The sequence below is a fragment of the Lentzea atacamensis genome (genome assembly GCF_003269295.1).
In the GTDB taxonomy this organism is placed as follows: Bacteria; Actinomycetota; Actinomycetes; order Mycobacteriales; family Pseudonocardiaceae; genus Lentzea; species Lentzea atacamensis.
Window position 1 is genome coordinate 1039162 of sequence record NZ_QLTT01000001.1, and the last position, 55987, is coordinate 1095148.

The following is a 55987-nucleotide window of genomic DNA, read 5'->3' on the forward strand; positions in this document are numbered from 1 at the left end:
CGCCGGCCGCGGTGAGGTCTCCCGCTTGTTCGAGCAGGTGCGCCCGGACCGCTTCGAGGCGGTGGCTCTGCGCCATCCGGTCGTCCGTCTCGAGCGTGCCGAGCATGGCGAGGCCGGCCCGCGGCCCGTGCACCTCGGCGACCGCGACCGCTCGGCTGAGCGTCACGATCGGGCCCGGCGCGACCTGAGCCAGCACGTCGTACAGGGCGAGGATCTGCGGCCAGTCCGTGTCGTGCGCGGTGGTCGCTTCGTCGTGCACCGCGGCGATGGCCGCCTGCAGCTGGTACTGGCCGATCGGACCGGTGCCCAGCGTCCGTTCCACCAGTGCCACACCCTCGGCGATCATCGCGGCGTCCCAGCGATCTCGGCGTTGCCCGGCGAGCGGCACGATCGCTCCGGTCTCGTCCGTTCGTGCCGCCCGGCGTGCGTCGGTGAGCAGCATCAACGCCAGCAAACCGGCGACCTCGCACTCGCCGGGCAGCAGCCGGTGCAGGACTCGAGTCAGGCGAATCGCCTCGGTGGTCAGATCCGCGCGGCCCAGTTCTGGCCCGCTGCTGGCGGTGTAGCCCTCGTTGAACATCAGGTAGAGCACGTGCAGCACGACGCTCAGGCGCTCTGGCCGGTCCGCCTCCGACGGCAGTTCGAAGGGTGCGCCGGCCGCGCGGATCCGTTGTTTGGCGCGGCTGATGCGCTGCGCCATCGTGGCCTCGGGCACGAGGAAGGCCGCCGCGATCTCGGCGGTCGTCAGCCCGCCCACGGCACGCAACGTCAGCGCGAGCTGGGAAGGCGCCGACAGCGCGGGGTGGCAGCACAGGAAGAGCAACGCGAGGGTGTCGTCCTGGTCGGGCACCACGATCTCGCCCGCGGGTTCGAGCGCCGTGACCGTCACCTCGCGGCGGCGGCGGGCGCTCTCACTGCGCCATCCGTCCACAAGGGATCGGCTCGCCGCGGTGAGCAGCCAGGAGCGCGGCCTGTCCGGCACGCCGTCGACCGGCCACTGTCGCGCGGCATCGGCCAGCGCGTCCTGCACGGCGTCCTCGCACGCGTCGAACTGCCCGTGCCGGTGCACGAGCGTGGCCAGGACCTGCGGCGCGAGTTCGCGCAGCAGGTCCTCCAGGCGACCGTACGAGCTCACAGGTGCATGACCTGCCGGACCTCCATCGGAAACTCGGTGTACTCGACCACGCGCGCCGCGATCTGCAGCGCCCGTTCCTCGGTGGCGTCGATGATCCAGTAGCCGGCCAGCGACTCCTTGATCTCCGCGAACGGCCCGTCGGTCGGCACCGGCACGCCGCCCTGGAAGCGCACGGTCTTCGCCTGGCTCGGGTCGGTGAGCTTGCTGCTGGCCACGAGCTCGCCGGAGTCCCGCAGCTCCTGGTCGAGCTTCATCATGTGCTCCTGCATGCCCGTGATCCACTCGGGCGTCCGGTTCTCCAGCGTGGCGCCGAGGCCTCCGAACATCATGATCATGTACTTCACGTCGCTCCCTTCGCCGGCACCCGGATCGGGTGCTCGCCTGTGGTCGGAGCGGTCACCCGGTTCTCGACATCCGTGAGGCCGCGTCTGCGTGCGAGTTCACCGCAGATCGGAATAGATCACCAGCGTGTGATCGGGCTGCTCGGCGAGGTGGAACGCGGTGCAGGCGTAGTCGATCTCGCCGAGGTCCGGGTGCCGCAGCTGTTTCCGTCGCTGTGCCGGACCTGCACGTCGTACTGGGGCCACCAGGTCCGCACCTCGGGGCTGGCGTCGTGCAGGTCCTCGATGAGCCGGGTGAGCCGCGGATCGGTGGCGTGCCGGCCGGCGAACGTGCGCAGGCGAGCGAGCAGGGCTCGTGCCTCGGGCTCCCAGTCGACCAGGACGTGCCGCGCCACCGGTTCGGTGAACACCCAGCGCGCGAAGTTCGGGCGGTCCCGCGTCACCGTCAGGTTCGGGAGCAGCTCGGCCGCGTCCTGGTTGTGGCTGAGCACGTCGTAGCTGCCGTCGATGATGTACGCCGGATGCGGCTGCAACAGCGTTGACACACCGGCGGTCGCGCTCGCTCCGGTCGAGTCTCAGTGCGGAGGTGAGCGCCCCGAGCACCTGGTCGGACGCCTGAAGGTCCCGGCCCTGTTCGAGGTACGTGTACCAGGTGGCGCTCATCCCGGCCAGCAGCGCCGGCTCCTCCCGGCGCAGGCCAGGTGTCCGGCGCCGGCGGGTGTCCGGCAGGCCGATCGTCGACGATGAACGTGTGGAACCTGTGATGAACCGGTGATGCCGAGAGATCGCCTCCGCGCCCGCCCGGTGTTCCCGCTCGAGGAACACCGGGCGGGACTGCGCCGCAGGACTCAGTAGACGCGCACGCCGTAGGCGTTCAACGCCTCGACCACGGGCTGGAAGAACGTGGTTCCACCGCTGGAGCAGTTTCCGCTGCCACCCGAGGTGAGGCCGAGCGCGGTGTTGCCGGCGAACAGGGAGCCACCGCTGTCACCGCCTTCCGCGCACACGGTGGTCCTGATCAGCCCGTGCACAGTCGTTCCGTCGCTGTAGTTCACTGTCACGTTGAGGCCGGTCACCTGGCCCGTGCGGAACCCGGTCGTGCTGCCGCTGCGCCCGACCGACTGGCCGACGTACGGGTTGGCCGCGCTGGAGATGTCACGGGTGGTGCCGTTGTAGAGGTTCACCGCTCCGGGCCGCGCGATGCCGCTCGTGTAGCGGATGAGGGCGTAGTCGTTGCCGGGGAAGCTGCTGCCCTCGCGGGTGCCGATCACCTGTCCTCCGGCGGCCGACCAGGTGGCCGCGGCGTTGGCGCAGTGGCCGGCGGTCAGGAACCACGCGGTGCTGCTGCCCGGGCGGTTCACGTTGAAACCGAGCGAACACCGGTACGGACCACCGTAGATGGCGTCGCCACCGGTGATCGTCGTCGTGAACGCGCCGGGCACGTGCTCCAGCCGTGCCGTGTCACCGAGCTCGGCGAGCACGCCACGCAACTTCGCGAGCTTGTCGCCGGTCACCGTGCTGTCGGCCGACACCAGGACCTGGTTCGTCTTCGGGTCGACGCCCCACGACGTACCGGGGATGAGGACCGACCGGTTCAGCTTGTCGGTCGCGGCTTTCAGCACCGCACCGCTGCGGGCGACGAACCGGGGCACGGCACCCGCGGCGCGCACGGAGCGAGCGGTCCCGGCGTCGGTCACCGCGACCACGAGCCTGCCCGTGGCGGAGTCCTGGTAGGCCCCGGCGGTGCGCTCACCCAGTTGCTCCGCCACCGCGGTGGCGAGATCGGTGGTTGCGGCCACCGCCACGTCGGCGGACGCGGACGGGGTGAGAGCAACGCCCAGTACCAGGGTGGCGGCCAGGGCGGTCAGACGGGATTTCATCGCGATCCTCCTTGGTGCAGGGGAACACGCCGTTTTTGGGGCGTGCCAAGGAAAAGACCTGAACGAGGCCACCTGTGAGAGCGCGACCACACTTCGGAGTGTACGACTGGTCGCCCTGCGCGGACTACGGCGAACGATCCAACCGTGGCCGGACGGCTCGATTTGTCCACCTGTGTCAGAAAGACCGGACATTCCCGAGACAACCGAGGCGAGGAACAGAACTGTCACCTGTCCGAACGGGACTGGTTCAGCTCTCGGGTGATGCCCAGTGCCGTTGTGCACACTGCCGCTGGAGACCAGGGAACCGGTCGCCGCGCTGAGTCCTCGGACATGGTTGCTCAGCATGTCGAAGCCGTTGAGCATCACCGCGGTCCAGCACAGAACCCATCTCGTGTTCCTGGTCGTCGACGGCAGCAACCATCGTGGTGGAGAGGCCGGCTGTCGTTTCCGCCCGGCGGAAACAGCGGGCTACCTGCCGGCCGGCCGATCGTGAACACTCGGGGTGTGATGTCCATTCGGAGTGACGAGCCGCTCGCGGTGGCGGTGACGGCGGCGATCCGCACCGGCGACGTCGTCGCACTGCGGCGGCACCTGGCGGGGACCGATGGTCTGGCGACCGCGCGGATCGTCGACGACCGCGGTTGCTCCCGGACCCTGCTGCACGTGCTGACGGACTGGCCGGCCCGGTGCCCGGACGGCGCGCGAACCGTGGCGGTGCTGGTCGCCGCCGGTGCCGACGTCAACGCCCGGTTCCAGGGACCACACCGCGAGACACCGTTGCATTGGGCGGCCAGCGCCGATGACGTCGAGGTGGTCGACGCCCTGCTCGACGCGGGCGCGGACATCGACAGCGACGGTGCGGTGATCGGCGGCGGCACCCCGCTGGCGGACGCACGTGCCTTCGCACAGTGGAGCGCCGCGCATCGCCTTGTCGAGCGCGGCGCCAGGGTCACGCTGGTCGATGCCGCGACGCTGGGCCTGCGGGATCACGTCGAACGCCTGCTCCCCGCCGCGACCGGCGAAGACCGCGACGCGGCGTTCTGGGGCGCGTGCCACGGCGGTCAGCGAGAGTGCGCCGAGTACCTGCTGGGCTTCGGCGCCGAGGTGAACTGGCTTCCGTCATGGGAGCCGCGCACGCCACTCGATGCGGCCGTGCGCAACGGTTTCGATGATCTTGCGGCGTGGTTGCGGGGCCGGGGAGGCAAGCGCGCGACGGAGTTGTGAGCCGCTCCCGCCCGTCAGTCTCGGGGCGCGTGCATGGTCACCGCGACACCGCGCAACGGCACCGACCGCCAGCACACCGATGACGGCGGCGGCGTACCACCATCCACGTCAGCGCCACTGCGACAGCGGCGACCCCGAGACCGGCGAGCACGTGCTCCACCCCGATCGCGGCGAGTGCACCTGTCACGCCGGCGACGCCGAGCACCGGCACGAGGCAGCACGCCAGGCACGCGACGCCGGCGAGCCACGCAACGCGGCGGGTCTGGTCAGCAGCAGGTGCCGGCATCGGCGTTGTTCCCCTCGGCCAGGCCCGCGAACGGCAGCGGGCACGACGGGGTGTGCGAGCAGGTGACGAGGTCGTCGCAGCCCGCGGCGAGCGCGGCGCGCAGCGTGTCGCGGATGATGCCGAGGTCGGCGATCTTCGCCTCGACCTCGGCGAGCTTGGTGGTCGCGCGGGCCTGCAGCCCCGGCGAGGTGCCGCCGTGCCGGTGCGTGCCGACGTCGAGCAGGTCGGCCACCTCGTCGAGGGTGAAGCCGAGGCGCTGAGCCGCCTTGATCACCCGGATGGTCGTGACCGTCTCCGGCGGGTACAGCCGGTGCCCGCCCAGCGTCCGCTCCGGCCGGGCGAGCAGGCCGACGCGCTCGTAGTATCGCAGTGTCTCCCGGTTGACCCCGGCGGTCTCGGCGACCTCGCCGGTGCGCAGGCCGGTCACGACGCCAGCCTGGTGGCACGAGCCGCGAGCGCCTCGAGGACTTCGCTGTGCGCTTCCTCGACGGTGATGTCCAGCCGGAGCACGCCGCCGGTGGCGACCAGGGCGAAGGTGAAGAACGAGCAGCAGCCCGTCTCGCGTACCGCGAGGTCGGCCGTTCGCGCCGCCACCTCCGCGGTGGGCTCGAGATCGAGCCGCAGAACGGTCGCGTCCTGGTGGTGCACGGCGCGGACGCACGTCGTGAAGAGGTCGTCGAACTCGGCCTCGCGCAGCGGCTGCTCCGCGGTGGGCAACGTGCAGGCCTCGGGTGCCCACGGCTCCGGTTCTGCTGTCATGACTCGACGGTAAACCTGTACCCGGGTACAGGATGCAAGTCCGAATCCGGGTTGCGAGGCGAAACCGCCGCCGACTCAGTTGTTCCCGGGAGCGGCGCTGATCTGGCCGAGCACGGAGTCCAGGTCCCGTTCGACGGCCGCGTCGCCGAGCGACAGCACACCGACGGGCCGGCCCCCGTCGACCACGGGGATGCGGCGCACCGCGTTCTCGCGCATGCGGGCGATCGCGGTGTCGACCGTCTCGGTGAGATCCGCGGTGACCACCTGGTCGCTGCACACGTCACGCACGTAGCAATCGGCCAGGTCGTCGCGGTCCGCCAGCGCGCGGACGACCAGGTCGCGATCGGTCACGATGCCGCACAACCGGTCACCGTCGACGACGAGCACATCGCCGATCTCCCGGTCACGCATGGCCTTGGCGGCCTCGCGCACCGGAGTGTCCGGCGGCAGCATCACCGGATCCGCGGTCATCAGGTCTCGGACGAGCTGAGCCATGGCAGTCTCCTTCGTCTCGGTGCCACGTCGTCGGCTACCCGTTCGTCGCACCGCCGAAAACGGTGCTCACCCGGACGTTGGGTCTCGAAGTCACCGTTCGCGGTCCGCCACACGACGTTTCCGGTCGGCCTGTCCTGCAGAGGCGCGCCGGGCCCGCAGCGAGCCGGCGTGGGCCTTGACCGACGGATCGCGCCTGGTCCTGACGAGACTGGCCACCGTGACGGCCACGAGCACCACGGCGATCACCGCGAGGCTGAGCAGCGTGGGGATCTCGGGAACGCGGTCGTCGATGTCCTCGTGCGCCCACTGCAGGATCAGCTTGAGCCCGATGAAGGCGAGAATCAGCGACAGCCCGGTGGACAGGTACACGAGCCGGTCCAGCAGGCCCTGCACGAGGAAGAACAACGCGCGCAAACCCAGCAACGCGAAGGCGTTGGCGGCGAACACGACGTAGGGCTGCGCGGTGATGCCGAAGACCGCGGGGATGGAGTCGAGCGCGAACAGCAGGTCGATCGTGCCGATCGCCACCAGCACCAGGAACAGCGGCGTCACCATGCGTTTGCCGCGTGTGCGGGTGGTCAGGTCACCCTCCACGTAGTCCTCGGTCACCGGCAGGACCCGGCGTGAGGTCTTCACCACGACGTTGTCCTCGATGTCGGGATCTTCGTCGCGGTGCCGGAACAACTGCACGGCCGTGTAGATGAGCAGCAGGCCGAACAGCAGGAACACGAACGAGAACAGGGACAGCAGTGTCGCGCCGAGTGCGATGAAGATCGCGCGCATGATCAGCGCCAGCACGATGCCGAACGTGAGCACCTTGTGCTGGTGCTCGTCCGGCACCGCGAAGGTCGCCATGATGATCACGAACACGAACAGGTTGTCGACCGAGAGGCTCTTCTCGACCAGGTAGCCCACGAAGTACTCGGTGCCGGGCCCGCTGCCGTAGTGCAGCGTGAACCACACCCCGAACCCGATGGCGACCAGCACGTAGAACACCGACCACGCGGCTGCCTCGCCGAATCCGACGTGATGGGGCCGCATGGCCGCGACCACGAGGTCCACGGCGAGCAGCACCACCACGAAGGCCACGGTCAAGGCCCACACGAGCAGGCTGATGTCGAGTTCGGCGCTCATGAGCGGAGGGGTACCCACTCACGTGGCATGAGGTGCTCAGGGCCTCGCGGCCATGGCGGCGGGCGGGGTGTTGGAGGCCGTGGAGCCGGTGTGGAACTGGGGCGTGACGAGGTAGACGAACTCGAACGCCTCGTCGGCGGCCAGGGCCTCGGTGCGCACGCCCTCGCCGATGCGGACGCCGTGCTGGGTGAGCAGCACCTGGTGCACCGGGAAGACGTTCTGCCCGGTGACGGCGGGGTCCAGCACCTCGAGTCCCCAGGTGTCGCTGCCGACCACGGCCACCCGGCGGGAGGCGAGATAGCGGGCCTCACGCAGGTAGATGCCCGGCTCGGTGGTGATGTACCGCCGGTTGTGCGGGTCCTGCGGGTCGTCGAACCCGGCACGGTTGAGCAGGTGGGTCCAGCCGGTGCGGAACAGCGCCACGTCACCCGGACCCGGCTCCCGCCGCACGCCCTGCCTGCGCAGGGCGTCGCGCATGTCGTCGAGGGTGATCCGGTAGTTGTCGCGCAGAACCCACTCGCCGTTCACCGGCGAGCGGAACAGGTCGGAGCGAGATCCCTGCGCCAGCTTGAGCCCCACGATGTCGTACAGGACACCGCGGGTGACGATGGGACCGAGGTGCTCGTTGCCGAGTTTCCTGAGTCCGCGCGGGGCGGCGATGTCCGGCCCGCGGTGGCCGTTGTAGTAGGTCTCGCCGACACCGACGTGGCCGAGGTTGTCCAGCTGCGTGGCGATCTGGTACGTCCCGCCGTGCGGGAACCGCTCTTCGTGGAACGAGATGGTGTTGGGCCCGAGCGGCGTGGGCGACTGCAGGATGCCGGACTCCGGATGCGTTCGCGGGTCGTAGTTCGCGGCCGGGACGAAGTCGCCCTTCGGCTGGTAGCCAAAGACCGTGAGGCGCTGCCGGAGCACCCGCGGCGGCTCGCCCGCGAACGCCGGGAAGTTGTCCTGCATGAGCTCGCCCAGGTTGTACGTCCGCACCGGGCCGCGCCCTTCGAGCAACCGCAACGCCTGGCGGGTCCGCTCCCCGGTCACCTCGTTCCAGGTGCCGCGCTGGTCGTCCCTGCCGTAACGGCGAGCCGTCCGTTCCGCCCACCCGGCGACCTCGTCCGGGGTGAACATGCGGTCGGTGAACTCCTCGGCGGCGGCTGCGGACGAGGTGCCGATGCCCGCCGACACCGCGGCGGTCACCGCCGCCGCTTTCGCCGTCAGACCCAGAACTTCCCGTCGGCTGTGGAGGTGGGCGCGCATGAAGTCGGGACGCATGACCCACCACCCTGGTGGCACGCCGGGTCGTCCGGCAATCACCCAGCCGATCGACTTGAGTCCAGGAGAGCGGCCATCCGCTGCTCCAGGTGGGGCCGGATCTCCTCGCCGGTGAAGATCCACGGCGAACGGGACTCGATCCCGGCCACGACCATTTCTCCCACGGCGTCGACACCGGGACCGCTGCGGAGGAACGCCTCGACGGCCGGCACGAGGTCATCGCGCAACGCCACCCCGGCTCCCCCGTCCGACAACCGGGTGTTCGTCACGATGTCCGTGTCGCGACGGGGCCGGGGCACAGCACGCTGACGTCGACGCCGTGCCGGGCCACGGCCAGGCGCAGTGACTCCGACAGGCCGACCACCGCGAACTTGGCGGTCACGTACAGCACGTTCGGGTCGGGCACGAGCCCGGCACCGGACGCGGTGTTGACGACGTGGCCCGCGCCGCGCTCGATCATGCGCGGCAGGAACGTCTGGATCCCGTTGACGACACCGGTCAGGTTGACGGCGAGGGCCAGGTCCCACTTGTCGTAGCTCAGTTCCGCCGCGGTCGAGAACGGCACGATGCCCGCGTTGTTGAACAGCAGGTCGACGTGACCCAGCGCCGACTCGGCCTCGTCCGCGACCGCGGCGAACGCGGCACGGTCCCGCACATCCAGCCGTGCGGGCCGAGCTGGAGATCGCGCTGTCGCATCCGCACCTGGCGGACTGGCCCACCGTCGTGAAGGCGGCGCTGGAGGACACCGAACGGTTGCAGGAGCTGACCACGGACCTGTTGCTGCTGGCCAGGCTGGACGCCGACGCGCTGGACAAGCAGGACACCGTCGACCTCACCGCCGTCGTGCAACGGGAGGTCTCCCGGCGAGCGATGGTCACCCTGGAAGCCGACGACAACGTGCTCGTTCCCGGGCGGCGCGCCCAGCTGTCCCGGCTGCTCGGCAACCTGCTGGACAACGCCGAACGCCACGCGGGCACCGAGGTGATGGTGCGGCTGCGCGGCGGGTCCTCCGCGACGCTCGAGGTCATCGACGACGGTCCCGGAATCCCCGAAGCGGACCGGGAACGCGTCTTCGACCGCTTCACCCGGCTCGACGAGGCCCGCACCCGTGCGGCGGGCGGCGCCGGCCTCGGGCTCGCGATCGCCCGGCGCATCGCCACCAGGCACCACGGCACGCTCGAGGCCACCGACGCCGAGGGGTTTCGCGGAATCCGTTTCCTGGCAACGATTCCGACCGGCATCCCGCAACCGAGGAAAGCCACCGTCGTGGCGCAGCAACGCGTGCGACGACGTGTGGCAGTTCCTCAACGGCTCGATCATCCCGACACGCGGCCACATCCCCGAACCACGCCCGGCTCCCGAGCCGGAACTGGACTGGGATCTCATCTTCGGTCGCCGGCGTTCAGGATCCCCGTCGCCAGCGCTGGTTGGCGCTACCCGTGCACTGCCACTGGATGAGCATCGCCCCGCTGGCGGTGCTGCCACTCGCGACGTCCAGGCACTTGCCGCTCGCCCGGTTCACCAGGGACACCGTCGTGCTGTCCGCCTGTCGCACCGTCCACTGCTGGTTCGTGCCGCCGTGACACTGCCACTGGACCACGTCCGCGCCGTCGGCGACCGAGCCGCCGGACACGTCCAGGCAGGACCCGCTCGCCCGGTTGATCACCTCGACGTACCCGCCCGCCCTGGTGCGGGTCTGCCACTGCTGGGACTGCGCGTCCGACGGCGTCGCCTGCCGGACCGCGGTGCCGGACGTGTCCAGCCGCAGATCACTGTGCTGGGCGGTGAACGTGCCGAACGGGCCCACACCACCCGCGGTCTGCGTCACCGTCCGGATCGTGCCGTCGGCGTTGTGGTGCAACCGGTCCATGACGACCGAACGCTTGTACTCGCCGCCTCCAGGACGGGCGTTCTTGTGGTAGACCACGTACCACTCGCCCTGGTACTGGACGATCGAGTGGTGGTTGGTGCTGACGTTGACGTAGTCGAGGACCACACCGCGATAGGTGAACGGCCCCATCGGCGACGACGCGGTGGCGTAGTGGATCTGGCCGGGCCAGCCGGTCGAGTACGAGAAGTAGTACGTGTCACCGACCTTGTGCAGGTACGGCGCCTCACCGTACTGCGTCGCACCGTTCACGGTGAGGTCGGTGATGGGACCGGACACGGACGTCATGTCCGCGCCGAGCCGGACGACCTTCGGCTTGCGGGTCCCGAAGTACAGGTACGACTGTCCGTCGCTGTCGGTGAAGACCATCGGGTCGATGGGCTCGTCACCGACGTTGGTGTCCCGAGCCTTGTCCACCAACGGGTTTCCCCGTGCGTCGGTGAACGGCCCGGTCGGCGAGGCCGAGGTCGCGACGCCGATCTTGGTCCGGTCGACGGGCAGGTACAGGTGGTACCGGCCGTCGCGCTCCACCGCCCCTGGCGCCCAGGCGTACTGGCTCGCCCAGCTGAAGCCCTTGATGCTGAACACGTCGCCGTGATCGGACCAGTCCACGAGATTCGACGAGGAGTACGACCGCCAGCTCTTCGAGTCCCAGTACGTGCCGCTGTTGGTCTCGTCATCGGTGAGGTAGAGGTACATCCGGCCGTTGAACACGTGCGCGGACGGATCGGCGACGAACCGATCGGCGATCACCGGATTCGCGGCGCCGGCCTGCTGAACCCCGGTCACCACCGACGCGACGACCAGCGCTGTGACGGCGAGAGCTCGCGCCTTTCCACGCCTCATGCGCTCTCCCCCGCCCGAACTCCGAGCGCCTGCGAAACCGTTCCCATGAGGGTGATCACCAATCCCCTGGCCGAACGCGGACTGTTAGCGCTAACAGCTATACCCTCCCGCGAGCCGGATGCACACCCTCCTGATGTCTGTCTTTTGTTCACCGGTCGGTGGTCCAGCAGGAGGTCCACCGCACCCCGGCCGCGATCTCGGCGTCGAAGAATTCCTCGCCCTCGCACGCGATGACGCAATCCGCGAGGATGCGCAACCCCTGCGCCTGACGATGGCCGACTTGTTTCTCGTGATAGGCGAGAGCATCGAGAACCTCGACCGCTTCCAAATCTCTCTAGATGTCACCTACGAAACGACCAGACCTCACCCACCGGGCGTGACAATCCCCTGCTCGTAGGCGAACACCACCGCATGAGTCCGATCCCGCAGCCCAAGCTTCGCCAACACCCGCGAAACATGCGTCTTAACGGTGGTCTCCCCCAAAAACAGCGCAGAAGCGATCTCCGCGTTAGAAGCCCCCTTGGCCAACTCCACCAACACCTCGAACTCGCGATCGGTCAACGAGGGCGGCCGAGTCCGCTCCTGCTTCGACACAGCGCTGAACCGCGCGATCACCCGCCGAGTCACCTCAGGCGACAGGAGCGCGTCACCACGAGCCACCACCCGCACGGACTCGACCAGATCCTCCGGCGAGGCGTTCTTCAGCAGGAACCCGCTGGCCCCGGCCTGCAACGCCTCGAACAGGTAGTCCTCGCGATCGAACGTCGTCAGGATGACCACACGGGTGCCACGACCGGCGGACAGGATCTGGCGCGTGGCCTCGAGCCCGTCCATGCGCGGCATCTGGACGTCCATCAGCACGACGTCCGGCCGCAGGCGCGAGACCAGGTCCACGGCTTCGGCGCCGTCACCCGCCTCGCCCACGACCTCGATGCCCGGCTCGGTGCCGAGGATGACGCGGAAGCCGGCGCGGACCAGGTCCTGGTCATCGGCCAGCACGACTCGCAGACTCACACCTTCTCCTCAACGGCAGTGGGCAGTGATGCGCGCACGAGATAGCCAGCGTCACGCCGGGGTCCCGCCTCCAGCGAGCCGCCGTGCACCGCCAGGCGTTCGCGCATCCCGACCAGCCCGAAACCTGAGCCCACGGCGGCTGATCGGCCTCGGCCGTCGTCGGCGATCTCCAACTCCAGAGCGCTGTCGAGAAACCGCATCCGCACGTCGACGTGTTGTGCGTCCGCGTGCTTCACGACGTTCGTCAGCGCCTCCTGCACCACCCGGTACGCGGACAGCGCCACCGCGGACGACACCTCGCGGGGCGAGCCGTAGACGCTGTGCGAGACCTCCAGGCCGGCGGCGCGGGCGTTGTCGAACAGTTCGGGCAGGTCGTCGAGACCCGGTGCGGCGCGCAGGTCCGGCTCGGCGTCCGCGCGCAGCACGCCCAGCAGGCCACGCAACTCGTTGATCGCGGTCCGGGCGGTTTGCTCGACGGTCTGCAGGGCGTCGCGGGCCATCGCGGGGTCGGAGTCGAGGACTCGGCGGGCCGCACCGGCCTGGATGCCCATGACGGACACGTGGTGCGCCACCACGTCGTGCAGGTCGCGCGCGATTCGCATGCGTTCTGCGGCAATGGCTCCGCGGGTGTTCTGCTCCTGCGAACGGCGGAGCTCCTCGGCCTGGAACGACAGCTGCGCCTGGCGCCGGGCCGCTGTCCACGCCATCTCGCCCAGGATGTAGGCGAGGACGAAGAAGAATATGTTGAATTCCAGTCCGTAAAGGACGGAGGCGAGCACCGGGTCCATCGGGCCCGCGGCGTCCTTGAAGTCCGCCGGCGGACCGAGCAGGGCACGCACCAGGCTGAAGCCCAGCCACAGGAACATCGCGACGATGACGCCGAGGCGTGACCAGCGCGCGAGGAGGCGGTTCCGCTCCCACGCGCCAACGGTGTAGATCGTCAGGAACAGGATCGCGGACGGCACCAGGTTGTCGGCGACCTTCTGCGACTGCGCGACGATGAACAACGCGGACACCACGAGCATGACGGCCACCGGGTAGCGGCGGCGCACCACGAGCGGCAGCGACAGAGCCGCCATCCACGGAACCTGCACGTGCAGCCCGGGAGCCCCCTTGAACACGAAGGCGCCCATGCTGTTGACGAGCACGACGAACTCGACGGCGCACAGCATCACCAGCACGGCGGTGCCGATGTCACGACGACGCTGGGCAGGAGTGGGACCGGGCCGCCGCCACTCGTTCCACAAGGGCTCTTCCACCCGATCACGGTACCCGGCAGGCCTTTTCCATAGGTAACCGAAGCGCCGCGGGGTGTTTCCGGACACAAAGTTGGACGACTCGGGACCAGCTACTCAATACTTCGAGTTACCCGTGAGTAACCCCCCTGCGACAAGGCCCCGAATGTCTATTCGTCACTTATCGTTATCCGCCGCCCTGCTGCTCGGCACGCTCACCGCGTGCGGATCCGATTACCGGACGACCGAGCCTGTCCGCACTGGTCCCGGCGTCTCCGCGGACTCCATCTCGCTCGGCGTGCTCACGGACATGACGGGCCCGTTCAAAGGGTCGTCGGTTTTCCGAATTCGCGGGTATGAACTCTATCTGGAGCAGCTCAACAAACGCGGCGGTGTGTGCGGGCGACGCGTCGAGCTGAAGCAGAAGGACCACGCCTACGACGTGGAGAAGGCATTGGACGGCTATTTCGAGCTCGAACCGCAGGTGCTCGGATTCATCGACGTGCTGGGCCAGCCGATGACCGCGGCCATCGAGCCCGACCTGATGCAGACGCGGGCGCTCACCGTGCCCGGTTCGTGGGCCGCCGACCTGCTCGGCAATCCCCACATGATGATCGTCGGCACCACGTACGACCTCGACATCATCAACGGCCTCGACCACTACAAGCGCAAGAGCGTGCTCAACGCCGGCGACACCATCGGCCACATCCACCTGCGCGGCAGCTTCGGCGACAACGCGCTGGAGGGCAGCCGGTTCGCCGCGGGGAACTGGGGCATGAAGATCGTCGAACAGGCGGTCACCGAGACCACGGCGAACTTCACCGAGCAGATCAGCGCGCTCAAAGCCGCCAACGCCAAGGTGCTCGTCCTCAGCCTGACCCCACCGCAGACCGCCGCGGCCGTCGGCATCGCCGCCCAGCTCGGCTGGACCGCGCCGATCCTCGTCAACGCCGTCGGCTACGACCCGGCGATCATGCAGTCACCGGTCGCGCCGGTGTTCGCCAAGCAGGTGCTGATCCCGTCGCCGGTCGCTCCCTGGAACGGCAACGCCGAGGGCATGAACGAGCTCCGCGACGGCTACCAGGCGCGCTGGCCCGGCGAGCCGGGCACGCTCAACACCGTGCACGGCTACACGGTCGCGATGGCGTTCGTCTCCGTGCTGGAGAAGGCGTGCGGCAAGAAGGACCTGACGCGTGACGGCGTGCTGCGGGCGTTCCACGACACCAACGGCTTGAGCACCAAGGGCCTCACGGGCCAGCTGAAGTTCTCGTTGGTGGGACGGCCTTCCAGCACCCAGTCGTACATGACGCGACCGGACGCGGCGGTGCCCGGCACGCTCAAGGTGGTCGAGGACCTCTACGAGTCCGAGCTGGTGAAGCTCAAGGGAACCCGCGCTCGTTGATCCGGTGCCGCGACCGGCAGCCTTTGCCCCGTGTTCGGCGGTCAGACGGGTGTACCGCGGTGCCGCGAGGCGCCCTGCTGAGCGTCGAAGGCGCGGTGAAGGTCGCCGGTCGCGGCACTAGCTAGAGTCGATGAATGGGACTCAGCTTGACCGTGCTCGGATGCGCCACTCCGTACCCGGCCGTGGACAACCCCTGTTCCGGCTACCTGGTGTCGCACCAAGGCACTCGCGTGTGGATGGACGCCGGAACCGGCACGCTAGGCCCGCTCCAGCTCCACACGCGACTCGAGGACCTCGACGCGATCTGGATCTCGCACCTGCACGCCGACCACAGCGCGGACCTGCTCACCGCCTACTACGCGCTGCTGTTCGCGGACGTCGAACGCGATCCGGTCCCGCTGTTCGGCCCGCCCGGCATCGCCGACCGGCTCGCCGCGTTCCTCACCAACGGCCCGCAGCGCAGCCCGGTCGAGTCCGCGTTCGAGATCACCGAGCTGCACGACGACCACCAGGCCACGGTCGGGACGCTGCGGCTCACCACCAAAGCGGTCCACCACGGCATCCCGGCGTTCGGCGTGCGCATCGAAGCGGACGACGCCTCCCTCACGTACTCCGGCGACACCGCGCCGTGCCAGAGCCTCGTCGAACTGGCACGGGACACCGACGTGCTGCTGTGCGAGGCCGAAAGCGCGGAGAGGACGCCGGACATGGCCCATCACACGCCGGAAGACGCGGGCGACACCGCGACCGGCGCGAACGCGGGCAGGTTGATCGTGACGCACGTGGGCCGCTTCCTGACGGCGCAGGAAGCGGTCGCACGCGCCTCGTCCCGTTACCGCGGCCCCGTCGAGTACGCGGCACCGGGAACCACGTTCAGTACACCTTGATCTCGGTCAGACCCGTGCGGAAGCCGGCGGCGTGGGTCATCACCACCCGCACCCGCTGGGTGTTCACCGGCGTGAACCGCACCTGGTTGTAGTTGGCCCGAGGTTCCGCCGGCGCGCGAACCTGACCCGGCACATCGGCCCACCCGCTGCCGTTCCAGTACTGGACCTGGTACGAAGCCGGTGCCCGATAACGGTTCCCCGCCCGGTCGTCGCGGAAGTACAGCCGCACCTCGCCGACGGAGCGCTGCTGGCCGAAGTTCAGCTCGTACCAGTCGGTGCCGTTGGGCGAGCCGGAGCTGCCCCAGATCGGTTCGTTGATCGGGAAGCCGTCCACCGCGGCACCGACCGACGTGCCGGACGCGGTGTACGAGGCCGACGCACCGGCAGCCAGGTTCGGCCGCGAGGACGTCAGGTCGACACCGGCCTTGGCGAACACGTCGACCACCCGCGCACCGTTCTGGACGACGTCACGCGGCGCCCGCACCCCCGGCACGGCGGTCTGGTGCGCCACCGAGCCGCCGGAGGGCAGCGTGACCTGGCCGGTCGCCGGGTCGTAGAGCACGCGGGTCAGCCGGTCGACGGTGAAGGCGCGGGTGCCGTTCAGGTAGACCGAATAGCCCTGCGGCACACCGTTGTAGCGGGTGACGCCGTCGGCCGGGTCGTCCCACACCACGCTCAGGTCGGCGTTGCGGTGGCGCAGGTTGTTGGCCGCGAAGTGCGACCAGCCGATGTTGATCGGCGACAGCTCGATCAGCCCGTCCGTGCGCGGCCGGAGCCCAGCGACGTCCTCGATCACCGTCCAGTTGGAGCTGCCGAGGATGTTGTGGTGGATCCACGACCGGTACTGGATGGTGCCGCCGTTCCAGTCCGCCCAGAACTCGTTGGCGTCCGGCCACTGCGTGTTGCCACCGACGTACTGCGCCCAGGCGTTCCAGTACAGCAGCTTCTTGTAGTCCTCCGCGGTCATCCACTGGTTCGGGTAGTTGCGCAGGACCGACGAGTACAGCCGGAACTGCACGGTCGAGTTGATCGTGGAGAAGTTGTTCGAACCGGGGTGACCCGCCGCGGCGGCCTCGGCCTTGTCCTTCTGGTTGGCCGTGTAGAACGGGAACACCGGGTACTCCGTCGGCTGGGTGAAGAGCCGCAGCGCTTGCTTGTACTGGTCGGTGTTCGGCATCAGGCCGACCGAGAACGGGTAGTAGTTGTTGATCTCCTTCCACGGCACGTGCGCGTTGGTCGCCACGTGCTTGTGCTCCAGCAGCTGCCGCGACGGGTTCCACAACGTGTTGATCACGCCGGTGCGGATCCGGTCGGCCAGCGACTGCATCTCAGCGGCCTTCGCGGTGTTGCCGGCCAGCGCGTAGGCCTGTTGTGCGGCGACAGCTCCGCTCCACACGTACGCGGTCTCCGCGCGGTCGAGCCTGCCCGGCCGCCAGTCGAACGACACCGCGTCGGCGTCGTTGCCGGTGAGCGCGCCCCAGTCGTACTCGATCACACCGTTGTTGTTGGTGTCGTAGAAGGACAACTGACCCTTGGCGTCACCTTCAGCGTAGCGAGCCAACAACGCCGCGATGGACGGCTGCCCGCCGTGCACCTGGTAACTGCGCCACGCGGCCTCGGAGACGTACTGCGTGTAGGAGTTCGACCAGTTCTCCGGATCACCGGGGTTGTCCATGAACCGGCCACCGCGCGAAGTCTGGCCAACCGAGAGCCACGGTCCGTACGAGTAGACGGGATCACGCAGGTACTTGAGGTCGTCGATGTGCATCGGCTGGGTCAGCACGATCGCGTTGTTGTACCCCGTGACGCCCTCGATCGACACCGGGAACTGGTAGTCCTGGCCGGGGATGTCGACGTCGAGGTGGTTGAAGCGCATCAGCCACCAGCGGTAGTAGATGCTCTTCTTGATCGCGGGATCCGGCACGTCGATGTACGGGATGTTGTCTGCCCACCAACGGTTGTATGCCCGCACGTGGGTGGCGAACGCCGTCGCGGGCGAGTAGCCGCGGTAGGACTGGTACTCGGTCGACGACTCCGGGATCTCGGTGGTGAGGAAACCCATGACCACCTTGGTGGTGACGGTCTGCCCCGCGCCGACCGTGACCGAGCGGTCCAGCCCGCCGTTGCTCACGCCGAAGCCGTCGCCGGACAGCCGCGGCCGGATCGTGGTGAGGTTGTTCTTCACCGGACGGCTGCCGGTCAGCTCGTTCCCGCTCGCGGTCGTCGCGTACGGCGAGGTGGCCCGCAGCTGCAGCGTCGCGGCCGACCCGCCGGTGTTGACGATCGCCAGGTTCGTCACGGCCACGTTGTTGTGGGTGATGAACTTGGTCATCTCCACCCGGATCGCGCCGCTGGTGAAGACTCCCCTGTAGTGACTGGGTTTCTGCACCCGGCCGGAGACCTGTTCGGTGAACGAGCCCGGCGAGACGCCGATCGAGTAGGCGTTCTGCCCGCTGATGTCGTCCCAGTACGCGGACCTGCCACCGAACCCGATCACGCCGGGGTTGTGGGTGTACATGAACAACCCGCGGCCGCGGGTCATCAGGAAGTTGCCCGCCGGGTCGTTGCCGGGACGCGCCAGCAAGCGGTCCATCCAGAAGTCGGTGCCGGCGCTCTCCGCGTCGTAGATCGCGCCCATCGTGCTGCCGGTGCTGTAACCGACCGGTGGTGCGGGGATCGAGGGGCCGGTGAACGCCGGATACCCGATCGTCTGTGCGGCCGATGCGGGGACAGTCCCACTCGCGAGCAGCACCAGGACCGTCAGGAGACCAGTGAGGCGCTTCATGCCGTCACTCCAGGGTTGGGCGGCGGACCGGCCACCGTCTGGACGACTCGCTGCATGGTGCCGTCAGCGTTGAAACGCAACAGGTCCACGGCGACCGAGCGGCGGAAGTTGCCGCCGCCGGGCGCGTTTGCGTTGTGGTAGACCATGTACCACTGACCGTTGAACTGCACGACACCCGCGTGGTTGGTGGTCGACGAGACCTGCCCCAGCACGACACCCCTGTGCGTCCACGGCCCCATCGGGTTCGTGGCGGTGGCGTAGCGCTGGCAGGCGTGGCTCGACGACGTGACGCAGCCGTTCGTGTCGTTGGCCGCGTAGATCATGTAGTAGAGGCCGTTGCGCTTGAACATGAACGGCGCTTCCCAGAAGTTCGTGAGGCCCTGCGGCGTCACGACCGGGCCGTCCAGCTCGATCATGTTCGGCTTCAGCTTCGCCGCCCGCACACCCCAGTAGCTGCCCCAGTAGAGGTAGGCCTGGCCGTTGTCGTCGGTGAACACCGTGGGGTCGATGTTGAGGCCGGACGAGTTGGGGATGCTGTCGCTGATCAGCGGGCCGCCCTTGGCGTCGGTGAACGGCCCGAGCGGGCTGTCGCCGACCGCCACGCCGATGTTCATCCAGCCGGGACCGTTGCCGTTGACCGAGGTGTACCAGTAGTACTTGCCGCCGCGCGGCTCGACCTCGCTGGCCCAGGCGTCGGCACCGGCCCAGCGGAAGGTGCCGATGTTCGCCCTGGCACCGCGGTCGGTCCAGGTGGCGGCGTCGGTGGACGAGAGCACCCGCCACTCGCGCATGACGAAGTTCTGCTGGCCCGGCGCGGCCTCGTCGCGTCCGGCGTAGATGTACATCGTGTTGCCGACGACCAGCGGTGCCGGGTCGGCCGTGTAGACCGAGGTGATGATCGGGTTGGCCGCGTGTGCGGGCGTTGCCACGACAACGCCCGCTACGAGTGCGATCGCGGCGCCGAGCAGGGTGGCGCGCATCGAAGCTCCTTCTACGAACCGGTGGAGTGGAGGTTCGCGACCTCTGCGGCGGTGAGGGCGCGACCGTGGACGCGGAACGAGTCCACGGCGCCGTCGAGGTACGGGTCGCCCGTGTACTGGGAACGCCCGATCCAGTTCTGCGTGGTGCTGCCGGGGCGCAGGGTGAGCGCTGAGTTGCGCGCCACCTCGGCACCGTTGACGTACAGGACACCGAGATCGCCGTTCTGCGTCACGGCGACGTGCGTCCAGACACCCTGCGGAAGGGCCGCTGGTGCGTCGATCCGTTGCTCCCCGGCCACACCACCGGTGGTGACTGCGAACCGCGCACCGCCGGCCGAGCTGCGCGGGGTGAGGAAGGCGTACGCGCCGGTGCCGCCGCCGAAGTCGAACACCCGCGACCACGTCGCGACGGTGTCCAGCCGCACCCAGGTGGCGATGGTGAACGAGGTCGCGTCCGCGAGCAGGCCCGAAGGCAGCACTACGTGCGCCCCGGAGCCGGACAGGTCGACCGCTCCCCCGGTCCGGCCGGTCGTCCACGCCGCCCCGCCCGCGAGCGTGGCGGTCAGACCGTTGCCCGTGGCGTCGTTCGTGTTGCCGTCGAACAGGTAGTGCGCGATGAACCGCGGCGGCGGCTCGGCGATCGTCCAGTAGACGGTGTAGCGCTGCCCGTGGACCTTGTAGAACGGCACCAGCGTCACCTGGCCGGTGCTGGCGGAGGCCGTGTACTGCAACGGTGTCGGGGTCGGCCGGATCGTCGACGGTTGCAGCGTGGGCATCTGCTGGAGGTTGTTCGTGCCGTGGGTGCCCGCGAGCACGATCGGGCCGTGCCGGACGGCCTGCACCGCGCGGTTGTCCGGAGTGGACTCCAGCTGCAACGCCATCGACAGGCTGATGTCGACGACGTCACCGCTCGACCACGTGCGGTTGATCCGTGCGTAGGTGCCCGGTGTGACGGGGTCCTGGAGTGTTCCGTTGACCCGGATCTGGGCTTGTGCCGCCCAGGACGGGACGCGCACGCGCAGGTCGATCGTCCCGGACCCGGTGATCGTGATCCTCGTGCTGTCGGACTCCGGGAACATGGTCTCCTGCCGTACGGTGAACCCGCGCCAGCTCAGCACCGAGGCGATGAACAGGTTGACGTGGAGCGTCGTGCCGGAGTGGGCGTAGATCCGCCCGGTGTGGCACGTGTTGGTCTCCATCCCGGTGCCGTGGCAGCACGTGAAGTCGTTGTAGTCGTTGCTGTACGTGCGGATGCCACCAGACCGCAACGGCGTGTAGTAGCTGTGGTGGCCGTGGCCGGAGTTCGGGTTCTGCGCGCCCAGCAGGTGGTTGTAGAGCGTCCTCTCGTAGAAGTCGAAGTACCGTGTGCTGCCGGGGCTCGTGCGGAACAGCTGAGCGGTCAGCTTGAGCATGTTGTAGGAATTGCAGGACTCGCAGGTGGTGTCCGAGAGCTCGGACGCGATCCGGCCCGGTGCCTTGAAGTACTCGCCGTTGGAGTTGCCGCCGGTCGCGTAGCTGTGCGTGCCGGCCACGAACTCCCAGAAGTTGCTCGCGATGTCGCGGTACCTCGTCGTGCCCGTGGCGTGGTATTCGCGGATCGCGCCGATGGCCTTCGGGATCTGCGTGTTGGCGTGGTAGCCGTTGAGCGCGTCGCGGTTCTGCGCCAACGGGTCGAAGATCTCCGCGTGGTCGAAGTACTGGGCGCTGGTGAGGTGGGCCGTGTCGCCGCTGAGCTGGTAGAGGTTGGTCAGCACCTCGTTCATGCCGCCGAACTCGGTGCGCAGCATGCTCTGCCGCTGGGCGTAGGTCAGCCTGCCGTTGCGGAAGCCGACCCAGGCCGCCATCCGGTTGAGGACGGTGAGCGCCTGGGCGTTGCCTGCCAGCAAATGCATGTCCAGCAGACCCGCGAGGATCTTTGTGCAGCGTGTAGTAGGGCGCCCACACTTGCTGGCCGGTCTCCACCCGGTCGATGAAGCTCTCCGGGAACGCCGAGAGGTAGCCGGCGTTGAAACCCGCCGCCTGCGCGCGGCCCTGGCAGATCGCCAGCTGTGCGACCAGGTGATCGCCCTTGGCCTTGAACGCCGTGTCGCCCGTGCTCGCGTGGGCCTGCGCCAGTGCGGTCAGGACGTGACCGGTGGAGTGACCGCGCAGCTCCGTGGTGGGCGACTCCCACCCGCCACAAGGGGTGGCGGTCGAGTTCAGGCCGACGTTCAGCCGGAACGTGTGCAGCAGGCGTTCGGGGTCGATGAACTTCAGATAGGCGTGGGTGCGGGTGGTGTTGTTCAGGAACGGTCCCGGCAGGAGAGACACCGCGCCGAGACCGAACAGCTCGGCGGACACCCCGATGTCGGGTCGTGCCGCGGCGAGCGCGGGCGCGGGCAGCGCCGCCGCCGCAACGGCGAACGCGCCCGCACGCAGAACCGTGCGCCGGTTGGGGAACATCAGTACCCGTACCGGTTCTTCAGGTGCCGCCACCAGTCGCGGAGCATCCACCGGTCGAACTCGGTGATCACCGCGGAGCTGCCCGCCTTCATGATGAACCCGCCGACCCCGCTGGGTGTCCAGTCGTAGAAGTCGTCCAGGCCGAACGTGTGGCCTATCTCGTGCAGCAGGATCGTCACGTCGTTGGCGTTGAGGCTGTTCATGAAGTACTCGCTGCCCATCCGCTGGCCCCAGTCGCCACCCGCTCCGCCGCCCATTCCGGCGGTGAGCCACAACGACTGGTCGTAGTGCCGTGCGACGCCACCGGGACAACGCGGATAGATGCCGTTGCGGTTGAAGAACCTGCCGCAGCCCTCCGCGCACTGAGGCGCGTTCTCGCGGATGTCGTTGACGTAGATGTCGACGGAGTTGTCGGTCCACTTCAGCTGGTTGCGGTCACGCACCGCCCAGCCGACGACCTTGATGGGCACCGAGGCGTACGGGAAGTGGTTGTGGCCCGCCATCGCGTCCATCCACTTCTTGTACTGGCGGGCGAGCTGGGCGTGGATCGCGTCGCGCTGGGCGGCGGTCACCGGCTGGGGAGAGTCCCAGCGCACGCAGAAGTTCAGGTAGCCGCCGTTGACGAAGAGCTGGTCCCAGCCGTAGTTGCGGAAGCCGTAGAGGTTGCCGTACGTGCTCTCCACGTGCTGCCACACCTGGTTCAACGGTGTCACCAGGTTCGACGGCGGTGTCCATCCGTGGTCCGCTCTCGCCGGAGCCGCCACGCTCGCCGCCATCACCGCCGCGAAGATCGCGGTCACGAGTCCTTTCCACAACCGGGTCATTCCGACCTCCTTGTTGTCACCCTTTGAGTGCGCCGGAGGTGAATCCGCGCACGTAGCTGCGTTGCATGAACGCGAAGAGCACCAGGCAGGGCACCGCCATGAAGACGACACCCGCCTCCAACGCGGCGTAGTCGATCGAGCCGTGGCTCGCGGTGCGCATGTTGACCACGGCGAGCACCGTGGTGAACTTGTCGGTGGAGTTGAGCAGGATCAGCGGGGCGAAGAACTCGCTCCACGACGTGAGGAACGCGAACAACCCCACCGTTACCAGGCCGGGGCGGACGGCCGGGAGCATGATCCGCACGAGCGTGCCGAGGCTCGTGCAGCCGTCGACCCGCGCGGACTCCTCCAGCTCGACCGGGACGGCCTCGAAGCTGTTGCGCATCATGAAGACCGAGAACGGCAGCTGGAACACGATCAGCACGATGCTCAGGCCCACCAGCGAGTCCTCGAGCCCGAGCCAGCCGAGCAGCACGTACAGCGCGATGAGGATCGTCGCGTACGGCACCATCAGGATCGCGAGCGTCAGCAGGAAGAGCAGGTCGCGGCCGGGGAACTTGAACCGCCCGAACGCGTAACCGGCGAACGTGGCGACGATCAGGGTGCCGCCCACCGTCGTCGCGCTCACGATCACGCTGTTCAGCACGTGCACCGGCCGGATGCCGTTGGCGGACGTGAAGAGCCGCGCATAGTTTTCGGCACCGAAACCGCTATCGGTGCGCACCGACGCCCAGCCGCTCCACACGAGCGGGAACAGGAACAGGATCGCGAGTGCGGTCCCGGTGACGTAATAACCCCAGCGGTTCATGCCGACCGCCTGCGCAGCACGGTGAGCTGGACCGAGCTGACCACCGCGAGCAGCACCAGCAGCACCACCGAGATCCCGGCCGCCGATCCGAGGTCGAGCCGGACGAACGCCTCCCGGTAGATCAGCATCACCAGCGAGGTGGTGCTGTTGTCCGGCCCTCCCCTGGTGAGGATCCAGAACTGGTCGAACGCGAGCAGCGACCCGGTGACCATCATGGTGAGCACCAGCGCGATCGTCGGCCGCATCAGCGGCACGGTGATCCGCCGGAACGTCTGCCAGCGCGTGGCCCCGTCGATCCGTGCCGCCTCGTAGACGTCCACCGGGATCGCCTGCAGCCCGGTCAGCAGGATCAGCATGTTGAACCCGGCGAACCGCCACAGCACCAGCAGCACCGCCGAGCCCAGCGCGGGGCTGCCGTCCGCCAGTGGCAGCGGGCCGATCTCCTCGCTGAGCAGGCCGAGGAAGAGCAGGGACGCGCTGGCGAACCCGACCGCCATCGGCAGGAAGAACGCGGTCCGGAAGAACCCGACGCCTTTCCGGCGGTTCTGCACCAGCAGCGCGAGGCCGAACGCGATGACGAACAGCAGGACCGTGATGATCACCGTGTACCGCAGGGTGAACCAGGCTGCCGTCGTCAGCAGCGCGTTGTCGCCGATGGCGGTGTAGTTGTCAGGTGCGTTGACGCGCGGCTTGCCCAGCAACGGCCAGCGGTGCAGCGACATCCAGCCGACGAGCAGCAGCGGAGCCACGAAGAACAGCACCACCAGCACCGCGGCGGGCGTGGCGTAGAGGGCTCCGATGACCGCTCGCCTGCGCACGGGTCACTCCTGCCGCAGCGACTTGGTGATGGCCTCGTTGCCCGCCATCAGCGCCGCCGAGGCGTCGCCGAACAACGCGCCGCGCACGGTCGTCAGCCACGGGCCCTGCGGGTCGTTGAACGTCGCGTTGAAGTTGCGGGCGTACGGCGTCTTCCCCTTGGCCACCAACCCGTTGACGGTGACGAGCCGTGGGTCGGCCGACGAGTGCTTGTTCGCCGCGAGATCCGTGCGAACCGGCACGCCCTTGCGTTTCGCGACGACCTCGACCTGTGCCTCGTCCGACATCGTCCAGGCCAGGAAGTCCCACGCCTGCTCGGCTTTCGAGCTCGTGGCGCCGATGCCGATCGCGTCGCCGCCGACGAACGTGGACTCCCCGCCGGTGATGCCGGGGATCGGCGCGACGCCGACCTCGACGCCCTTGGCCTCGATGGCGTCGAGCCACACCGAGGGGCCGGGTGCGATGCCGACCTTCCCGCCCTGCAGCGCGCCGAGCCACGTCGGGCCCGCCTCGCCCTTCGACGCCGGTGAGGCCACACCCTGGTCATAGAGGTCGCGGTACACGGCGAACACGGCGGCCATCTCGGGTGAGTCGACCTTCGCACTGAGACCGTCGGCGTCCAGCACGTCGCCACCGGCTGCCCACACCGACGGCCACAGCGTGAACTCCACGCAACCACCGCAGTTGCCGCCGAAGTAGGTGCCGTGGACGTCACCGCCCAGCTGATCGATCTTGCGGGCGTGCTCGGTGAACTCGGTGAGCGTGCGCGGCGGCTTCTCCGGGTCGAGGCCCGCCTTCGCGTAGAGGTCCTTGTTGTAGAGCATCACCGACAGGTCGATCGTGTGCGGCACCGCGAAGTTGTGGCCCTCCCACGTACCCGCACGGACGTGGGAGGGGGCTACGGAGTCCTTGAACGGCAAGGACTTGAACTGTTCGGAGACGTCTGCCCACAGGCCCTGGGCGGCGTACTGCGGCGCGAACACGACGTCCGCGGCGAACAGGTCCGGCAACGCCTTCGCGCCGGCGGCCGAGGCGAGCTTCGCCGGGTACTCCTCGTTGGGGTACGCGGTGACCTCGATCTTGTTGCGGTGCGAGGCGTTGTAGGCGTCGGCGTAGGCCTTCGACACCGCCTCGGTCGCCGCGCGGGTCCACAGCGTGAGGGTCGTCCCGTCGTCGGCGGCCCCGGACCGGTCCGCACCGCACGCCGTGGCCAGCACCAGAACGACAGCCGCGAGCATCGCTTTCACGGTCTCTCCTTTGAGACGTGGTCAGGTGGTGGGCAGCCAGATCCGCATGGTCGACGGGCCCCGGCGGGCCCAGCGGTGGTAGGGCCTCAGCTGCAGCGGGACGGGACTGCCGGGTCGGGCGGAGGGTTCGCCGTACGGCCACGCGGAGTCCTGCGGGGCCTCGAACACCGCCCGCACCACCGCGCCGTCGCCCGCCTGCGCCGGGTCGTGCCCGGTGCAGACCCGAAGCGCGTCGAGGTCGTGATCCCCCAGCGACTCGGCGCACAGGACGAGCGGACCTCGTTCCACCGCAACGCAGCCACGCACGGCGTCGATGCGGGGATCGGGCCAGGTGAACCGCGGCCGCATCGGCAGCTCCAGCCGGATTTCGTCGCCGACGGCCCAGTTCCTGGTCAGCACGACGTCGCCTGGCGCGACCGGGCGGCGCTCGTGATCCACGACGAGCACCGCCCCGGTCGCCCAGCCCGGCACGCGCAGGCTGATCGACCAGGGTTCGCCGCCGCTCCTGGTCACCCGCACGGCCACGTCTCCCGTCTCCGGGTACGACGTGCGCACCCGCAGCCCGGCGGGACGGCCGTCGGCGAGGTGGGTGTCGACGTCGCACTCGGCGTACTGGTGCAGGCGCAGGCCGGTGTCGTCGGCGGTGACGAGGTAGGCCGACAGGCTCGCCAGCAGCCGGGCGATGTTCGGCAGGCAGCACGACACCTCGAACCACGGTGCCCGCAGGCCACCGCCGGCGTCGAGCCGCTCGCCACCGTTCGGTGGCTGCGCGGGCGTGCGCTGGTGCAGCGTGTTGGCGTAGAAGAAACTCCGGCCGTCGTCACCGATCGCCGTCGCGATCACGTTGTGCAGCACGCGTTCCGCGGCGTCTGCGTAGCGGTTGTCGCCGGTGGCCAGCAACAACCGTTGCGCGAGCATGACAGTGGCGACACTCGCGCACGTCTCCGAGTACGCCCGGTCCGCGGGGAGGACGAAGTCCTCTCCGAACGCCTCGTCCTGGTGACGTGACCCCATGCCGCCGGTGATGTGCGTGCGGCGCGCCCACGTGTTGCCGAACTGAGTGACCACCGCCGCGAGCAGGTCGTCGTCACCGGTCTCCACCGCGACGTCGACGGCCCCGCAGGCCAGGTACAGCGAGCGCACCGCGTGTCCGCGCAGCACGGTCGCCTTGCGCACGGGGACGTCGTCGTTGAAGTACGACCAGCCGAACTCGTGCTCGGGCAGGGTGCGGTGGCCACGCCGTTCGACCAGCAGCGCCGCCTGGTCGAGGTAGCGCTGCTCGCCTGTCACGCGTGCCAGTTCCACCAGAGCGGTCTCGATCTCCGGGTGCCCGCAGACACCCGCGCTGCCCGGCCCGAAGACCTCGCACACGTGATCGGCGGCGCGCCGGGCGATGTCCAGCAACGGCCCGGCGCCCGCGTTCCTGGTGCGAGCCACCGCGGCCTGCAGCAGGTGGCCCACGCAGTACAGCTCGTGGCCCCAGGCCAGGTCGCTGTAGCGCGGCCGCTGCCACGACCGGCCGAACGCGGTGCCGAGGTAGCCGTCCGCCGCCTGGGCCCCGCCGATCTGGGACGTGAGTGCTTCGATGCGGGCGTCGAGATCGCCGTCCGGGGACCGGCCGTGTTCCCACGACATCGCCTCGGTGATTTTGTAGACCTCGGAGTCGGAGAACTCCCGGCCTTTCCGCTCACGCGACCCGGCGCCGTTTCCGACGGCGGCGAAATTACCGGTCCAGCCGAGCTCGTCCATCCAGCCAAGCGCGTGCCAGAGCGTCGCCGAGCCGTTGACCCGTTGCCGCTCCGCCCAGAAGCCACCGGTGATGCGCACCTCGTCTGTCCCAAGTGGACGGAGCGGTCCGCGGGACGGAACCACCGGCCCGCGACTCGACTGGGTGTTGCGCATCGTTGCCACGTAACGCACTCTGGAGACCGAAAACGATTTCGACAATGCGCCATAAGTCGCAGAAATCGTCGAATGAACAGTCGAATCGCGTTCGAAAGGATTTCGATGGGCAGACGACGATCCGAGACGGTGACGCTGAGGGACGTGGCCCTGCTGGCGGGCGTGTCGATCGCCACGGCGTCCAAAGCGATCAACAACCGCGACGAGGTGGCCGCGAACACGAGGGCTCGCGTGCTGCGGGCGGCGGCCGAACTGTCCTTTCGCCCCAACGTTCTAGCCCAGGGCCTCGTGGCCGGCCGCACCCGTGCGATCGGCCTGCTCACCGACGAGCTCGACGGCCGGTTCGCCATCCCGATCCTGCTCGGCGCCGAGAACGCCCTGTCCGACCAGCAGATGTCGGTGCTGCTGTGCGACACCCGCGGCGACGCGATCCGCCGCAACCACTACATCCGGACCCTGCTGGCTCGCCAGGTGGACGGTTTCATCATCGTCGGCGACAGCAACGACCTGCACCTCTCGCTGACCGCCGACCTCCCGGTGCCCGCGGTGTACGTGTACTGCCGCTCCACGAACCCGGGGGACCTCTGCCTGGTGTCCGACGACGAGGGCGGTGCCCTGCTCGCCGTCGAGCACCTGATCGCGTTGCGCCGCAAGCACATCGCCCACATCACCGGCCCTCAGTCCTATCGCGCGGCTCGCGACCGCGCCGCCGCGGCCCGCACCGTCCTGGGCGATCACGGCCTGGCGCTGGCCGGCGGCCAGCCGCTGCACGGCGAGTGGTCGCAACACTGGGGCAGGCACGCCACGAGGTTGCTGATGGCCACCACTCCCGAGGTGGACGCCATCTTCTGCGGCAACGACCAGATCGCCAGCGGTGCCGCGCAGGCGCTCGCGAGTCTCGGCCGGCAAGTCCCCGACGACGTCGCGATCGTCGGCTACGACAACTGGGAGATCTTCGCCGCGGACTGCAGGCCACCGCTCACCACGATCGACCTCAACCTGCAGCAGCTCGGCGAGACCGCGGTGCGGCACCTGCTCGCGGCCCTCGGCGGCACACCGGCGTCCGGCGTGGTCCGCCAGCCGTGCCGCCTCGTGGTGCGCGAGTCGACGGCTTGAGGCCCGTCAGAGAAAGATCCCGGTCGCCCGCACGCTTGCTGCATATGATGTGCAAGTGCGCTCATATGGCATCAGGGTGGCGACTGCGGACGACCTCGGCGAGGCGCGAGCGGTGATGCTCGACGCCGTCTACCGCGACTTCGGCACGGGCTACGTGCCGAAGTGGCACCAGGACATCATTGATCTCGCGGGTTTCTACGCCGCCCCCGACCGCCACGTCCTGCTCGTCGCCTACGACGAGGCCGACGGCGCGATCGTCGCCACCGGCGCGCTGGACTCGCGAGGACCGAGGCAGCCGCAGTGGCTGGCCGACCGCTACCCCGACGGGGAGACCGCCCAGGTGCGGCGGGTGTACGTGCGGCCGGAACACCGCAGACGTGGACTGGCCGGCCGGTTGGTCGGCGAACTGCTGGACTTCGCCGCGCGGGACGACCGGTACCGCGCGGTGTACCTGCACGCCTACCGCCACTCCCCCGGCGCGCTGGACCTGTGGCGCACGCTCGGCAAGGAGATCTGGGCGGAAGACGACGTGGTGCACTTCGAGATCCCCCTGGACCACCCGGCCGAGCGCGGCCTCACAGCTGGTTGATGCGCACCAGGTTGCCGGCCGGGTCGCGGAACGCGCAGTCCCGCACTCCCCACGGCTGGTCCTCCGGCTCCTGCAGCACCTCGGCCGAGCCTTCCTTCTCCACCCACGCCTTGGCGCGGTCGAAGGTGCCCTGGAGGTCCTTGGAAGCGAGCGAGACCGCCGTGTAGACGCCCTTGGCCATCAGCACGGCGATCGTGCGCCGTTCCTCGTCGCTCACGCCGGGGTCGGCGGCGGGCGGGTGCAGCACGATCCCGGTCTCCGGCTGGCCGGGCGGGCCGACGGTGATCCAGCGCATGGTGCCCTGACCGACGTCCTGGCGGACCTCGAAGCCAAGCCCGTCGCGGAAGAAGCCGAGGGACTTCTCGGGGTCGTCTGCCGGCAGGAACGCGGCGGCGATGATGACTGACATGGTGGTCAACTTAATCGGACGAACCGGCCGCCGCTTCTCGATTCCTGATCGGACGCATCACTGCCTTGGCGAGACAGTTCGGGATGCCGTGGCCGTCCTCCGCCGCGACCTTCTTGTACTGGCTGGGCGACATGCCGACGAGCTCGGAGAAGCGGGTGCTGAACGTGCCGAGCGAGGTGCAGCCGACCTCGAAGCAGACCTCGGTGACGGTCATGTCGCCGCGCCGCAGCAGAGTCATGGCCCGCTCGATTCGGCGGGTCATGAGGTAGCTGTAGGGCGACTCGCCGAACGCCGCGCGGAACGCCCTCGACAGGTGACCCGCGGACAGGTGCACGCCGCGAGCCAGTGCCGCGACGTCGAGCGGCTGGCGGTACTCGCGGTCGATGCGGTCGCGGACCTTGCGGAGCAGGACGAGCTCCTGCAGGCGCGGGTCCTTGGCGGGCGCGGCGTCTTTCACGACGAACAGCCTAAGCCCCGGGACTGCCGGACCGATGCACACTCGCCGCGCGGACCGTCCAGCGAAATCTCGAAGAAGGCCAGAGGAATTCAGGTCGAATCCGTCTCGATAGGGGATTCGACGTTTGTGAGGGGGTGTCCGAAACCTTTTCGCTCGCTAACCTCCGGGCATGTTCCCTGCAGGCATCACTTCCCGTCTCACCAAATCCCTTTTCGTCGGAGGTACCGCCGTCGTTCTGGCAATGGGGATGACGAACAACGCCTCAGCCGCCGTGCTGACCCCGCTTCCCGCGAACGCCACCTCGTTCCAGCAGACTTTCCAGCCGTTCTTCGACTACGACAGCGACAGCTGTCTGCCCGTCGCGGCCATCGACAGCAGCGGGAAGCTCAACGGCGGCCTCGACGACAGCGGGCCCGTCACCGGCCAGTGCCGTAGCGGCCACCTCGGCAACGCCAACACCTATTCACGGGCCAAGTGCAACAACGGCTGGTGCGCCATCTCCTACGCCCTGTACTTCGAAAAGGACATGAGCTGCGCCGGCTGCACTCCCACGTCGCACCGCCACGACTGGGAAGGCGTCGTGGTGTGGGTGCCGCAAGGGCAGTCGACCCCCGGCTTCGTGTCCGTGTCCCGGCACGGCCAGTACGAGACCAGGTCGTGGGGCAACGTGCCGGCGAAGACCGGCGTCCGCCCGAGGGTCGTTTATCACAAGGACGGTGGCAGCACGCACGTCATGCGTTTCGCGGGAGCCGACGAACGGCCGGAGGCCTGGGGTGACGGCGGCTGGGACATGCCCGCCCTGCTCAGCTGGGAGAACCTCGACCCGACCCTGCGGGACAAGCTGAACGGGTCCTCGTGGGGCGACGCCAACTTCCCGTTGCAGGACAGCAGGTGGACGACAGAGCTGTCCAGGGCCAAGCCTTCCGGCATCCCGTTCCAGCCCTGATCTTCGCGTCGAAGAATCGTCGTGGGTGGTTTCCGTCGTCACCACAACGGAAACCACCCACGACCTCACTCAGCAGGCGCCCTGGTCGCGCCAGACGCCCCACTCACCGGTGGTGCCGGGCTCCTCGCCCTTCGTCCACCACTGGGCCCGCCACTTGCGGCCCTTGTGCGACACCTCGTTGCCACCGGTGTAGACCTGCTCGCGGTCCCACGCGGGCAGCGCGCAGGCCGGAGGGTTCGAGGTGGTCGTCGTCGTGGTGGTCGTGGACGTGGTCGTCGGCGTCGTACCACCGCCGATGCGCGGGTGATCAGCCGAGATCGCGTACGACTGGCCGCCGAACGTGAACACGAAGTTCGACGGCGTCGAGATCGGCAGCTGGTAGCTGACCGTCATCTCGATCGAGGCGCCAGGAGCCAGCGACTGCCATGACGGCAGCGTCAGCTCCGCCCTCTGGAAGTCGCCCTTCAGGCCACCGACGTTCGACCCGCTGTGGCCCTTCGTCACGACCCTGAGCCCGAAGCCGGACTGGTCGGCCATGCTGCCCGGCGCGCTGGTGCCGTAGTCGAACGCGATCTTCGTGCCACCGGGGATCGTGACGTTCGACCGGTTGGTGAACTTGATCTTCGGCGTGATCGGGTAGTTGTTGTCGCCCAGCGCGAAGCCGTGGACGTCCACGTCGACCGCGAGCGACTGCGTCTGCTGCGTCGTGGCCTTCGCGGCACCGTAAGGCGCCGCGCCGTTCAGGCCGGTGTTGATGGTGGACAGCAGCGTGTCGCCGATGAAGTACTCCTTCTTCACGGAGTCGTACCTGTAGTCGCCGGCGAGCTCCCAGATCATGATGCCGCCGAGACCCTTGTCCCGCACGTACTTCGCCTTCTCCGCGATCGACTGCTCGGTCTCGGTGGAGAGGAACACCTTCTTGTCGTTGTTCCACAGCCACGGCGACTTCAGCGTCGTGTCGTAGTACGGCGTGTAGGTGCCGGTCAGGCGGTCCGTCGGGTCGTTGACCGGGTCGAGCCCGTACTGCGACGAGTACGAACCGGTGACCTTCGCCTCGAGGTTCTTGGTGTGCCACAACGGGTTCACGCCGGACGGAACCTCGGCACCACCGGCGGTGACGTCGTGCCAGATGTTGTCGATGCCGGTCGCGCCGTTGCCGCACGGCGTGGTCGAGCCGACCGACGAACCGGTGCCGGGCGGGCACTTCGACTGGTCGGGCAGCGCCGCCCTGCCCCACAACCCGTTCGTGCCACCGGTGACGCCCTGCCAGCCGCGCGAGTAGAACGGCACGCCGATGTTGATGCGCCCGGCCTGCATGGCCCCGCGGTAGTAGTGGTAGGCCCAGTCGGTGTTGAGGTAACCCATGCCCTCGTACTGCGGTGCCGTGTACACGCCACCGGCCGCGAGCTCACCGTCCTTGCCGTCGTCGTACAGGGCGGCGTTCGGGCCGACGAAGTGGTTCCACGAGCCGTGCAGGTCGTAGCTCATGACGTTGAGGTAGTCGAGGTACTTGACGACCTGGTACGACTCCTGACCGCGCAGCAGCCAGCCGGACGCGGGCACGGCGGCGGTCAGCAGGTAGTGCCTGCCGTCGGCCGCACCGGCGCGGTCGAGCTTCTCCCGCAGCGTCTTCATGATCGCCTGGTAGCCGGCCCACAGCGTGCCGCGGTTGGCGTTGGAGATCCAGAAGTCGTCCGGGTTGCCCGCGTGGTTGTTCGACGTCGCGTACTCGTAGTCGATGTCCGCGCCGTTGAAGCCGTACTGGCGCAGGAACGCGACCACGCTGTCTGCGAACGTGTCGATCGCCGCCTGCGACTGGCCGAGCTTGTAGAAGCCGCCCGACGCGTTGCGCGTGCCGTCGGGGTTGAAGAAGCCACCGGTCTCAGCCCAGCCGCCGACGGAGATCAGCGTCTTGACGTTCGGGTGCTGCTTCTTGAACTTCGTCAGCTGGTTGAAGTGCCCCTTGTAGGACAGCGACGGGTCCATCTCGGCACCCGGCACACCCGGCCATTCCATGCCGATGGACGAGTTGTTCGCGTCCTGGGCACCGACCGAGATCTTGTTCTGCGCGTCGATGTGCGCGAACGCGTAGTTGAGGTGCGTGACCTTGGTCCAGGGGATGTCCTTCGCCAGGTAGCCGGGCTGACCGTTCTTGCCGGTCCGCCAGCTGGTGAAGTACCCGATCACGCGACGGGACTTGTCAGAGCCCATGGTCTCGCGGCCGGCGGTGTCGTAGACGGTGCAGTAAGGCACCTCGACGCCCGGCGTCTTGTACAGCCCGTCCGGCCGGCAGTCCTCGTGGGCTGCGGCTGCGGAGGGAGCGTGGGTCACGGCTATCACGGTGCCGGCTAAGAGAGCCAGCACCGGGACCAATCTGGTGAGCAGGCGCAAGGGAAGGACCTCCTGGCTAGGGCGGCGGCCACTGCCCGGAACGGTAAAATGGTCCAGACCTTTGCGTCAATACTCGATCACCAACATCGCTGTCAGGTAACGTCGGCTCGGGCGCGTCGCGACAGCCAGGTATGCGCATCGCTTCCGCCGCCGCCCTGCTGTTGCTGGCCTCCGCGTGCTCTCCCACACCGCCGCCGACAGCGACCACCCAGCCTTCCGAGCAGAAGACGCCCACCACGACGGCCACCGCCGCGAAGACCTGCACGGTGCCGGACGTCGTCGGCATGATCCACCAGACCGCGCAGGACACCATGCAGGCGGCCGGCCTGTTCTTCCTCAGCGAGGAGGACGCGTCCGGCCAGGGGCGCCTGCTCATCAACGACCGCAACTGGAAGACCACCGCGCAGAGCGTGGCGGCCGGCACGGTCGTCGACTGCAACACGCGGATCAAGCTGTCCGCCACGAAGATCGACGAGTAGTTCGCCGATCACTGACATTGGATGTCAGTGATGCAGTTTTAGCTTCCTCCCATGAGCGAGCACGATTTCGACTTCTTCCACGGGCACTGGCACGTGGCCAACCGCAAGATCGCCGACATCCCCGGACGCGGCACCGAGTGGGTCGAGTTCGACGCGACGAGCGAGTGCAGGCCGGTGCTGGGCGGCGGGGCGAACGTCGACAACCTCCGCGCCGCGGACTGGGAGGGCATGACCCTGCGGCAGTACGACCCCGAACAGCAGGTGTGGCGCATCTGGTGGGCCTCGAGCCGCGCGCCCGGCCACCTCGACCCGCCGCTGGAGGGCCGGTTCACCGACGGGCACGGCGTGTTCTTCGGTGACGACGTGGTCGGCGGGCACGAGGTGAAGCTGCGGTTCGACTGGACGGCGGGCGACGAGCCCGTGTGGCAGCAGCAGTTCTCCTACGACGGCGGCGAGACCTGGGAGACGAACTGGGTCATGCGCTTCACCCGCGTCTGACCGGCCGGTGGGCCGGGGCGACCCTGCCCACCGTGCCATGATGACGATCATGACGCTCACGTTCGCGGTCATCCCCACCCACGACCGCCCGGCCGAGCTGCGGCAGACCGTCGCGACCCTCGCCCTGCCGCCGGAACGCGTGCTCGTGATCGACAACGCCGGCACGCCGCCGGTCTCCTCCGTACCGGCCGCTGTCATTCGCGACGAGGAGCAGCCGCCGAACCTCAGCAGGCTGTGGAACATCGGCCTGGACTGGGCGCACGAGCAGGCCGCCGGGGAGAAGTACGTGGTGGCGCTGCTGAACGACGACCTCGTGCTGCCGCCCGGCTTCATGGGCGCGATGGCCGAGGCGATGGACCGCACCGGCGCCGTGATCGCCTACCCGGACCAGATCGGGCGCGGCGAGGACTGGCACAACACGGTGCAGGGCCCGATCATGCCCCGGCACAACAGGCTCACCGGCTACGCGTTCGTGCTGAGCGGCCAGGCCGGGCTGCGCGCGGACGAGCGGTTCCGCTGGTGGTACGGCGACGACGACCTGGAGTGGCGGGCGCAGGCGATGGGCGGCACGGTCCTCGTCGGTGGCGTCACCGTGGAACACCTGCACCCCAACGCTTCCACGGCCGGGAACCCGTTGCTGCGCGATCAGTCCAAGATGGACAAGCAGGCGTTCGTCGCGAAGTGGGGGCAGTCCGCGTGGGAGCGCAAGCCGGGCGAGACGACCTGAGCCTCAGCCGATCTCGGCCAAGCCCCGCCGAACGCGCAGAGCCTCCTCGTCGAGCAGATGGCGGGCGCGGGTGGACCAGTCGGCGTCGATGCGGAAGCTGTCGCCCCGGAAGCGCGGGAAGACGTGCAGGTGGAAGTGGAAGATCTCCTGGAAGGCAGCCTCACCGTCGGCCAGGAACACGTTGACGCCCTCGCAGCGCAGGCCGGAACGCCGAAGAGCGCGACCGATGCGATGACCGACTCTCCAGACGTGTGCACTCGTGTCCTCGTCGAGGTCTTCCAGACCTACGGCGTGCACCCGTGGCACCACAAGGACGTGTCCGGGCGTAACAGCGCCCAGGTCCATGAACGCGACCACCCGGTCGTCCTCGCAGACCACGCTCGCCTCGGCCTCCCCGGCGACGATCGCGCAGAAGACGCATTCCTCGTGCATGTCTCTCCCCGAGCCGGATCAGCTGATCTGGGTCAGCGCGAGCCCGCCCGCCATCAGCACCGCGCACGCCAGCCCGTGCACGACCGGGTTGCGGACCAGCAGCGCCACGAACTCCCGCAGGAACGCGCTGGGCACGAAGTACCAGGCCGTCGGCGCGCCGATGACCTGCAACCGCAGTCCCTGGTTGCGCGACAGCACGGCGGTGCGGAAGACGTGGTAGTTGTTGGTGACCGCGACGACCCGGCCGTTCAGGCCGCGCTCGGCCAGCAACTGCTTGCTGTAGCGGAGGTTCTCCTCCGTCGTGGTCGCCTGGTCCTCCAGCACCACGTCGTCGTCGGGCACGCCGCGCTCGAGCAGGTACCGGCGCATCGCGAACGCTTCGGAGACGTCCTCGTCGGCGCCCTGGCCGCCCGACACGACGATCACCGGTGACCGGCCGGCCGCGTGGTCGCGCCGGTACAGCCGCAGCGCGCGGTCGAGCCGCGATGCCAGCAGCGGCGGCACCTTCGAGCCGATCAGGCCCGCGCCGAGCACCACGATGCCGTCGAAACCGCTTCGGCGGCCGGTGCGGCCGTAGATCACGGAGTACAGCAGCAGGCTCACGAACAGGAACGCGATGTAGGCGGACACCAGGAACAGGCCGATCGCGCTGCCGCGGATCCAGTCGTTGGGCTGGCTGATGCCCCAGGCGAAGTAGATCATCTCACCGATCAGGGCGAGCCCGGCCAGCAGCGACAGCAGGTTGCCCAGCGATCGGCCCTCGCGGCGAACCATGACCAGGCCGTTCGCGAGCAACGCCAGCGGCAGCAGCAGAAGGCCCAGCACCGCCAGCATGAACGCGAGCAGCAGCGGCAGGCTGATCACCGGGTTGTCCTGCCCGGCCTCGGCGAGCAGGAGCAGCAGCATCACCAGCGTGATGCCGAGCCAGATCGCGTTGCTCAGCCTGCGGCGGTCACGCATGACCCCGTAGACGAAGAACGACGCGGGGATCAGGAACAGCAGGCCGGCGAGCACCGACACAGCGTAATACCGTTGATCACTCGGTGCTCTCGGGTTCTGGGGCAGCGGGCTTCGGCCGCGGCCTCAGCCGCACGGCACCCGCCGTGAGGTCGAGCGGACCGGTCTCCTCGTGGTCCTCGCCGGTACCGGAGTCCCCCGCCTCACTGCGGAGCTTGCGTCCCGGGAACAACTCACCCAACTGCCCCATGACCCCGACCCTACCCTCAGAACAGGGCGATGAGCAGCAGGATCACCGCGATCACGACGAGGACCGGGACGAGGACCCCACCGGGTGGCCTGCGGTAGTGGCTGCGGACCGTGGTGGTGCGGAACCAGCTGTACGGGGCGCTGCGGCGGTGCCGACGAACCCAGGGCATCTGCTCCTCCTGACAGTAGTCTCAGCCAGGGGATACCCAGATCCTCAGCCGGTCACGCACGCCTTGCAGACCCTCGGCCGCGACCTGGGGGTCGCCGATGTCGTTGCCGTACAACACTTCGTGCCACGGTCCCAGCTGGTGCCAGATCAGGGCCCGCTCCCGCAGTTCGCCGGTGACGCCGTAGGTCTCGGCGAGCGCGTCCGCGAACTCGGGCGGTGTGGAGTTCAGCGCCCAGGCCAGGTCGATCGCCGCGTCGCCGACGTGCAGGTCACCGAAGTCGATCACGCCGGTCAGCACGCCGTCGCTGCCCAGCACGTGCTCCGGGCCGAGGTCGCCGTGCACGAGCGTGTCCGCGGGCAGCCCGTCGATCCTGGCCAGCAACGCCTCGCCGCCCGGCACCCGGACCTCGTCGCGGAACCGCTGGACCGGCAGCGTCATCCGGCCGACACCTCGTTGCTCCGCCTGGGCGATCGGAACCGCGTGCAGTGCCCGCAGGAACTCGCCCAGCTGCCGGCCCTGCGCGGCGTTGAACGTCGTCAGTTCGTCACCTGGCACCAGCTCGTGCCGCACGGCCAGCGGCTCCTCCGAGATCACCACCGGTACGGGGACCGGCAACGGCAGCTGCGGCGCGAGCCACGGCATCACCACCGACTCGCGCAGCAGCTGCGGCACGGCCTCCGGACGGCGTGGCCGCCGTTCCACCCAGCCGTCGACCAGCTCGGCCCTGCTGTCCCAGCCCTCACCCAGGTACGTCACGCGCCCAGTGTTACCAGCAACGATCGCGCGTCCGAAGCGACTTTCGCCTGGCCGCGCCGCTCGGCCGCCTCCAGCGCCTCCCGTGCCGTGCCGGCGGATCCGGTGATCTCCGCGCGGACCAGCAACGCGCGGGAGTGGTCCATGAAGCTGTCGGTCTCCTGGATGGTGCCGATCACCTCGTCGATCAGCTCCAGCGACCGGGTCGCGCGGGCGAGCAGGATGGACGCGGTGATCACGCCGGGCCCGTAGCCGACCTTGCGGCCGAGCTCGACGGCCTCACCCGCGTGCTGCTCGGCCTTCTCCGGTTCCAGCACGGCCAGCGCGACGAGGCAGTCGATCCGCGCCTTCGGGTGCTCGGCCTCCCGCGCGACGACGAGGCACCGCTCCGCCGCACTGAGCCCGTCCGCGATCTCGCCGCGTTCGGCGTGGATGCGGGCGAGGCTGGCCAGGGCGTTGGCGAGGGCGCGTTGCTGGTCCTGGGAGGTGTGCAGCTGTACCGACTCGATGCTCGACGTCAGTGCCGCGTCCAGGTCACCCAGCTCGAAGTAGGCCACGGAGAGGTTGTCCAGCGCGATCGCGAGCTGGTTGTACAACCCGAGGTGCTCGCTCAGCTCCTTGCACTCCTGGATGTACTCGGCCGCCTGGCGCAGTTCGCCACGCGTGCCGTGGGAGATCCCGAGGTTCATCAACGCGGCGCCGATCCCGCGTTCGTCGCCGAGCTCCCGCCGGATCCGCAGCGCTTCGGCGAAACACTCGTCGGCCCGCCGGGTCTCACCCATCTCGGAGTACACGATCCCGGCCGCGTTCCTGATCGACGCCACCGCGTACGGCGTCTGGGCGTACTCCAGGGCCTCGGCGAAGCTGGCGAGTGCGTCGCGGTACTCGCTGCGGGTCCAGCAGGACATGCCCAGGCCGAACAGCGCCGCGGACTGCCCGGCCAGATCGCCCGCCGCCCGCGCGGTCCGCAGTCCGGCGCGGAACACTACCGCCTTGTCGATCTCGAACCGGCCGATGTGCAGGTAGATCCGCAGGGCGTCGGCGAGCTGCTGCGCGTACGGCGACGGCGCGGCAACGACCGCCGCGACCAGGTTGGAGTGCTCCTCCTCCAGCCACGCCCCCGCGTCGTCCCGGTCGGCGAAGGTGAGGCTCGGCCCGTCCAGGTCGGGTTCGGTCAGCAGGCTCGTCTCGGGCACGATCTTGCTGACGGCATTGAAGGCGGTCCTCAAGTACCACGCGTACATGTCGAGCAGCCCGGCCTGGTCGTCGTCGTCCGCGGCGTCGCCGGCGAACAGCCTGATGAGGTCGTGCAGCTGATAGCGAACTCCAACGTGGTCGACGAGCCCGGCCCGCACCAGCTCGTCGAGCTGCACCTCGGGATCGCGCCCCGCGAGCGCCGTGGCCGCGTCGAGCCCGATGTCCGCGCCAGGCGTCAGCCCGAGCCGCCGGAACACGCGCTTCGCCTCGTCGCTGAGCGCCCGGTAGGACAGCTCGAACGTGGCCCGCACGGCGGCGTCGCCGTCGATCTCCAGCACGTCCAGCCGATCGCCGCGCAGCTCGTCCAGGTAGTCCTCGATGTGCCCGTGTGCCACGTTCGCCCCCGCGATGCGCAACGCGAGCGGCAGGTGCGCGCACAACCGCACGAGCTCGGTGCGTTCCTCGGCCGTGCCTCCCACGCGCATGCTGACCAGCAGGTCGTGCGCGGCGTCGTCCGCCAGCACGTCGAGCCGCAGCTGACCGGGCAGGTCGTGCCGGCTCGTGACGATCGCGAGGCACCCCGGCCGATCCGGCACGAGCGGTTCGATCACGTCCTCGACGGCGTTGTCGAGCACGACCAGCACCCGCCTGCCGTCGAGCTTCTCCCGGTACAGGCCGACCTGCGCGTCAAGACTCGCCGGAATCGCCGCCTGCGGCACCCCGAGCGCCCGCAGAAACCCGCTCAACGCCTGCTCCGGCGTCACCGGCGGCCCGGACGCGAACGCCCGCAGGTTGACGTACAGCTGCCCGTCGAAGTACCGCTCCCGCAACCGGTGCGCGAGCCGCACCGCGAGCGCCGTCTTGCCCACACCGGGCGGCCCGGTGATCGCGACCGCGCCCTCCTGCCGTTCGAGGCTTTCCAGTTCGTGCTCGCGGCCCACGAAGTCCGGCAGGTCGGCGGGCAGCTGGCACGGGCCCGGTGTGCGTAGCTTCAGGCGGTATCCGGACGCGTCGGTGACCACTTCGTCCGGAATGGACCGGCGGAGCCGCTTCACCAGCGTGCGCAGGGCCGGCAGCGGGCCTGTGGGTGGGTTGTCGCCCCACACCTCCCGGATCAGGTCGGCGAACAGCACTGGTTCGTTGGGATGCGCGGCGAGTGCCCGGTGCAGCGCACGGAGTTTTCCCTCTTGAGTTCCGGCCACCAGCCGATACTAAGTGCGGGTCAGCGCTCCCCCGGCGTCGTCAGCAGCCGTTCCCAGGCGAACGGGGCAGAATTCGCGAATGGCCGCCACCGTCTCCGCCAAACTGCTCTCGCTGCTCGGCACGTTCGACACCCGCCACCGCCGCCAGACCCTGAGCGGCATCGCGCGCCGCAGCGGCCTGCCGATCAGCACCGCGCACCGGCTCCTGGCCGAGCTGGTCGCGTGGGGTGCGGTGCGCAGGCTGGAGTCCGGCGAGTACGTCATCGGCCGGCGGATCTGGCGGCTCGGGTTGCTCGCGGCGGGCGAGGTCGACCTCAGCCGGGTGGCCGAGCCGTTTCTGCACGACCTGCACGCCGCGACGCGGGCCGTGGTGCATCTGGCCGTGCGCGAGGGGACGGAGGTGCTGTACCTCGACAGGGTGTCGGGGCACGCTTCGGTGCCGATCGTCAGCTCCACCGGCAGCAGGTTGCCGTTGCACTCGACCGGTGTGGGGAAGGTGTTGCTCGCGCACGCGCCCCCTGAGGTGCAGGAGGAGGTGCTGCAGCACCGCCTGACGCGGCTCACGGCCTACACGGTCACCGAGCCGGGGCGGATGCGGGCGCAGTTGCAGCGGATCCGGCGGGACGGGTACGCGCAGACGTTCGAGGAGATGACGCTCGGGGCGTGCAGCGTGGCGGTGCCGGTCGAGGTGGACGGGCACGTCGTGGCGGCGCTCGGGATCGTGGTGCCCGACCTGCGCAACGTGCGGGCTCGGCTGGTGGCGGCGTTGCAGGTGGCGGCCAGCGGGATCGGGCGGACGTTGGAACCCGGTTTCCATCCACCGGAAGCCGGGCTTGGATGAACCACGTCACTACCGGTTGAATCTTCAACCGTGGCAAGCGAAACACGTCAGCTCTTCATCGGCGGCGAAAGTGTTCCCGCACTGGACGGCCGCACCACTGATGACCTCAACCCTTACACGGGTGAGGTGCACGCCGTTGTCGCCGCTGCTGGGAAAGCGGACGTCACGCGTGCTGTCGACGCGGCGCAGGAGGCGTTCGCGGAGTGGTCGGCGACCTCGCCGTCCACCCGGCGCCGGATCCTGTTGCGCGCGGCAGACTGCATGGAGGCCCGCACGTCCGAGGCGATCGCGCTCATGGCCGGGGAGGTTGGCGGCGTCGGCGGGTGGGCCGGGTTCAACATCATGCTGGCGGCCAACATCCTGCGTGAGGCAGCCGCGGCGGTCTCGCAGCCCGTGGGCGAGGTGCTGACCACGGAGACGCCGGGGCAGCTGTCGCTCGCGGTGCGGGAGCCGCTCGGGGTCGTGGCGGCGTTCGCGCCGTGGAACGCGCCGATCATCCTCGGCACGCGGGCGGTTGCGGCGCCGATCGCCGCGGGCAACACCGTGGTGCTCAAGCCGAGCGAGGACGCGCCGATCGCGTCGGGGCTGTTCATCGCCGACGTGCTGCAGGAGGCCGGGCTGCCGGCGGGTGTGGTCAACGTCGTGACGAACGCGCCGGACGACGCGGCCGAGGTCGCGCAGGTGCTGATCGGCGACCCGCGGGTGCGGGCGGTGAACTTCACCGGGTCGACCGAGGTCGGGCGGATCATCGGAACCCTTGCCGCGCAACACCTCAAGCCCGCCGTGCTGGAGCTCGGCGGCAAGAACTCGTTGCTGGTGCTCGATGACGCCGATCTTGATCATGCGGTCGACGCGGCGACGTTCGGCTCCTTCCACAACGCGGGCCAGATCTGCATGTCGACCGACCGGATTCTCGTGCACCGGGCAGTGGCAGAGGAGTTCACGGCGAAGCTCGCCGCCAAGGTCGCCTCGCTGCCCCACGGTGACCCGGCCGACCCCGGCACGGTGATCGGGCCGGTGATCAGCCCGCGCGCCGCCGAACGCGTGGCCGCGCTGGTCTCCGAGGCGGTCGGCGCCGGCGCGCGGATCCGGACCGGTGGTGACGGCGCGGCGACCGTGCTGGACGGCGTGACCCCGGACATGCGGATCTTCCAGGAGGAGATCTTCGGGCCGGCCGTCGTCGTGACGGCGGTCGCGGACGACGACGAGGCGGTCGCCATCGCGAACGACACCGAACACGGCCTCAGCACGGGCATCCTCACCGAGGACTCGCGGCGCGGCCTCGCCCTCGCGCGCCGGATCCGCACGGGCATCGCCCACGTCGGCAACCAGACGGTGGACGACGAGCCGCAGGCACCGTTCGGCGGCGTGAAGGCCAGTGGCTACGGCAGGTTCGGTGGCCGGTGGGGCATCGAGGTGTTCTCCGCCACGCGCTGGGTCACGGTCGCCGGAGGTCCTGGCCACTTCCCGTACTGATCAGCCCGGCCTCGTGCGCCACGATCGCCGCCTGCACCCGGTTCTGCGCCCCGAGCCGGGTCAGGATGGCGCTCACGTGCCCCTTCACGGTGCCCTCGACGAGGTCCAGCCGCCGCGCGATCTGCGCGTTCGACAGGCCTTCGCCGAGCAACGCGAGCACGTCCCGTTCCCGCGAGGTCAGCGACTCCACGCGGGAACGGGCCTCTCCGACCCGTCCCCCGCGGAACCGCGTGATCATCCGGGCAGCGACCTTCGGCGCCAGGTAGGCACCGCCGGACGCCAGCGCGTGCACGCCCGCGATCAGCTCGCGCGGATCCCCTGACTTCAGCAGGAAGCCGCGCGCACCGCCGTCCAGGGCCTGTTCGAGGTAGCCGTCGTCGTTGAACGTCGTCAGCATCGCCACGCCGAAACCCAGGCGCGCCAGCTCACGTGCGGCTTCGAGCCCGTCGAGCCTGGGCATCCGGATGTCCAGCAGCACGACGTCCGGCCGGTGCCTGAGCGCCAGGTCGATCGCCTCGCGACCGTCCGACGCCTCCGCGACCACCTCCAGTGCCTGATCCGAACCGAGGATGGCGCGCACACCCGCGCGCACCATCGCCTCGTCGTCGGCCAGCAGAACGCGAATCACAGCTCCCCCGAGTGCGGAAGCGTGGCGACCAGCTCGAACCTGCCGTCACCACGGCTGGTCCGGAGCGTACCTCCCGCCAGCCGCACCCGTTCCCGCAGCGCGATCAACCCCAGCCGGCTGCCCGCGCCACGCCGCAGCCCGGCGTCGTTGCCCGCCTCGACCACCGTCGTGGCATCGGCCGTCGACACCTTCAGCAGCACCACGGACTTCGGCGCGTGCTTCGCGGCGTTCGTCAACGCTTCCTGCACCACCCGATGCACGGTCCGTTCCACAGTGGACGGAGTCCGACCCTCCACTGTGAACTCGACCCGCATCCCGGACGCCACCGCGCGGTCCACGAGGTCCTTCAGGTCCGCCACCGCGGGCGGGTCGCCGTCGCGCAGCAGGAACACGAGGTCCGCCAGGCGTTCCGTGGCCGCGGCCGCCGTCATCCGGAGCTGAGCGGCATCCGCCTGGTGCTCGGGCGGCAGGTTCATCTCCAGCGCACCCGCCTGCAGGGCCAGCAGGCTGAGCTCGTGGCCCAGCGTGTCGTGGACCTCGTGCGCGATCCGCGTGCGTTCCCGCAGGTGGGCGGCCTCGACCCCGGTCGCGGCCAGCGCGGCCTGCTGGTACGCCACCCGGCCGAGGAACCACGGCAGCGCCACCGCCAGCCCCACGACGATGAGCGCTGTGAGCTCCAGGAGACCTCCCGCCAGGAACAGGAACGTGGGCCAGCCGGGTTCCATCCGGCGCCCGAGCAGGAACGCGGCCACGAACGCCACGGCGCACACCGCGATCGTCCACGGCGGCACGTTCTCCCGCATGAAGTACGACACCGCAACGGCAGCGGCGACGCACGCCGCGAGCGCCACGACCCTCAGCGCTGCCATTTCACGACTCCCACCCCGAGGTTCATCACGCCGGACACGCCCAACCACACCACAAGCGGCAGCGCGTAGTGCACCAGTTGGAAGAACGAGATGTCCCGCCCGCCGTACAGCAGCCCGAGCAACGCCGGCAACGCCACCAGCACGCCCAACGGCACCAGCCTGAACACCTGCCACGCCTTGTGCAGCTTGCGCGGCCGCCGCAACGCCCGCGCCCCCAGCACCAACGACAACACCGTGAGCCCGGCCAGCACGAGGTCGACGACCAGCCGGTACGACGAGGGTGAGGCGGGCGTCCTGCCGTCGAGGACGTCGGCGATGCCGTTCTCCAGCGCGTACGTGCCCTCGTTGCCGAGCCCGATGCCGCTGTTGACCATCACCGCGATCCCGTAGCCGGACGGCGTCAGCAGCTGCCCGGCCGTGCTCGTGAACCAGATCCCGTTGTGCCGCAACACCCCCTGCGAGTCGGTCTCCCAGCCCATCCCGTCCTGCGGTGCCAGCTTCGGCTGTGCGGCCAGCCACTTGGCCATGTCCGCCGCGGTGCTGATCACACCGTCCGAACCCGTGAGGAACCGATGTGGCTCGGTCACCGCGACCGAGAACCCGTAGGCGTAGCCGTGGCCGCGCCGGTAGTCCGGCGGCAGGTCGCGCGGCGCCACGTCGATCGCGACCGTGTCCCGCATGCCCAGAGGTTCGAAGACGTGCTTGCGCAGATACGAGTTGAAGTTCTCCCCGGAAGCCAGCTCGACCAGCCGCGCGGCCAGGTGGTAGTTGGTGTTGGTGTAGCGGAACCGGCCGTCGGGCTCGGCTGAGCGCAGGACTTCCCGCGCCCGCTCCACCGCCTCCTCGGTCGTGTTCGGCTGCGGCAGGCTCTTCTCCGGCAACGTGCGGTCGCTGAGGCCGGACGTGTGGCTGAGCAGCTGGCGCGGCGTGACCCGCGAGTCGAACACCGGCCGGTCCAGGTCGATCTTCCCGGCGTCGGCGAGCTGGCGGACCGCCAGCGCCGTGAACGACTTGCTGACCGACGCGATGGCCATCTTCGAGTCGGGGGTGATCGGCGCACCGGCCGAGTCGTGTCCGTAGCCCCTCGCCGCGATCACCCGGTCCCCCTTGGTGATCGCGACGGCGACGCCGGGATAGGAGGCCGAGTCCATGAACGACCGCACATAGCCGTCCACAGAAGACAGATCGGTCGGCGTCACGCTGAACACCAGCGTGATCACCGCACCCCAGATGCTTTTCATGAGCGGAAACCTAGGGACCGGGCGAACAGAAGACCCGACCTGAAAGACAGACCGGACCCCCGACGAAAGTCAGGGGTCCGGTCAGCGCAACGAGGTGATCAGTGGCTCGCGGCCATCTCCGCCGCAAGCCGGTCGTCACCGCTCTGCTCCTTGAGCGGCTTCTCCTTGATGAACAGCACCGCGAGCAGCGCCAGCACCGCGAACGGCGCTCCCACCAGGAAGATCTCCGCCGTGGCGGTCGCGTAGATGTCGGCGACCACGGCCTTGATCTCGGGCGGCAGCACCGAGACGTCCGGTACCTGGTCACCGCCGGAGGTACCGCCCATCGGGCCGAACTTCTCCGCCGCCAGCGAGGAGACCTTGCTGGCCAGCACAGCGCCCAGCGCAGAGACACCGATCGCACCGCCCAGCGAGCGGAAGAACGTCAGCGTCGACGTCGTCGCACCCAGGTCCTTGGCCGGCACGTCGTTCTGCGCCGCCAGCACGAGGTTCTGCATCAGCAGGCCCACACCGACGCCGAGCACGAACATGTGCACCGACACCATGAACACCGTGGTCTGCGCCGTGATCGTGGACAGCAGCAGCAGGCCGGCGACCATGGTCACGCCACCGGCGACCAGGTACGCCTTCCACCTGCCGTACTTCGTGATCAGCTGACCCGCCACGGTCGACGAGATCAGCAGGCCGAGGATCAGCGGCAGACCCAGCAGACCGGCCTGGGTCGGCGTCTTGCCGAGCGACAGCTGGAAGTACTGCGAGAGGAAGACCGTGCCGCCGAACATCGCGACACCCACCAGGGCGCTGGCGATGGTCGTCAGGGACACCGTGCGGTTGCGGAAGATCGACAGCGGCACGATCGGGTCGTGCGCGGTGGCCTCGACGCGGACGGCCGCCACCAGCAGCAGGACACCCAGCGACACGAGGCCAGCGGTCCAGCCCGACCACCAGTCGAACTTCTGACCGGCGAGCGACGACCAGATCAGCAGCGTCGACACACCGGACACGATCAGGAACGCGCCCAGGTAGTCGATCTTCGTGTCCTCCTTGCGCACGACCGGCAGGTGCAGGGTGCGCTGGAGCAGCCAGATCGCGGCGATGGTGAACGGCACGCCGATGAAGAAGCACCAGCGCCAGCCGAGCCACGAGGTGTCGACCAGCACGCCACCGATCAGCGGGCCGGCGACGGTGCCGACGCCGAACACGGCGCCGAACAGGCCGGAGTACCTGCCGAGTTCCCGCGGCGGGATCATCGCGGCCATCACGATCGTCGCGAGCGCGGTGACGCCGCCGGCGCCCAGGCCCTGCACGATGCGGCTGACGATCAGCATCTCGATGTTCTGCGAGAAGCCCGCGATCAGCGAGCCGACGACGAACAGGCTGAGCGACGCCTGGATCAGCAGCTTGCGGCTGTAGAGGTCGGCGAGCTTGCCCCACAGCGGCACGGTCGCCGTCATCGCGAGCAGCTCGACCGTGACGATCCAGGCGAAGATCGACTGCGAGCCCTTGAGCTCGGCGACGATGCGCGGCAGCGCGTTCGACACGACGGTGCCGGCCAGGATCGCGACGAACATGCCGAGCATCAGGCCCGACATGGCCTGCACGACGTCGCGTCTGCTGTGGACTGGTGTCACTTCGGTTTCGGTGCTCATGACGATCCCCCTTCGTGGTGGTGCGGCGGTACGTGAGCCAGCCCGGTGCCGAAGAGGTCCAATGCATCCCTGACCAGGTCCCCCAGCGCGACGCTGTCGTCGAGCGCCCAGCGCGTCACCGCACAGCGGAACGCGGCGCTTCCGGCGGCGACGAGCAGCCGCGGGTACAGGTCGGACTCGGGCAGCCCCGCCCGTCGTCCCACCGCGTTCGCGAGCAGCTGCTCCGACTCAGCGCTGTTGGCGAACGCCCTGACCAGCAGGTCCGGCCGCTGCATCAGGACCTCCTTGCGCAGCAGCCACAGGTCGCGGGCGTTGTTCAGCTCGTCGGTGATCTCCGCGAGCACCGAGTCCCGGTACGCCTGGAACGGCGTGACCTCGTCGGGCGCGGCCAGGATGCGCTCGGCCATGCGCGGACCCGTCTCCGGGTCCGCGCCGATCAGCGCCTCGTCCTTGCTCACGAAGTAGTTGAAGAACGTGCGCACCGAGACGTCGGCCTCGGCGGCGATCTCCTCGACGGTGACGTGGTCGTAGCCCTTCTCGGCGGCGAGACGCACGGTCGCCCGCTCGAGCGCGGCACGCGTGCGGCGCTTCTTGCGGTCGCGCAGGCTCTCCCCCAGCTGGTTCACGGGGCAAGAGTACAGGATCGTTTTGCAGTGACTGCAACTTTGCAGAGTGTGAAATGAATCGCTTACGACCAGGGGGTTTTCGGCTTCGGCTGGAGCTCACCGTCGAGGAAAAGATCGACTTTCTCCGTGTAGAAGCACGCCAGCCCCGCGACTTTCTGACTCTCCGGCAGCGGCGTCCGGTAGATCCAGACGAGGTCCTCGTGCACCTTCCCGCCGACCTCGACCGACCAGTAGGTGGCGGTCCCCTTGTACGGGCACTGCGACTGCGTGTCCGACGGCCTCAGCAGGTCGAAGCGGACGTCGCTCAGCGGCAGGTAGTAGCGCGGTGGCAGACCCGTCTCGAACAGGATCCGCGGCTGCGAGGACGCCGCCAGCGTCACCCCGTCCAGCGCGATCCGGACGTGCCGCGAGCTGCCCAGCACGTCGACGCGCTTGTACGGGTCGCGCGGGTGGACGTAGATCGGCTCGTCCTCCTCGAGCCACTCGTCCATCGCCGCGAACTCGAACCGGACGAGGTCCCGCAGCTCCTCGATCGGAGAGTCGGTGTAGATCAACGCCGCGCCCTCGGCCGTGCCACCGGCCGTGACGACGTCGTGGACGGCTCCCTCGCCCCTGCTCGGCGAGTGCCTGGTCTCCCCCGTCGGCTTCAGCTCGGCGCGCACGGAGGAAAGCGGCAGGTAGTAGGCCGGGTAGTACGGGATCTCCCAGACCAGGCGCGGCGAGGTCGTGTCCGCGACCAGATCGCCACCGAAGAACGCACGGACGCGCTTCGCCGAGTGCTCAACCCGCACGCGGCCACGCTGCTGCTCGTTGCCCATGTCACATACCAACACGGACCGGGCAGGAGTGCTTCCCGGTCAGGCGTTCCCGTCGAACAGGCTGGTCACGGAGCCGTCCTCGAACACTTCCTGGATGGCGCGGGCCAGCAGCGGCGCGATGCTCAGCACGGTCAGACCCGGGAACCGCTTCTCGTGCGGGATCGGCAGCGTGTCCGTCAGGATCACCTCGCGCGCCTTGCTGGCGACGAGCCGTTCGTACGCGTCGGCGGACAGCACACCGTGCGTGGCGACGAGGACGACGTCCTTCGCGCCCTGTTCCAGCAGCTGCCGGGCCGCGCCCGTGCTCGTCAGCGCGGTGTCGATCATGTCGTCGACCACGACGCAGGTGCGTCCCTCGACGTCGCCGACGACGCGGTTCGCCATGACCTCGTTGGGGCGCAACGGATCGCGGGTCTTGTGGATGAACGCGATGGGGCACCCGCCGAGCAGGTCGGCCCACTTCTCGGCGAGTCTGGTGCGGCCGGCGTCCGGGGAGACGATCGCCAGGTCCTCGCCCTGGTACCTGGCACGGACGTGGTCGGTCAGCAGCCACATCGCGTGCAGGTGGTCGACGGGGCCGTCGAAGAAGCCCTGCGCCTGCGCGGTGTGCAGGTCGACGGTGACGACCCGGTCCGCGCCGGCGGTCTTGAACATGTTCGCGACGAGCCGCGCCGAAATCGGTTCACGTCCGGCGTACTTGCGGTCCTGGCGCGCGTACGGGAACGAGGGGACGACCGCGGTGATCCGCTTGGCCGAGGCGCGCTTGAGGGCGTCGACCATGAGCAGCTGTTCCATCAGCCAGTCGTTGATGGGCGCGCTGTGGCTCTGCATGACGAACGCGTCGGCGCCGCGCACCGACTCCTCGAAGCGGACGAAGATCTCCCCGTTCGCGAAGTCGTAGGCGGCCTGCGGGGTGATCGCGGCGCCGAGGTGCTTGGCGACCGCCTCCGCGAGCTCGGGGTGGGCTCTGCCGGAGAGCAGGATGAGCTGCCGTTTGGCGATGCCGGGCTTGCCGCTGACCATCGTCACGCTCCACGTCCGTCCGGCGATGAGCCCGATGGTTCAGCATTGCCGCGAGATCACGCAAACGGGCCGTCCGGCGGGTGGGATTCCACGTTGCAGCGCATGATGGATTCCCTCCATCGGGCACACCCACAGGTGGCCCTCTAGCACGCCACGACTTCCACCCTGGGTATAGATCGGCTGATTCCGATTCACCTCTTGGGGTACGTCCAGTGTGATTTCTTGATCAGCGTGCTTGATGGGTCAACGGCCGTCTCTACCCTCGACCCATGCCTGCAGACCAGGACACCTCCGGACCGACAGCGTCGGCACCACCACCGAACCCGATCGTGATGAGCACCCCCATCCACGACCAGATCGCCGACCGCCTGGGAGTTCGCCAAAAGCATCGACGGCTCGACTGACCGTCGCTATGAATGGCCCATGCGTCTCATCGTGCTCGGCGCCGTGGTGGCGCTCGTGGTCGTACCCGCACCCGTCGCCCAGGCCGAGGTTCCGCCGATCGAGTGGACCGCGTGCGGGCCGGAGCACCCCGGCTTCGAGTGCGCGACCGTCACGGTTCCGCTGGACCACGACCACCCGCGCGGAGCGGCCACCACCGTCGCGTTGACGCGCAAGCCCGCCACCGACAAGGCACGGCGCATCGGGTCGTTGCTGTTCAACCCCGGTGGCCCCGGTGCGTCCGGCATCGAGTACACCTGGGCCTGGGGCGCGAAGATGTCCGCCGGCACCGAGGGCCGGTTCGACATCGTCGGCTTCGACCCGCGCGGCATCGGGCGGTCGAACCCGTTGCGCTGCTTCGCGAACGAGCAGGAGCGCGCCGAGTTCCTCGCCGCCGGGCCGATCTTCCCGTACGCGCCGCAGCAGGAGCGGCCGTTCTTCGACAGGTACCGCTCGCTCGCCTCCCGCTGCGACCAGCCGATCGCGCGGCACATGAGCACCGCCGACGTGGCACGCGACATGGACCTGCTGCGCCGCGCACTGGGCGACCGCAAGATCACCTACTTCGGCACGTCGTACGGCTCCTACCTCGGCACCACGTACGCGAACATGTTCCCCGGCAACATCCGTGCGCTGGCCATCGACGGCGTGCTCAACCCCGAACTGTGGTCGAGCGGGCGCCAGATCGAGTCGGACCGCGTCGCCGCGCGCGAGGTGCTCGACGAGTTCTTCCGGCTGTGCGACGAGGCCGCCTGCGCGTTCGGCCCCGACTCGAAGCGACGGTGGGAGGCGTTGCTGGCGTCGGTGCGGGTCAAGCCCATCCAGCTCGGTGGCGAGGTGTGGACCTACGACCGCGTGATCGAGCGGGCGCTCTTCGCCGGGTACGCGTCCGAGGCCTGGACGGACATCGCCGCGACGCTCGACCAGCTTTCCGACGCGTCCGCGGGGGTTTCCGCCGCCGCCGCGGTCTACGACAACTTCTTCGACGCCAACCTCGGAAACATGTGCGCGGACATCGAGTTCCCGCGCACGTTCGGCGCCTACCGGGCGGTGTCCCGTTACGCCGCAGCGGGTTCGGAGTTCGGGCCGTACTGGTGGTGGAGCACCAGCGCGTGCGCGGACTGGCCGGTCAACTCCGACCGCTACACCGGGCCCTGGCGTGCGGCCACCTCCGCGCCGGTTCTGGTGGTGGGCAACCACTTCGACGGCTCGACGGACTTCCGCGGCGCCCAAGCCGTCGCCCGGCAGCTCCCGAACAGCCGGCTGCTGGCGTACGCGGGATGGGGACACATCGCGTACCGGCGCAGCCAATGCGCGATCGACCACATCCACGCGTACCTGCTCAACGGCACGCTGCCCGCGCCAGGAACGGTGTGCCCGGCGAACCCGAACCCGTTCCTCGATCCCGCGCATCAGCTGGGCGATCAAGACTTTCGTCGGTCGACGGGGCCGGTGGCGGGAAGGTAGGAATGGCCCCTCTGCGGACAAGAGGGGAGCTTGCCGATGCGTGTCACCGTGCTCGCCGCGGCCGCCGCACTCCTGGTCACCGGCGCGCCCGTCGCGCTGGCGGAGGCCGGAGTGCCGCGGATCGACTGGCAGGCGTGCGGGCCGGAACATCCCGGCTTCGAGTGCGCCTCGGTGAAGGTGCCACTGGACCACGACAACCCGCGCGGCGCGGCCACTTCCGTCGCGTTGGCGCGCAAACCCGCGACGGACAAGGCTCGCCGCATCGGGTCGCTGTTCCTCAACCCCGGCGGACCTGGCGGGTCCGGCGTCGACTTCGCGCTCAGGGCCGGCAACACGCTGTCGGCCAACCTGCAGGGCCGGTTCGACATCGTGGGCTTCGACCCGCGCGGCATCGGCCGGTCCGATCCCCTGCACTGCTTCGCCAGCACCGAGGAGCTCGACAAGTTCTTCGAGGGCGTGCCCGGTTTCCCGTACCTGGCGGCGCAGAAACGGCCGTACTTCGAGCGGTACCGCTCGCTCGGCCCGGAGTGCCGCGACGACCAGACGATCGCGCGGCACATGAGCACCGCAGACGTCGCACGGGACATGGACCTGCTGCGCCGCGCCGTCGGTGACCGCAAGATCTCGTACCTGGGCTTCTCGTACGGCTCGTACCTGGGCGCGACCTACGCGAACCTGTTCCCGAACAACATCCGCGCTCTCGTGGTCGACGGCGTGCTCAACCCCGAGCTGTGGTCGAGCGGGCGGCAGATCGAGTCGGACCGGATCGCGACGAAGGAGGAGTTCCGCGAGTTCCTCCGCAACTGCGACGAGGCGGCGTGCGTCTTCGGCCCGAACTCGGAGCAACGCTGGAACGCGTTGCTGGCTTCGGTGCGTGCCAAGCCGATCCAGCTGGGCGACCAGCTGTACACCTACGACGCGGTGATCAGCACGGCGATCGGCGCGATGTACAACCCGCGCGACTGGCCGGACACCGCCACGCTGTTCGACCAGCTGTCCGACGCGGCCACGCTGAGCGTCGCGGCGGAACCGGACTACCCCAACGGCTTCGACGCCTACAACGGCAACGTGTGCGCGGACATCGAGTTCCCGCGCGCCTTCGAGGCCTACCGGGCGACGGCCCGTTACGCCGAGGCGGGTTCGGAGTTCGGCCCGGCGTGGTGGTGGGGCAACGCGGCGTGCGCGAACTGGCCCGTCAACCACGACCGCTACACCGGACCGTGGCGCACCCGCACCAACGCCCCGGTTCTGGTGGTGGGCAACCACTTCGACGGCGTCACGGACTTCCGCGGCGCCCAGGCCGTGAACCGGCAGCTCGCGGGTAGCCGGTTGCTCGCTTACGCGGGTTGGGGACACACGGCGTACGGGTTGAGCAAGTGCGCGACCGACCACACCAACGCGTACCTGCTCAACGGAACGCTGCCGCCGGTCGGGACCGTGTGCCCGGCCAACCCGAACCCGTTCCTGCCCACGACCGCGGCCCTCTCAGAGCCGCTGTTCCAGCCGGCCCACCGCTGACGGCCCTGCGTTTTCGGCGTCTGCAAGTACTACCGCCGCTGAGTTGGTGGTATTTGCAGACGCCATCAGCGACGGAGCTCGTGAGCCAGCTCGACCGCCGCGCGGGCGGGATCGTGGTCGAAGCGGCTGCCGAACGCGTCGTGCACCCGCCACCCCGCGTGGGTGAGCGCCCGCCATCGGGCGAGGTGCGCCTGCGGCCCCTCCGGGTGCGGCCGTGTCTCCAGCGCGACCGCGCCGCTCCTCTCCCCCACCACGAGGTCGACCCGCCACTGCCCCACCGGATAGCCCGTCCGCACGGTCAGCCCCGCGGCAGCGAGCTCCTCCGCCAGACGTGCGGTCCACTCGTCAGAAGGCGCGACGCCGGCGGTCTCCGTCGGCGGCACGTCCGCGTGCGCCAGGTACTCGCCGATCAGCCCGGGCGGCGACGCGGCCGACGTGATCACGTGCACCAGCCGCCGCGCCCGAGTGGTCAGCACCGCCAGCAGGTTGCGGTCGTTCACGAACCGCCACGCGCCCGGCTTCTCGTCGGCCGCGAGGCTGATCACGACCTCGTCGAACTCGCTGCCCTGCACACCGTGCACGGTGCCGACGCGGACACCACCCGTGGTGATCTCGTCCAGCGTCAGCTCACCCAGCAGCGCTTCCTCCAGCGCGTCGGCCTGCGGGCGGAACGGGGTCACCACGCCGATCGACCGCACGCCCGCGGCGACCCGCTTGCGCACGTGGGCGAGCACGGCGTCGACCTCGACCCGGTTGACGCCCTTCGCGGTGCGCTCACCGGCGACGCGCTCGGTGTCGATGCAGTCGACGTCCGCGATCGACGGGTGCGTGGTGAGCAGCGCGATCTTGCCGTCGTAGAACTTCGACGCGGCGAACCCGATCAGGTGCGGCGCGCAGCGGTGGTGCTCGTCGAGCCAGTGCACGCCCGCGGTCGCCGCCGCCGCGTCGAACAGGCTCACCTTCGGCACGTCCAGGCGGTCGCGCAGGTCCTGCGTGCCCTCCGCCTCGACCGCCGCCCGCACAGCCTCGTCACTCACGAACGACACGTGCCGCAGCTGCCGGGGATCGCCACCGATCACCGCGGATCGTCCCCGCAGCAACGCCGGTCCGGCCAGCGGCTGGTCGACGTGACTCGCCTCGTCGATGATCACGAGGTCGAACATGCCCGCCACCGGCGGCAGGATGTCCTCCACATCGGACAACGTCCCGACCCACAACGGCAGTGCCGCCACCAGGTCCGCGCTGTCGATCTCCGCGAGACCGCGCCGCCGGGCGGCCCTGCCGGACCGCAACGCCTTCGCCAGCGCCGCCACCGCCCGGCGCGCACCCGAGCCGCGGCGGCTGACCGCGTATTCCTTGAGCCACGCGGCAGTGGCCTGACGCAACACGGCGTCCTGCTCGGCGAGCAACGGCCGCAGCTCGCCGAACGTCGTGCCGCCACCGGCACCGAGCCGCACGAGCGCCGCCGTCTGCTCGGCGGCCTGCACAGCGGCCGCGAGATCCTCGGCCGACACGTCACCGGCACCGGTCCGCTTGCGCGCCTTCGACAGCGCCCACCCGGTGCGCAGTCCACTCAGGAGCCCCGTGCGCGGCCGCAGAAGCCCGTGCAGCTCGGCGAAATCCACGCCCGCACCGAACGCCTTGGGCGCCACCTCCCGATGCGCCGGCATCAACGCCTGGTGCCGCCGTGCCTCGGCGGCCAGCTGTTCGTCCGTCAAAGCAGCGGCGACGGCACGCTCGACCCGCGCCACCGCCGCGGCACCCGCGCGCCGCGCCCGGTCGAGCTCCTGCAGCTGGTCGGGACTGCTCGTCGCGGACAGTCCGTCCGACAGCTCCCGCGCCATCTCCTGGCGCAGCTCCGAGTCGCCGAACAGCACCGGCACCGGTCCGCCCGCCCGGCGCAGCGCGGCTCCGAGCACGTCGGCGGCGTTGCGCGTGCGGCTCGCGAGCAGCACCGACCGTCCCGCCGCCACGGCGTCCAGCGCCAACGCCGCGAGGGTGTGCGTCTTGCCGGCCCCCGGCGGCCCGCCGACGACGGTGATCCGCGCGCGGCGGGCGTGCTCGACCGCTCGCATCTGGCTGTGGCTCAGCGGCAAGGCCGAACTGATCGGCTCGTCGTGGTCGTCGAGCGCCTCACCAGCCCCGTAGAGCGCCGCGAACGCGGTCTCCGCCACGCGCGGCTTGCGAGCCCACTCGTACAGCGCGGCGCCCTGCTCGGTTTTCACGACGGGCTCACCCGCGTGCAGCCCGGCGCCCATCGCCACCACGAGCTCGCTGCCGGAGATCAACCTGTTGGGGTCGTCGCGCACGATCGGCACGTTCTCGAACCCGGCCTGCCGCAACGTCTCGGTGATCCACGCACTGGTCGGCTCGAGCGCGGCCTCCCGTTCCGCGGTCTTGGCCCAGTCGTCGATCAACGGGAACACGCCAGCGTCACCGGCGACGTGGAAGGCGTAGGTCAGGCCCAAGCCGTGATGCAGCCGCACGGGCCGTGAGATCAACGGCAGGCACACGCGCCGGCGCTGGCCACCGATCTCGGCCGGTCCCGCCAGGAACGCCCAGCCCAGCCGCAGCAGCCGGTCCTCCTGGTGCAACGCGTCGTAGGCGGCGAGGTGCTGCACCTGGTCACGGCCGTACTTCGGGGCGGTCCAGGTGATCGGTGTCCACTCCTGGCCCTGCTGCGTCGCCGTGATCGCCCGCCACGACGGCTCGTGCTCGCCGAGCCACAGCAGGCCCGCCGTCTTCGACAGGTCGAGCTGGACCTTCTGCGGCTGCTCGGCGGCACTCAGCCGGGCCAGGGTGCGCAGGACGGCGGGCACGTTCACGCCGCACATCGTGCCATTCGAGGCGGTAGCTTCGTGCGCTGTGTTGGATCTTCCCGCTGGCTTGTCCGACCGCGACCTCACCGAGGGCCTCGCACGGTTCGGCATCTCCGGGCCCGTGCAGTACGCGCCCCTCGGGTTCGGCGACTACCACTGGACGGTGGCGGGCCGGTGGTTCACGTCCGTCGCCGACCTCACGAACAAGGCCCACTGCGGACCCGATGCGCTCGCCGGGTTGCGCAGCGCGATGGACACGGCTTCGGCACTGCAGCTCCCGTTCGTCGTCGCACCACTGCGGACGGACGACGGCGAGACAGTCGTGCCGCTCGACGACCGGTACGCGCTGAGCGTCTTCCCCCTCCTCACCGGGAAGTCGGGAAGCTTCGACGACCGGTTCAGC

57 protein-coding genes and 2 pseudogenes (2 of these 59 running past the window's edge) are annotated in these 55987 nt (G+C 69.4%); 16 read left to right on the top strand and 43 right to left on the bottom strand.

Annotated elements, in window-relative coordinates:
* The 5 genes and pseudogenes from C8D87_RS04915 to C8D87_RS04930 form a co-directional block, all read right to left on the bottom strand.
* Positions 1–1135, bottom strand: partial view of an RNA polymerase sigma factor gene (locus C8D87_RS04915; protein ID WP_112225683.1) — the 5' portion only. Its footprint begins 89 nt before the window's first position; 1135 of the gene's 1224 nt are visible here — the first part of the coding sequence; it begins with the start codon at positions 1133–1135; the stop codon falls past the left edge of the window.
* Positions 1132–1470 carry a YciI family protein gene (locus tag C8D87_RS04920; RefSeq protein WP_211337744.1) on the bottom strand — a complete coding sequence of 113 codons (339 nt, stop codon included), beginning with the start codon at positions 1468–1470 and terminating at the stop codon, positions 1132–1134. The genes C8D87_RS04915 and C8D87_RS04920 overlap by 4 nt, the downstream gene beginning before the upstream one ends.
* Positions 1471–1595: 125 nt before the next feature.
* The gene (locus C8D87_RS47440) at positions 1596–2021 is read right to left on the bottom strand and encodes an MmyB family transcriptional regulator (protein WP_233441903.1); all 426 of its coding nucleotides are present in this window, start codon (positions 2019–2021) and stop codon (positions 1596–1598) included.
* Positions 2022–2037: 16 nt separating this feature from the next.
* Positions 2038–2301: pseudogene (locus tag C8D87_RS48485) on the bottom strand (helix-turn-helix domain-containing protein); the annotation flags it as partial.
* A gap of 23 nt (positions 2302–2324) precedes the next feature.
* Positions 2325–3356: a S1 family peptidase gene (locus C8D87_RS04930; RefSeq protein ID WP_112225684.1), complete on the bottom strand. Its 1032-nt coding sequence runs from the start codon at positions 3354–3356 to the stop codon at positions 2325–2327.
* Between the two features lie 507 nt (positions 3357–3863).
* On the opposite strand from C8D87_RS04930, the gene C8D87_RS04940 reads away from it, so the two are divergent.
* On the top strand, positions 3864–4580 hold the full coding sequence (locus tag C8D87_RS04940) for an ankyrin repeat domain-containing protein (protein WP_112225686.1): 717 nt from the start codon (positions 3864–3866) through the stop codon (positions 4578–4580).
* A 37-nt stretch (positions 4581–4617) separates the two neighbouring features.
* On the opposite strand, the gene C8D87_RS45040 is transcribed toward C8D87_RS04940, so the two are convergent.
* The 8 genes from C8D87_RS45040 to C8D87_RS04975 all read right to left on the bottom strand — a co-directional run bounded on the left by C8D87_RS45040 (position 4618) and on the right by C8D87_RS04975 (position 9175).
* Positions 4618–4866, bottom strand: coding sequence for a hypothetical protein (locus tag C8D87_RS45040; protein ID WP_146771627.1), 249 nt, complete (start codon positions 4864–4866; stop codon positions 4618–4620).
* Positions 4847–5293 (bottom strand): MerR family transcriptional regulator, encoded by a 447-nt coding sequence (locus tag C8D87_RS04945; protein ID WP_109641571.1) that lies wholly within the window; start codon positions 5291–5293, stop codon positions 4847–4849. Before C8D87_RS04945 ends, C8D87_RS45040 begins: the two co-directional genes overlap by 20 nt.
* Positions 5290–5625: a hypothetical protein gene (locus C8D87_RS04950; protein ID WP_112225687.1), complete on the bottom strand. Its 336-nt coding sequence runs from the start codon at positions 5623–5625 to the stop codon at positions 5290–5292. Before C8D87_RS04950 ends, C8D87_RS04945 begins: the two co-directional genes overlap by 4 nt.
* A gap of 75 nt (positions 5626–5700) precedes the next feature.
* Positions 5701–6120, bottom strand: coding sequence for a CBS domain-containing protein (locus tag C8D87_RS04955; protein ID WP_112225688.1), 420 nt, complete (start codon positions 6118–6120; stop codon positions 5701–5703).
* 90 nt (positions 6121–6210) lie between these two features.
* Positions 6211–7254: a TerC/Alx family metal homeostasis membrane protein gene (locus tag C8D87_RS04960; protein ID WP_112225689.1), complete on the bottom strand. Its 1044-nt coding sequence runs from the start codon at positions 7252–7254 to the stop codon at positions 6211–6213.
* A 36-nt stretch (positions 7255–7290) separates the two neighbouring features.
* Entirely contained in the window at positions 7291–8520 is a 1230-nt protein-coding gene (locus tag C8D87_RS04965) for a cyclase family protein (RefSeq protein WP_109641575.1), read from the bottom strand.
* Positions 8521–8558: 38 nt separating this feature from the next.
* Positions 8559–8789 carry a hypothetical protein gene (locus C8D87_RS04970; protein ID WP_146771628.1) on the bottom strand — a complete coding sequence of 77 codons (231 nt, stop codon included), beginning with the start codon at positions 8787–8789 and terminating at the stop codon, positions 8559–8561.
* Positions 8786–9175, bottom strand: a complete 390-nt coding sequence (locus tag C8D87_RS04975; protein ID WP_215732171.1) for an SDR family oxidoreductase — start codon at positions 9173–9175, stop codon at positions 8786–8788. The genes C8D87_RS04970 and C8D87_RS04975 overlap by 4 nt, the downstream gene beginning before the upstream one ends.
* 8 nt (positions 9176–9183) lie before the next feature.
* On the opposite strand from C8D87_RS04975, the gene C8D87_RS04980 reads away from it, so the two are divergent.
* The gene (locus tag C8D87_RS04980) at positions 9184–9978 is read left to right on the top strand and encodes an ATP-binding protein (RefSeq protein WP_112225692.1); all 795 of its coding nucleotides are present in this window, start codon (positions 9184–9186) and stop codon (positions 9976–9978) included.
* Here C8D87_RS04980 and C8D87_RS04985 read toward each other — a convergent pair.
* From C8D87_RS04985 to C8D87_RS05000, 4 genes are all read right to left on the bottom strand, one after another.
* Positions 9923–11254, bottom strand: coding sequence for an RICIN domain-containing protein (locus C8D87_RS04985; RefSeq protein ID WP_112225693.1), 1332 nt, complete (start codon positions 11252–11254; stop codon positions 9923–9925). The genes C8D87_RS04980 and C8D87_RS04985 overlap by 56 nt on opposite strands.
* A gap of 148 nt (positions 11255–11402) precedes the next feature.
* The gene (locus C8D87_RS04990; protein WP_112225694.1) at positions 11403–11582 is read right to left on the bottom strand and encodes a hypothetical protein; all 180 of its coding nucleotides are present in this window, start codon (positions 11580–11582) and stop codon (positions 11403–11405) included.
* A gap of 35 nt (positions 11583–11617) precedes the next feature.
* Positions 11618–12268, bottom strand: coding sequence for a response regulator transcription factor (locus C8D87_RS04995; protein WP_112225695.1), 651 nt, complete (start codon positions 12266–12268; stop codon positions 11618–11620).
* Positions 12265–13527, bottom strand: coding sequence for a sensor histidine kinase (locus C8D87_RS05000; protein WP_233441904.1), 1263 nt, complete (start codon positions 13525–13527; stop codon positions 12265–12267). Before C8D87_RS05000 ends, C8D87_RS04995 begins: the two co-directional genes overlap by 4 nt.
* 142 nt (positions 13528–13669) lie before the next feature.
* Here C8D87_RS05000 and C8D87_RS05005 point away from each other — a divergent pair, with 142 nt between their 5' ends.
* Positions 13670–14905, top strand: coding sequence for an ABC transporter substrate-binding protein (locus tag C8D87_RS05005; RefSeq protein WP_112225696.1), 1236 nt, complete (start codon positions 13670–13672; stop codon positions 14903–14905).
* Between the two features lie 134 nt (positions 14906–15039).
* Positions 15040–15792 (top strand): MBL fold metallo-hydrolase, encoded by a 753-nt coding sequence (locus tag C8D87_RS05010; protein ID WP_112225697.1) that lies wholly within the window; start codon positions 15040–15042, stop codon positions 15790–15792.
* Here the strand turns inward: C8D87_RS05010 and C8D87_RS05015 are convergent.
* The 9 genes and pseudogenes from C8D87_RS05015 to C8D87_RS05050 all read right to left on the bottom strand — a co-directional run bounded on the left by C8D87_RS05015 (position 15779) and on the right by C8D87_RS05050 (position 27521).
* Positions 15779–18577: a discoidin domain-containing protein gene (locus C8D87_RS05015; RefSeq protein WP_112225698.1), complete on the bottom strand. Its 2799-nt coding sequence runs from the start codon at positions 18575–18577 to the stop codon at positions 15779–15781. The two genes, C8D87_RS05010 and C8D87_RS05015, sit on opposite strands and share 14 nt — an antisense overlap.
* Complete coding sequence (locus C8D87_RS05020; protein ID WP_215732172.1) at positions 18574–19557, bottom strand: glycoside hydrolase family 43 protein; 984 nt, start codon at positions 19555–19557, stop codon at positions 18574–18576. Before C8D87_RS05020 ends, C8D87_RS05015 begins: the two co-directional genes overlap by 4 nt.
* Before the next feature lie 11 nt (positions 19558–19568).
* Positions 19569–21449, bottom strand: coding sequence for a beta-L-arabinofuranosidase domain-containing protein (locus C8D87_RS05025; protein ID WP_233441905.1), 1881 nt, complete (start codon positions 21447–21449; stop codon positions 19569–19571).
* Between the two features lie 82 nt (positions 21450–21531).
* A pseudogene (locus tag C8D87_RS47450) lies at positions 21532–21999 on the bottom strand (beta-L-arabinofuranosidase domain-containing protein); the annotation flags it as partial.
* On the bottom strand, positions 21999–22823 hold the full coding sequence (locus tag C8D87_RS05030; RefSeq protein ID WP_112225699.1) for a hypothetical protein: 825 nt from the start codon (positions 22821–22823) through the stop codon (positions 21999–22001). The pseudogene C8D87_RS47450 and the gene C8D87_RS05030, both read right to left, overlap by 1 nt.
* A 16-nt stretch (positions 22824–22839) precedes the next feature.
* The gene (locus C8D87_RS05035) at positions 22840–23631 is read right to left on the bottom strand and encodes a carbohydrate ABC transporter permease (RefSeq protein WP_112225700.1); all 792 of its coding nucleotides are present in this window, start codon (positions 23629–23631) and stop codon (positions 22840–22842) included.
* Positions 23628–24449, bottom strand: a complete 822-nt coding sequence (locus C8D87_RS05040; protein ID WP_112225701.1) for a carbohydrate ABC transporter permease — start codon at positions 24447–24449, stop codon at positions 23628–23630. The genes C8D87_RS05035 and C8D87_RS05040 overlap by 4 nt, the downstream gene beginning before the upstream one ends.
* Positions 24450–24452: 3 nt before the next feature.
* On the bottom strand, positions 24453–25685 hold the full coding sequence (locus C8D87_RS05045; protein ID WP_112226271.1) for an ABC transporter substrate-binding protein: 1233 nt from the start codon (positions 25683–25685) through the stop codon (positions 24453–24455).
* Positions 25686–25715: 30 nt separating this feature from the next.
* Positions 25716–27521, bottom strand: coding sequence for a glycoside hydrolase family 127 protein (locus tag C8D87_RS05050; RefSeq protein WP_233441906.1), 1806 nt, complete (start codon positions 27519–27521; stop codon positions 25716–25718).
* A gap of 180 nt (positions 27522–27701) precedes the next feature.
* Here C8D87_RS05050 and C8D87_RS05055 point away from each other — a divergent pair, with 180 nt between their 5' ends.
* Complete coding sequence (locus C8D87_RS05055) at positions 27702–28712, top strand: LacI family DNA-binding transcriptional regulator (protein ID WP_109641640.1); 1011 nt, start codon at positions 27702–27704, stop codon at positions 28710–28712.
* 55 nt (positions 28713–28767) lie between these two features.
* Complete coding sequence (locus C8D87_RS05060) at positions 28768–29301, top strand: GNAT family N-acetyltransferase (protein WP_112225702.1); 534 nt, start codon at positions 28768–28770, stop codon at positions 29299–29301.
* Here the strand turns inward: C8D87_RS05060 and C8D87_RS05065 are convergent.
* Positions 29288–29710 carry a VOC family protein gene (locus C8D87_RS05065; RefSeq protein WP_109641641.1) on the bottom strand — a complete coding sequence of 141 codons (423 nt, stop codon included), beginning with the start codon at positions 29708–29710 and terminating at the stop codon, positions 29288–29290. The two genes, C8D87_RS05060 and C8D87_RS05065, sit on opposite strands and share 14 nt — an antisense overlap.
* A gap of 10 nt (positions 29711–29720) precedes the next feature.
* Positions 29721–30167: a helix-turn-helix transcriptional regulator gene (locus C8D87_RS05070; RefSeq protein ID WP_211337733.1), complete on the bottom strand. Its 447-nt coding sequence runs from the start codon at positions 30165–30167 to the stop codon at positions 29721–29723.
* Positions 30168–30408: 241 nt separating this feature from the next.
* Between C8D87_RS05070 and C8D87_RS05075 the strand changes: the two genes are divergently transcribed.
* Positions 30409–31113 carry an NPP1 family protein gene (locus C8D87_RS05075; protein ID WP_215732173.1) on the top strand — a complete coding sequence of 235 codons (705 nt, stop codon included), beginning with the start codon at positions 30409–30411 and terminating at the stop codon, positions 31111–31113.
* 69 nt (positions 31114–31182) lie between these two features.
* Here the strand turns inward: C8D87_RS05075 and C8D87_RS05080 are convergent, their stop codons facing one another.
* On the bottom strand, positions 31183–33453 hold the full coding sequence (locus C8D87_RS05080; protein ID WP_411711353.1) for a glycosyl hydrolase family 18 protein: 2271 nt from the start codon (positions 33451–33453) through the stop codon (positions 31183–31185).
* A 182-nt stretch (positions 33454–33635) separates the two neighbouring features.
* On the opposite strand from C8D87_RS05080, the gene C8D87_RS47455 reads away from it, so the two are divergent.
* The 3 genes from C8D87_RS47455 to C8D87_RS05095 are packed head-to-tail and all read left to right on the top strand — an operon-like array spanning position 33636 to position 35208.
* On the top strand, positions 33636–33983 hold the full coding sequence (locus C8D87_RS47455) for a PASTA domain-containing protein (RefSeq protein WP_233441908.1): 348 nt from the start codon (positions 33636–33638) through the stop codon (positions 33981–33983).
* Between the two features lie 51 nt (positions 33984–34034).
* Positions 34035–34481 (top strand): hypothetical protein, encoded by a 447-nt coding sequence (locus C8D87_RS05090; protein ID WP_109641591.1) that lies wholly within the window; start codon positions 34035–34037, stop codon positions 34479–34481.
* Positions 34482–34530: 49 nt separating this feature from the next.
* Positions 34531–35208, top strand: a complete 678-nt coding sequence (locus C8D87_RS05095) for a glycosyltransferase family 2 protein (protein WP_170166310.1) — start codon at positions 34531–34533, stop codon at positions 35206–35208.
* Positions 35209–35211: 3 nt separating this feature from the next.
* Here C8D87_RS05095 and C8D87_RS05100 read toward each other — a convergent pair whose 3' ends face one another.
* The 6 genes from C8D87_RS05100 to C8D87_RS05115 are packed head-to-tail and all read right to left on the bottom strand — an operon-like array spanning position 35212 to position 40168.
* Positions 35212–35640, bottom strand: a complete 429-nt coding sequence (locus tag C8D87_RS05100) for an HIT family protein (RefSeq protein WP_112225705.1) — start codon at positions 35638–35640, stop codon at positions 35212–35214.
* 18 nt (positions 35641–35658) lie between these two features.
* Positions 35659–36654 carry a YdcF family protein gene (locus C8D87_RS05105; RefSeq protein ID WP_233441909.1) on the bottom strand — a complete coding sequence of 332 codons (996 nt, stop codon included), beginning with the start codon at positions 36652–36654 and terminating at the stop codon, positions 35659–35661.
* Positions 36655–36676: 22 nt separating this feature from the next.
* Positions 36677–36847: a hypothetical protein gene (locus tag C8D87_RS45695; RefSeq protein ID WP_170166311.1), complete on the bottom strand. Its 171-nt coding sequence runs from the start codon at positions 36845–36847 to the stop codon at positions 36677–36679.
* 16 nt (positions 36848–36863) lie between these two features.
* Entirely contained in the window at positions 36864–37016 is a 153-nt protein-coding gene (locus C8D87_RS45700) for a hypothetical protein (protein WP_170155324.1), read from the bottom strand.
* 21 nt (positions 37017–37037) lie between these two features.
* Entirely contained in the window at positions 37038–37772 is a 735-nt protein-coding gene (locus C8D87_RS05110; RefSeq protein ID WP_112225706.1) for a phosphotransferase, read from the bottom strand.
* A complete protein-coding gene (locus C8D87_RS05115; RefSeq protein ID WP_112225707.1) occupies positions 37769–40168 on the bottom strand; it encodes an ATP-binding protein in 2400 nt (799 codons plus the stop codon). Before C8D87_RS05115 ends, C8D87_RS05110 begins: the two co-directional genes overlap by 4 nt.
* A 79-nt stretch (positions 40169–40247) precedes the next feature.
* On the opposite strand from C8D87_RS05115, the gene C8D87_RS05120 reads away from it, so the two are divergent.
* Positions 40248–41009, top strand: coding sequence for an IclR family transcriptional regulator (locus tag C8D87_RS05120; RefSeq protein ID WP_109641596.1), 762 nt, complete (start codon positions 40248–40250; stop codon positions 41007–41009).
* Positions 41010–41039: 30 nt separating this feature from the next.
* Complete coding sequence (locus C8D87_RS05125) at positions 41040–42485, top strand: aldehyde dehydrogenase family protein (protein ID WP_112225708.1); 1446 nt, start codon at positions 41040–41042, stop codon at positions 42483–42485.
* On the opposite strand, the gene C8D87_RS05130 is transcribed toward C8D87_RS05125, so the two are convergent.
* The 7 genes from C8D87_RS05130 to C8D87_RS05160 form a co-directional block, all read right to left on the bottom strand.
* Positions 42448–43113, bottom strand: coding sequence for a response regulator (locus C8D87_RS05130; RefSeq protein WP_112225709.1), 666 nt, complete (start codon positions 43111–43113; stop codon positions 42448–42450). The two genes, C8D87_RS05125 and C8D87_RS05130, sit on opposite strands and share 38 nt — an antisense overlap.
* Positions 43110–43982, bottom strand: coding sequence for a sensor histidine kinase (locus C8D87_RS05135; RefSeq protein ID WP_112225710.1), 873 nt, complete (start codon positions 43980–43982; stop codon positions 43110–43112). The genes C8D87_RS05130 and C8D87_RS05135 overlap by 4 nt, the downstream gene beginning before the upstream one ends.
* Positions 43970–45223, bottom strand: coding sequence for a serine hydrolase domain-containing protein (locus tag C8D87_RS05140; protein WP_112225711.1), 1254 nt, complete (start codon positions 45221–45223; stop codon positions 43970–43972). The genes C8D87_RS05135 and C8D87_RS05140 overlap by 13 nt, the downstream gene beginning before the upstream one ends.
* Positions 45224–45321: 98 nt before the next feature.
* Positions 45322–46872, bottom strand: a complete 1551-nt coding sequence (locus C8D87_RS05145) for an MDR family MFS transporter (protein WP_112225712.1) — start codon at positions 46870–46872, stop codon at positions 45322–45324.
* Positions 46869–47498, bottom strand: a complete 630-nt coding sequence (locus C8D87_RS05150; RefSeq protein ID WP_215732174.1) for a TetR/AcrR family transcriptional regulator — start codon at positions 47496–47498, stop codon at positions 46869–46871. Before C8D87_RS05150 ends, C8D87_RS05145 begins: the two co-directional genes overlap by 4 nt.
* A 62-nt stretch (positions 47499–47560) precedes the next feature.
* The gene (locus C8D87_RS05155) at positions 47561–48316 is read right to left on the bottom strand and encodes a DUF427 domain-containing protein (protein ID WP_112225714.1); all 756 of its coding nucleotides are present in this window, start codon (positions 48314–48316) and stop codon (positions 47561–47563) included.
* A 39-nt stretch (positions 48317–48355) separates the two neighbouring features.
* The gene (locus tag C8D87_RS05160) at positions 48356–49339 is read right to left on the bottom strand and encodes a ribose-phosphate diphosphokinase (protein WP_112226275.1); all 984 of its coding nucleotides are present in this window, start codon (positions 49337–49339) and stop codon (positions 48356–48358) included.
* Between the two features lie 269 nt (positions 49340–49608).
* Between C8D87_RS05160 and C8D87_RS48490 the strand changes: the two genes are divergently transcribed.
* From C8D87_RS48490 to C8D87_RS05170, 3 genes are read left to right on the top strand one after another with little or no spacing between them, the layout of a single operon-like run.
* A complete protein-coding gene (locus C8D87_RS48490) occupies positions 49609–49743 on the top strand; it encodes a hypothetical protein (RefSeq protein WP_267899832.1) in 135 nt (44 codons plus the stop codon).
* A gap of 19 nt (positions 49744–49762) precedes the next feature.
* Complete coding sequence (locus tag C8D87_RS05165) at positions 49763–51247, top strand: alpha/beta hydrolase (RefSeq protein WP_112225715.1); 1485 nt, start codon at positions 49763–49765, stop codon at positions 51245–51247.
* 36 nt (positions 51248–51283) lie between these two features.
* Positions 51284–52765: an alpha/beta hydrolase gene (locus C8D87_RS05170; protein ID WP_112225716.1), complete on the top strand. Its 1482-nt coding sequence runs from the start codon at positions 51284–51286 to the stop codon at positions 52763–52765.
* A gap of 65 nt (positions 52766–52830) precedes the next feature.
* Here the strand turns inward: C8D87_RS05170 and C8D87_RS05175 are convergent, their stop codons facing one another.
* Positions 52831–55590, bottom strand: coding sequence for a DEAD/DEAH box helicase (locus tag C8D87_RS05175; protein WP_170166312.1), 2760 nt, complete (start codon positions 55588–55590; stop codon positions 52831–52833).
* A gap of 40 nt (positions 55591–55630) precedes the next feature.
* On the opposite strand from C8D87_RS05175, the gene C8D87_RS05180 reads away from it, so the two are divergent.
* Positions 55631–55987 carry the 5' portion of a phosphotransferase gene (locus C8D87_RS05180; RefSeq protein ID WP_233441910.1) on the top strand. 561 nt of this gene lie beyond the right edge of the window, so only the first 357 of its 918 coding nucleotides appear in the window; the start codon lies at positions 55631–55633; the stop codon falls past the right edge of the window.

Excerpts from the sequence above, each read along its gene's own strand:
- C8D87_RS04920 (WP_211337744.1), bottom strand. The coding sequence starts at position 1,470 with ATGATCATGATGTTCGGAGGCCTCGGCGCCACGCTGGAGAACCGGACG.
- C8D87_RS04930 (WP_112225684.1), bottom strand. The coding sequence starts at position 3,356 with ATGAAATCCCGTCTGACCGCCCTGGCCGCCACCCTGGTACTGGGCGTT.
- C8D87_RS04940 (WP_112225686.1), top strand. The coding sequence starts at position 3,864 with ATGTCCATTCGGAGTGACGAGCCGCTCGCGGTGGCGGTGACGGCGGCG.
- C8D87_RS45040 (WP_146771627.1), bottom strand. The coding sequence starts at position 4,866 with ATGCCGGCACCTGCTGCTGACCAGACCCGCCGCGTTGCGTGGCTCGCC.
- C8D87_RS04950 (WP_112225687.1), bottom strand. The coding sequence starts at position 5,625 with ATGACAGCAGAACCGGAGCCGTGGGCACCCGAGGCCTGCACGTTGCCC.
- C8D87_RS04955 (WP_112225688.1), bottom strand. The coding sequence starts at position 6,120 with ATGGCTCAGCTCGTCCGAGACCTGATGACCGCGGATCCGGTGATGCTG.
- C8D87_RS04960 (WP_112225689.1), bottom strand. The coding sequence starts at position 7,254 with ATGAGCGCCGAACTCGACATCAGCCTGCTCGTGTGGGCCTTGACCGTG.
- C8D87_RS04965 (WP_109641575.1), bottom strand. The coding sequence starts at position 8,520 with ATGCGTCCCGACTTCATGCGCGCCCACCTCCACAGCCGACGGGAAGTT.
- C8D87_RS04985 (WP_112225693.1), bottom strand. The coding sequence starts at position 11,254 with ATGAGGCGTGGAAAGGCGCGAGCTCTCGCCGTCACAGCGCTGGTCGTC.
- C8D87_RS05005 (WP_112225696.1), top strand. The coding sequence starts at position 13,670 with ATGTCTATTCGTCACTTATCGTTATCCGCCGCCCTGCTGCTCGGCACG.
- C8D87_RS05010 (WP_112225697.1), top strand. The coding sequence starts at position 15,040 with ATGGGACTCAGCTTGACCGTGCTCGGATGCGCCACTCCGTACCCGGCC.
- C8D87_RS05015 (WP_112225698.1), bottom strand. The coding sequence starts at position 18,577 with ATGAAGCGCCTCACTGGTCTCCTGACGGTCCTGGTGCTGCTCGCGAGT.
- C8D87_RS05020 (WP_215732172.1), bottom strand. The coding sequence starts at position 19,557 with ATGCGCGCCACCCTGCTCGGCGCCGCGATCGCACTCGTAGCGGGCGTT.
- C8D87_RS05025 (WP_233441905.1), bottom strand. The coding sequence starts at position 21,449 with ATGCATTTGCTGGCAGGCAACGCCCAGGCGCTCACCGTCCTCAACCGG.
- C8D87_RS05030 (WP_112225699.1), bottom strand. The coding sequence starts at position 22,823 with ATGACCCGGTTGTGGAAAGGACTCGTGACCGCGATCTTCGCGGCGGTG.
- C8D87_RS05035 (WP_112225700.1), bottom strand. The coding sequence starts at position 23,631 with ATGAACCGCTGGGGTTATTACGTCACCGGGACCGCACTCGCGATCCTG.
- C8D87_RS05045 (WP_112226271.1), bottom strand. The coding sequence starts at position 25,685 with ATGCTCGCGGCTGTCGTTCTGGTGCTGGCCACGGCGTGCGGTGCGGAC.
- C8D87_RS05055 (WP_109641640.1), top strand. The coding sequence starts at position 27,702 with ATGGGCAGACGACGATCCGAGACGGTGACGCTGAGGGACGTGGCCCTG.
- C8D87_RS05065 (WP_109641641.1), bottom strand. The coding sequence starts at position 29,710 with ATGTCAGTCATCATCGCCGCCGCGTTCCTGCCGGCAGACGACCCCGAG.
- C8D87_RS05075 (WP_215732173.1), top strand. The coding sequence starts at position 30,409 with ATGGGGATGACGAACAACGCCTCAGCCGCCGTGCTGACCCCGCTTCCC.
- C8D87_RS47455 (WP_233441908.1), top strand. The coding sequence starts at position 33,636 with ATGCGCATCGCTTCCGCCGCCGCCCTGCTGTTGCTGGCCTCCGCGTGC.
- C8D87_RS05090 (WP_109641591.1), top strand. The coding sequence starts at position 34,035 with ATGAGCGAGCACGATTTCGACTTCTTCCACGGGCACTGGCACGTGGCC.
- C8D87_RS05095 (WP_170166310.1), top strand. The coding sequence starts at position 34,531 with ATGACGCTCACGTTCGCGGTCATCCCCACCCACGACCGCCCGGCCGAG.
- C8D87_RS05100 (WP_112225705.1), bottom strand. The coding sequence starts at position 35,640 with ATGCACGAGGAATGCGTCTTCTGCGCGATCGTCGCCGGGGAGGCCGAG.
- C8D87_RS45695 (WP_170166311.1), bottom strand. The coding sequence starts at position 36,847 with ATGGGGCAGTTGGGTGAGTTGTTCCCGGGACGCAAGCTCCGCAGTGAG.
- C8D87_RS45700 (WP_170155324.1), bottom strand. The coding sequence starts at position 37,016 with ATGCCCTGGGTTCGTCGGCACCGCCGCAGCGCCCCGTACAGCTGGTTC.
- C8D87_RS05120 (WP_109641596.1), top strand. The coding sequence starts at position 40,248 with ATGGCCGCCACCGTCTCCGCCAAACTGCTCTCGCTGCTCGGCACGTTC.
- C8D87_RS05135 (WP_112225710.1), bottom strand. The coding sequence starts at position 43,982 with ATGGCAGCGCTGAGGGTCGTGGCGCTCGCGGCGTGCGTCGCCGCTGCC.
- C8D87_RS05140 (WP_112225711.1), bottom strand. The coding sequence starts at position 45,223 with ATGAAAAGCATCTGGGGTGCGGTGATCACGCTGGTGTTCAGCGTGACG.
- C8D87_RS05145 (WP_112225712.1), bottom strand. The coding sequence starts at position 46,872 with ATGAGCACCGAAACCGAAGTGACACCAGTCCACAGCAGACGCGACGTC.
- C8D87_RS05155 (WP_112225714.1), bottom strand. The coding sequence starts at position 48,316 with ATGGGCAACGAGCAGCAGCGTGGCCGCGTGCGGGTTGAGCACTCGGCG.
- C8D87_RS05160 (WP_112226275.1), bottom strand. The coding sequence starts at position 49,339 with ATGGTCAGCGGCAAGCCCGGCATCGCCAAACGGCAGCTCATCCTGCTC.
- C8D87_RS48490 (WP_267899832.1), top strand. The coding sequence starts at position 49,609 with ATGCCTGCAGACCAGGACACCTCCGGACCGACAGCGTCGGCACCACCA.
- C8D87_RS05165 (WP_112225715.1), top strand. The coding sequence starts at position 49,763 with ATGCGTCTCATCGTGCTCGGCGCCGTGGTGGCGCTCGTGGTCGTACCC.
- C8D87_RS05170 (WP_112225716.1), top strand. The coding sequence starts at position 51,284 with ATGCGTGTCACCGTGCTCGCCGCGGCCGCCGCACTCCTGGTCACCGGC.